This window comes from Cryobacterium zongtaii, from assembly GCF_002909375.1.
Classification (GTDB): Bacteria; Actinomycetota; Actinomycetes; order Actinomycetales; family Microbacteriaceae; genus Cryobacterium; species Cryobacterium zongtaii.
The window spans coordinates 1-56,015 of sequence record NZ_PPXD01000013.1 but is presented as its reverse complement, the minus strand read 5'-3'; the positions used below and the strand labels follow the sequence as shown (position 1 = coordinate 56,015).

Here is a 56,015-nt window from a genome sequence, read left to right as displayed (position 1 = left end):
GAGTAAACGACGATCGTGGCGATGCCGCTGCGTGACAACGGCAGGACCATCGTCAGGAAGGTTCTAACAGAACTGGCGCCGTCGAGTGCCATCGCTTCGTACAGCTCTCCCCCGATCTCGCGCATGCTGCCGGTGAGGATGAGGGTTGTCAGCGGGATCACGAATGCCGCGGTCGGGAGGATGACGCCGAGGAGGGTGTCGTAGAGCCCGAGGGAGTCGATCAGGTAATAGAGCGGAATGACGACTACCTGGGCGGGGATCGCAAGGCCGAAGAGCATGAGCCGGAAAACGCGTCGCACCCAGGAGCTTCCGCTTCGGACGATGGCGAACGCGAGCGGTGGGACAAGAACGACGACGAGGGCGACGACTCCGATGGTGATGATGGCGGCGTTAAACAGGAACCGTCCGAAGCCCATCTGGATAGCCAGCCCGAAGTTGCTGAAGGTGAATTCGGAGGGGGCGGCGAAGGGACCGCCGGCGGTGTAGGCACCCTGGCTCTCCAATGCTGCCCTGACCATGATGTAGACGGGCAGCAGGATGATCAGCAGCCAAAGGCCGGCGAGGATGCCGCCGGGCAGATTTGCTCGAGTGTGCATCAGAGACCTTCCTGGGTGCCGGCCATCTTGTCGTAGCCGGTGACTCGGACCATTACGGCGGACACGATCGTAGCGAGGACGACGAGGACGAGGGCGATGACGCTGCCGTAGCCGAGGTCGTAGGAGATGAAACCCTGCTCGTACATGAGGTAGGGCAGAATCGACGTTCCGCCGCTGGGCCCACCTCGGGTAAGGATCAGGATGATGTCGAACGCGGTGAAGGTGCCGACGACGATGAGGATCGTGCAGGTGATCATCGTGTTCCGCAGCTGCGGGACGGTGATCGAGAAGAACTGCCGGACGCGGCCGGCGCCGTCCATTTGTGCCGCTTGGTAGAGCACGGCAGGTACGGAGCGGGCGGCTCCTTGGAAGATCAGCGTGTAGAGCGGCGATGCGCCCCAGAGGTAAATGAAGGCAATCGCAACGAGTGCGCTGGTGCGGTTGCCGAGGATGTTGCCGTCTCCGAAGAGCCAGGGCAGGGCACTGGGCAGTCCGAAGTTCGGGTCGAGCAGTGCCCCCCACACCACGCTGACGGCAGCTGTCGACATGAGAAGGGGGATGAAGTAAAGGGCCACGACGACGGCGCGGCCGCGCCGCGGGCCTGCTGCCCAGACGCCGGTGAGGAGCCCGAGGGGGATCTGGGTGACGACGGCGAGGACGACGAGGGTGAGGGTGACAACAACGCTCTGGCCGACAGCGCTGTCGCTGATGAGGCGTTGCCAGTTCTCGAGCCCGATGAAGCGGGGAGGGCTGAGGCGAATGCCGTTGTAGGAGGTGAAGGAGAGGTAGACGGCGAATGCGAGGGGAAGCAGCGCGAACACACCGAAGAATAAGGTCGCGGGCAGAGCCCAGACGAGGCCGGGGCGGCCTGCGCGGAGCAGGCCGCCCTTCGTGGTGCTCGTCCGCCGCTGCGTCTTCTCTGCTTCCCTGGTGGGGCGCTCAAGGGTGGCCAGGCGGGTCATGGGAGTTTCTTTCTCGGGGGTGTTCAGCGGTCGGATGCGGCGGTCAGGGACTGCATGTCGCTGATCCACTGCTCGCTGTCGATGGAGCCGTTGGCGTAGTCGGCGATGGCGTCGGTCAGGCGCTCCTTGCTCTCGACGGGGACGGTCTGGTCCCACGAGAGCTGGAAGGTCGGAGCGTTCTCGACCAGGTCGAAGACAAAGCTGAGGTACTCCTTGTTCTTGTCGTCGATGGTCGTATCAGCCTGGACGAGGTCGTTAGCGCTGGTGGTGGGGGGCAGGTTGCCGAGGGCGATCTGGTCCTTCTGGAAATCGTCCGAGTACAGCTCCTTGAGGAAGTCGCGGACGGTGTCGGGGTAGCGGGTGTCGGCAGTGACGTTGTAGTAGTTGCTAAGGTTTCCGGCGATCTCGCCGTCTTCGCCTTCTCCTCCGCTGATGGACGGGAACGCCGTCCAGCCAAGATCGTTCTCGACAAAGTCGGGCGCTGCGGCCTTGAGGGTGGCGTAGTTCCAGGTGCCCATGAGCTCGTAGGCGGCCTTGCCCTGGCTGAGCAGGGCGGTGGTTCCGTTGTTGGAGTAGCCCACGGAGTCAAAGGCGGTGCCGAAGGCGTCGTTTCCGGCTAAGGTGCTGATGTCTTCGAGGGCTCGCTCGCTACCGTCGCTGGACCAGACGTCGCCGTCGCCGGCGAGGCCCTTTGCGACGTCGTCGTTACCAAGCTGGCGGGCGAAGGCGTACTGGTACCACATCTGGGTGGGCCACTTGTCGGCGCCGCCGAGGGCGACGGGAGTGACACCGTCTGCCTTGAGCTTGTCGACCTGGTCGAGCAGTTCGTCCCAGGACGTGGCCGGCTCGAGGCCGGCGTCAGCAAGCACCTTCTCGTTGGTGAACAGGAACGTCGGGGCGACACCGCGCATAGGGATGCCATAGGCCTCGTCGTCGATGACTTCTTCGTCGAACACGGTGGGGATGAACGAGTCGCGGAGTGCGGGATCGTCGTCGATGAAGTCGTTCAAGGAGAGCAGCGCACCGCCGTCGACGGCCTGCTGGATGTCGGCCGAACCCCAGCTCATAAAGATGTCGGGCGCATTGGCAGTCCCGAGGGAGGTACGGACCGCAGTGGTGTAGTCACTGCCAGCGGCTGGACCGTTGTCCACAACAATCTTGACGTCGCTGGTTGCGTTGAAGCGGTCCGCGGCGGCCTTCTCGGCCGAGGCTGCAGCGTCACCATAGACGAGGATGTGGACCTCGTTCTCGGGGCGGTCATCGCTCGGGCCCGAGGCGGACGTGCCGCTCGCGCAGCCCGCGGTGCCGAGAGCGAGTGCAGCGGCCGTAGCCACAGCTCCGATTCGCGAGAAGGTCTTGTTCTTGTTCTTCATCGAACACTCCAGTCGTTGCCGCGTAGTCGTCGGCTCTGATTGCTTGATGCGGTCGGAACGCCGCGCAAGGCAAACTTATGGCCACGATCGAGAGAACAAGGACGCCGAGCTGCGAAAAACTTTCGCGCACTCAGAGAGTGTCTTTTCACGGCCGATTGAAGACCAAAGAATTGTTTGAGCGCCGTCCGATAGCCGATCATCTAGCGGCCACTCCCCCCGTCTGGGTAACACTCCTGCCACCTCGGCGCTGAGTGGCGGCGTTTTGTGATCACTATTTGGCGCATCGACCTGATTAGTCGCGTTGCCTTATTCGGGTGCGATTAGCGACACAGATTTCCACACTCGTCTGCACAGATCGTTCGGATATGCACCCTTTAAGCCCGGTCAGGGCGTTAAGTTCCCCGCTGCGCGGCATTGGGGCCAAGCCGTGGTGCCGACCTAGGAGGCACACATATTGCGAGCTCGTAACTACTTGGCGAAATTGCACTGACCGCTTGCTTGACGAGTGGCGGAGCAGTTGCCGCCAACGCTTCGATTTTGTATGGAGATGGCGGCACCCTCGGCTTCGGCACGGACTACCCCTCGAGAGGAACATGGTCCGACTACCATCACCCCAGACGGGCGCATTGCTCTCATGTGCACAATGCCTCGTACTCTGTCCGCAGCTCGAATGCCGGCGCCGGGTTGTGGTCCAGGGCTAGCATCGGAACGACCATTTTCGGAGACCGCTCAACGTGCAACTTCGTGTGAATGAGTGGGTGTTCTCGATCCAATAAGGATGGTCGAGAACACCCCACTCCACGATGATGCGACAGCACCTGGCGTTCGGTAATTAGGAATCCGTATTGAGTTTGATTGCAAGGTTTGCTGTAGCGATCGCAGCCCAGCTGGGCATCATGCTGCGGATGAGCCCGCCGGCGTTGAGCGTGGCGGAGTTCACTGCCAGGTTCGCCGCGGATGAGCGTTTCGGTGCGGCGTATGCTCCTGCGGCGGTGGCCTCGTGACCGCGACCGTCGACCGGCCGGTGCCGCACGGCTCGGGTTCACGCCCGGGCAGGGAGCGCAAGGAGCGCGACACCCTCTCGGTGGAGAGGGCCAAGCTCGAGCTGCTGCGCACCGCCAATGCCACCGGGGGGGGGCTGATGATCATGGATCCGCGGGTGGTGGTGATCTGGCACCTGCTGACGGGCATCAGCCCCTGGTCCACCCACAACCTCACCGTGCTGGCGATTCTGTTCGTCGCGACGGCCGGAGCGACGGGAGAGTTCTAGAGACGATTTCCATGTCGCTGACCCAAACGGCGTGCCAGAACGGTCTCAACGATTACATATACGAGAATGGCCACGATGAGTCCGCTGACGGCATCGGAGAACTCGGGTGCAAGCCAATGCGCGGCTCCACCGGCTGCGGCGCCCGCTCCCCAGGCGACGAAGGCCGTGGGCCGAGTCTTGGCGACTGCTCGCACTGCGGAGCGGCGGCCGAGGATGACCTGGTCGGCGATCAGTACCCCACCGAGCGGCGGCACGAAGACACTGAGGATGATGAGCCAGTCTAGGAAGTGGTTCCAGACTCCGGCGAGTGCGGCGGCGACGCCGATCGTGCCGAGGATGAGCGTCATGACTCGCATCTTGGAGTGCGTCAAGTGTGACCAGCTCAGGGCGCCGTTATAGAGGCAGTGGGCGCAGACTGAACCCAGATTGACGAAGACGAAGATCGCCGCGAGGCCTCCGAGGAGTACATTCTGCCCGTCCGTGATGATCGGGAGAAAGTTTCCCCCTACTGTGTCGGCCGACACGATTGCACCGGCCGCGACGATGACCCCTCCAGTCACCTGAGCGATCACGCTCGCCACCGGGAAGGCAGTGGCGGTGGCGAGGACGGCTTCCTTACCGTTCCGGGACCAGCGGGTGAAGTCCGCTGTCATCGTCCCTGAGTCTGCGAATGTGGCAATAATGACGGAGACCGCGGCGCCGAACGTGAGGGCTCCGCCGCCGATGCCTTCGTAGGACCCGATGCTGCTGAGGTCGTGCGTCTGTGCGACGATTCCGATCGCGATGACTGCGACCACGATGAAGAGAGGTGCTGCGATAGCGCCGAGCCAGGACAGGGCTCGGATGCCGAGGTACGTGATGGCGATGAAGGCGGCGCCCGCGACGACAACAACGAGCTGTTCGTTCCAGCCGAACGCTTGGTTGAGGGTCGCACCGGTCGCACCGGTGTTGAATGCGAACCAGCCGACAACGATGCTGGCTAGGAACCCGGCGGCCAGGACGTAGCCGACGGTGCCGAAGGTCCGTGTGGCCTGCAGCGAGAAGCTCTCCCCGGTGCGGCCGGCGCGGTAGCTGAGCAGGCCAACGTAGACGAGCATGATGAGGTTCGCGACGAGGATTGCTCCCAGTCCCTGCCAGAAGCCGAGCATCGCCACGACCAGGCCGCCCGGAATGGCGTTGGTAAGGATCATCGGGAATCCGAACCATACGGCGGAGACCGTCAGTAGGGACTTTCGTCGGTTCTCGGGCACTGGTTCATGCTCGAACTCGGATGCCAGTGCGGTGCTGTCTTGAGGGTCGTTTGCGGTGGTGTGTGTAGTGGACATGTGTTTCTCCTAACGATGGCAGGTGTGTGCGGCGAACGTCGCGGCGAGGGCGATAATGGCCTTGTCGAAGGCCTCGATCGGCGGGTGGGTGACGCCGGCGCCGATCATTCCGATGCCGGCTTTCTTGTGCGCGATTGCGGTGTTGATGATCGGAAGGATGCCGGTGTCGAGAACCTTTCGGGAGTAGGTGAACGTCCGGTCTCTCGAGAAGCCAGCCGAAGCATCCAGTAGGTCTGTCACGTCCTGAGCGTCGACCTCGAAACTCGCGACCCCCTAGGATTCTTCAATGAGGTGCTCGCTTCAGAGCAAAACTCTCGGGTCCCCGCGCTGAATTCCGACAAAATCTGTAGCCGTGCGATCGAGATGGACACGACCCGCTACGACTATCGAACATCGACAGTACCTAGCGGATATGAAGTCGCTCAGGACTCTCTTGAGCCACGTCAACGAGTCAACTAAATCGCCAGCACACCCTCAATCATCAAATGTCGGTATTGTGCGCTCAAGGAAGTGCGACCCTCGGTGTGATCTCAATAACCACAACGTATGAGGCGTTGCACGGTCAGGCCTTCAGCGCCTGGTACTCCGTCCAGATCTCGGCGCAGTCCTCGCGGCCCTCCTCGATGTGCACGAGGTCGAATGTCGCCTTGTCGCTGCCGTCGAGGTAGTTGAGCAGGTGGTCGACGCTGAAGTCGTTGGCAGCGGCGTCTGCGTGCGTCGATGCGTGATAGCAGGTCTTGATGCCCGCGAGCATCATCACGCTGACGCACATCGGGCACGGTTCGCAGGTGGCGTACATGGTGTACGCCGACAAATCCAGCGTGTTCAGCATCCGGCACGCCTCGCGCACCGCGACCATCTCGGCGTGCCCAGAGGGGTCCGTTTCGCGCACGACGGTGTTGCCGACGGCGACGACGATCTTGCCGTCACTGTCGACGAGGGTTGAGCCGAACGGTCCGCCGTCGCCGGCACGCATTCCCGCGATAGTGGCGTCCACTGCTGGGGCGAAGTACGAGTTCAGGACCTCTGATGAGGGCATGTTGTGGCTCATGGTGTTCTCCATTTCACTGCGATTGTGGATGCCGTCAGACGCGACGGCGGTTGACGAAAATGGTGATCGTGTAGCCGACGAAACCGATGATCAGCCCCGAGAAGAAGGCCAGGTTGTTGACCTGTGCGAAGAATTCGATCGACGAGAGACCCGGGATTCGGCCGGCCATCGTGACCACGAAGCTCAGGATCAGCACAGTCATCGCCGGCCAGTTGTAGGCCGGAAGGGAGCCTTTCTCGCCACCGCGGTAGTCGGCATAGATGCCGTTCAGATCCTGTGTGCGACCGCGCTCCACAAAGTACGACGCGAGCATGATGCCCAGAATCGGACCGAACATCGAGCCGATGAACGAGTAGAACAGGAACAGCATGTCGGTGTTCTCGACGAACTGCCAGGGCAGAATGACCGTGCCGATAAGAGCCGCGAGGATCGCCCCGCTCTTGACCGTGAACAGCTTCGGCAGCTGGGCTGCCAGCTGCAGGCCCGCCGGCAGCATGTTACCGAACACCCCGAATACGACTGCGCCGATGTTCATAGCGATGATGAGCAGCACGATGACGAACGGATTACCGATCGAGTCGATCGCCTCGACGAAGACTCCCGGTCGGTTGATGTCGAAGTCCCCGCCGGTAGCCACCTGCAGCGAAGCCACGAACGAGACGGTGACCAGAGCGAACAGGATGTACGACCCGATCACACCGACCGGGAAGCCGATCGCCGGGTGCTTCATCGCCGTGGCATTGCGTGTGTAGTCGCCGGTGTTCACGATCGGCCCAGCCCAGTTCGACACCAGCATGGACACGCAGGTGATGAACACGAGCGGGGTCACCAGGCTGTCAACCGGGCGAATCGACATGACCTCGCCGAAGCCGCCCGCGTTGGACGCGGCAATGATGACGGCGATCACGATGAGGATGTATACACCGGGGTTCGCCCAGGTGCTGAACTTGCCGAGGAAGACCTGCCCGCCCAGGAATAGGCCGACGGTGAGTACCCAGGTGACCACGTACGAGATGGCGGTCGGGATCGGAAGGCCCAGAATGTCGGCGCCGTCTCCGATATTCATGAAGCCGGGGAAGATCGTCTCGAAGACGACATTGAAGGCTTGAGCCGAGGAAACGGTGGTGATGCCGAAGAAAACGAACCCGGCAATGATGCCGCGGATCCACGTCGGCACCAGAGCGCCCTTGTGTCCGAAGGCCTCACGCAGCTGCATAGCGAACGGCACGCCATACTTCGCGGCTGCCTGGCCGTTGAGCACATAGCCGATCGACACGATCACGGCGGCGGTCATGATCGCACCGACCACCTGCCAGGCGTTCAGACCCAGCGCGAAAAAGGTCATCACCGTGAAATACGACAGGATGTTGTGAATCGGACCCATCCACACAGTGATGAACTGTGGGGTCTTCCAGGAGCGATCCTTCGGTCGAATCGGGAGGACGTCCTCAACGTAGCCGCTGGCGCGGTAACGGTTGATCGCAGCTTCGCCGGGATCGATTAGATCTCGAACAATGGTCTCGGACATGGTGTGCGCTTTCTCTGAGCACCGACAGTGGGGTGGTGTTCGTCGCGCCCGGAAAGCGGTGCGTCTTCCCGGGCGCGACGGTAAATGATTCAGCTCGTGGCCGGCTCTGCCGGCGCCACGGTGGTTAGATTGCGATGCCGTCCGCGAGGGCGCGCAGCGCCTGCTGGAATGCCTCGACCGGCGGATGCGTGATGCCGGCACCAATCATCCCGATGCCAGGATCCTTGTGTGCGATCGCCGTGTTGATGATCGGCAGGATGCCTGTCTCCATCACCTTTCGCACATCGATGCCGCTGGGCACGCCCATGAAGTCGAGCGCGGGGATCGTGATATTCGGGTTGTTGCCCGTCGTGATCGCGTTCATGGTGCGCGAGTAGTTCATCGCGTCAGCCACGGTGCCGCCGACGAGGGCGACGATTGCGGGGGCCGCCGCCATCGCGAAGCCGCCGATGCCGAACGTCTCGGTGATGGCCGAGTCGCCCATGTCGAGGCCGGAGTCGGCCTCCGTGTAGCCGGCGAACATGGGCCCGACAACCTGCTGGGCTGGGCCGGTGAACCACTGGTTGCCGGTGCCGGACACGCGGATGCCGAAGTCGACACCGTTACGGGCCATTGTCGTGACCACGGTGGAGTTCTCGACCCCGTTCGCGGCATCCATCGAGGCCTTCGCCGCGACCATCCAGGTCGGGCCGGAGAAGTAGTCGGAGGAGGCGACGAAGTCGAACACTTCGCGCTTATCCTTGGTGGTGAAGTCCGACTCCAGGATGTAGGGCGCGAGCGCTTGGATGAGCAGGGTGGTCCCAGCGACGTTGCGGTTGTGCGCCTCATCACCCATGTGCAGCGCCTGTGAGAGCATGAGCCGCAGGTCGATGCCGTCCGTGTTCAGCGCCATGGCGCCAGCGAGCACCGGGCCGAGGACGTCGCGCATCCAGTTCAGGCGGTCGATGACCGACTGGTCGTTAGCCCCGAAGCGCAAAATCTTTGAGAGCTGCTCGGACAGGTTCGTGTACGCGGTGTTGCCGTGGGTACGGTTGGTGACCTGGTGTACCCACATGCTCGCGCTCGTGACACCGGCCATCGAACCGACGGACTGGTGTTCGTGGCAGGGCGAGAAGGTGATCTCACCGGATGCTGCGAGCTCGAACGCCTCGTCGACATTCTTTGCGAGACCCTCGAAGACGAGCGCACCGGTCACGGCGCCCTTCATCGGACCCGACATGCGGGGGAACTCGATGGGCGGGCCGGCGTGCAGGATCGTTTTCGCCGTCATCCCGGGCACGGTGTCAATCGCCTGACCGAAGCCCTCGAGGAACGGCTGGGCAGAGAGGATTCGATCGAGCGCGACCTGGTTGGCCGCATCGATCTTCGAGGCGTTGGCCGGGTCTTCGAGGCGACTGAGCGCCGCAATGACCTCGGGGTCTCCGCCACCCGGCGGGGTCCACTCCATCAGCACGGGGTCTACGCCCTGTGCTTTGAGGTCGTCGGCGAACATGTCGAGTCCGAGGTTCACCGGCTTCAGGCCGTTGTGGAACAGATCGTTGATGCTCATCAGTTGTCACCCTTCGCGACGAATTCACGGGCGAGGAGCCCGAGGTTGGTGGAGGAGGAGGAGATGGTCACACCGGCGGCTTCCAGCATCGCGATCTGGTCGGCGACGGCCGGGGTGTCCAGATCGGTGCCGAGGACGTAGCCGAGGATCTCCAGGTGCTGGCCGCGCGCGGCGGCCTTGGCCTTTGCTTCGGTGATGGCCGGGATGGTCACACCGACCGGGTCGTCATGCGAGCCGAAGCCCACGATGAAGTCCATGGCGATGACGCCGACCTCGGGGTCGTTCGCCTCCTGGGCGAGGCGCTGGAGACGCATCGTCGGGTCGATCATCGGGTGCGGACGACCGTTGGTGAAGTCGTCGTCACCCATATCGAGGAACGTGTGTTCGCGCGACGGATCGGTGGCACCGATTTTGTACTGCGGGTCCTTCTGGATGTTGGAGTAGACGTTGTCGTATTTGTCGAGCGCGGCGAACATCGACTCGTCGCAGAGCGTTCCACCGCAGAACAGGCCGCGGATGTACTTCTGCTCGGGCACGAGCTTGGCCCGCACCTCTTCGATCAGCGGGATGTTCAGGGCGTGCAGGTCGAGGGTCGACTTGTCGATGCCGGCAGCGAGTACCGCGGCGACGGCGGCCGGCTTGGTGCCAGAGGTCATCGTCACGTTGGCGTATCCGCTCTCAGTGCGCTGTGAGCCGAGGAAGTTCACGATGACCGGCTTCGAGGCGGCACCGGCGACGGCGAGCACCTTGTCGGCGACCTCCTCTGCGGGTGGCTTCGAGACGATGACGATGACCGCGGTCTCGGGGTCGGCGTCCAGGGCGCGGATGCTGTCAATCATCGAGATGCCACCGATTTCGGCGGACAGGTCGCGACCACCGGTGCCGAGCAACTGGGACACACCGCCACCGAAGTCGTGGATACGCACGGAGAGCTCCTGGCTACCGGTGCCCGAGGCGCCGACGATGCCGATGTTTCCGCGGCGCACGGCGTTAGCAAAGGCGAGGCCGACTCCGTTGATGATGGCCGTTCCGCAGTCCGGGCCCATCACGAGCAGACCTTTCTCGTGGGCGAGTGTCTTCAGTGCAAGCTCATCCTCGACCGACACGTTGTCGGAGAAGATCATGACGTGCTTGCCGGCGTTCAGCGCCTTGCGCGCTTCGCGTGCGGCGAAGGCACCGTTGACCGAGATGATCACGAGGTTCGTGTCGGCGACCTCGCTGAACGCGCCGTCGAGGGTGCGATAGCGCACCTCGGCCGCGTCGCCCGATCCCTTGTTCTTACGGGCGAGGATGTCGTTGACGGCCTCGATGGCCGCGCCGATCGTGTCATCCGTTGCGTCGATGACGACCATCAGATCACTGGGCTTCGCCGCGTCGACCGCGGGGTCGGAGACGCCGACGTTGAGGAGCACCTCCTTGTTCATCGGCGTCGCCATGCCCAGCAGAGCCAGGGTGACACCGTCGACGGCGTTCGCCTTCGTGCTCATTGACATGAGCGAGACGGAATCGAGGTAGGAGTTCTTTCTGATTTCGATGTGCCTGGTCATTGTTGTCCTTTCGGGGAGAGAATTTTTAGGCCTGGTGGCGTTCGAGGATGGCGACGATCTCGTCGAAGCCGCGCTTGCGCGCGAGCTCCACCGGGGAGACGCCCCACTCGTCGGTCATGCCGGGCTTCGCACCATGGGCGAGCAGAAGCTCGACGGTCTGCTGACGCACCGGGCCGCCGTCGCCGAGGATGATCGTCTCGACAAGCGCGGTCCAGCCGAGGTTGTTGGTGAGGTTGACGTTGATGCGCGTGTTCTCTAGCAGGTAGCGCACAATCTCGAGGTGGCCCTTTTCGGCCGCCGGGGTGAGGCCGTTTCCGCCCATGCGGGTGAGGCGTTTGAGGTCGGTGCCCGCCTCGACCATGATCTTCACGATCTCGAGATCGTTGAAAATGCATCCGTGCAGAAAGGCGTTGAAGCAGGTCTGGTCCTGGGCGTCGATGTCGAGACCCTCAGCGATCAGCCAGCGCACGACGTCGAGGTGCCGGCCGCGAGCCGCGCGAAGGATCGCGGTAGCCTCCTCGCGGTCGACGGCATTAATGTCGGCGCCGTCGGCCAGAGCGGCCTTGACACCTTCGAGGTCGCCGGATGCGGCGCTGTCGAGGTAGCGCTCGTCGGGGCTGGGAGCAGTGCTCATGAAAATTCTCCTTGGGGTGGTGCGATCTGGGGTGTCGCGGTGGGTATGGGTGCGCGGGTGCGCGCGGTCTCGGCGAGGTCGAGTGCCAGCCGGATGCCGGTGAGGATGTCGCACCCAGAGGTGTGACCGATCGCGGCAGTCTCAGTGGCCATCGTGACGATCCGCGGGTTGTCGCCGACGATGAGGGCGGTGACGAGATCGTGCAGGCGACGGCGTGCGCGCCCGGTAAGGGCGGCACGGAGGGTCACGAGGCTCAGCAGCGTTGTGCTGTCATCTCCGTCGTGCACGGCCGCGGTCACCGGTTCGAGAATCGCGGTGAGACCGAACCCGGGGTGTGCGGCGAGGAACGCGAGCCCGGTGAGGATGTCGTCTCCGGAGGGAGTGAGACCCTCGCCGAGGCCGAGCAAACGGCGGGCCGCCTCGGTGACGGGCTGTGCGATCGGTTCGGCGATCAACGCTGTGACCGACTCAGCTGTAGCCGCACCGTGCAGCAGCGCCATCGCGGCGGCGCGCAGCCGCTCGACTCCTGCGTCGAGAGCTTGTGCGCTGGCGGCACCGAACGGAGTGATCGCAGCGGGGGAGGTGAACGCATCCAGCGCGGTGCGTGCGGCGCGGAGTGCGGTGGTGGATGGCGTGCGCGCATCTACGACGGGAGTCCAGCGGTCCGCCGCGTTCAGCATGATGCGCACGGATCCGGCAACGGAGTGCACGACGAGCGCGTGGCCGTCGCCCGGCACGCCTTCGACCTCGACGCGGTCGCCGGCCTGCGCGCGCAAGGTCGGCCAGCCGGAGGCGGGGATGCGAATGGTCCAGGGGGCGTCATCCAGCCGGTCGTGGGCCAGGGCGATGAGCCCACCGAAACACTGGACGTTAACGACGTGGTCGTGCACGGAGTGCACGATGAGATCGCCACCGAACCCGTCATGGGTGGCGCTGGAGAGGGTCTCCTCAAGTGCGTCCTCCCAGGTGGCCGCGCGCAGCGTGGCGATGGGTGCGACAGGTGTCATCGTCGTCTCTCTGTTGCATCCGCGTGCCCAGGTGGTGCCCGTGCGGCAGATGCTGTGAATTGTCTTGTTCTTAGGTATACCATTTAGAGTAATGGAATACCATTTGTTGATCTGGCCTACCAGAAAACTTTTCACAAGGGAGAAAACATGCGCGTTGTAGTGGCACTGGGAGGCAACGCCCTCGCACGTCGTGGCGAACCGATGACCGCCGAGTTCCTGAGGGCGAACGTGCGCTCAGCCTGTATCGCGCTGGCTTCCCTCGCGCGTGAAAACGAGATGGTGATCACGCACGGGAACGGGCCGCAGGTCGGTCTGCTCGCGCTGCAGAACCTCGCGTACCAGGATGTCGCGGCCTATCCGCTCGATATCCTTGGCGCGGAGACGCAGGGCATGATCGGCTACGTCGTGCAGCAGGAGCTCTCGAACGCCCTCAACGGCGAGCGTGAGGTGGCCGCCATCATCACCACCACCACCGTCGATGAAGCCGACCCGGCCTTCGACCGTCCGACCAAGCTCATCGGACCTCAGTACTCCTCGCACGACGCCGCTGAGGCCGCTGCTGAGTACCGCTGGACCATCGCGAAGGACGGCAACGCGTACCGCCGCGTCGTGCCATCGCCCAACCCGGTCGCTATCGTGCAAGCACCGCTGATTCGCCGCCTGCTCGAGGCCGGCACTCTCGCGGTCTGCGTCGGCGGTGGCGGCGTGCCAGTGCGCACGGACTCAAAGGGCCGCCACGTCGGCGTCCAGGCAGTGGTCGACAAGGACCTCGCCAGCGCCGCCCTCGCTGCCGACATCGGCGCTGACACTCTGATCATGCTCACCGATGGCGACTACGTAAGCGAGAACTGGGGCACTCCCGAGCAGCGTGACATCCACACTGCCTCGGTGGATGCTATCGCCGCGATGACGTTCGCCGAGGGCTCCATGCAGCCCAAGATCGATGCCGCGATTCGCGTGGCTCGTGCTGGCGGCCGCACCCTGATCGGTCCGCTCGACCGCCTGGACGACTTGCTCGCCCGCAGGATCGGCACCGAGATCCTACCGACGTTCGATGAGGGCATCCGCTGGGTGGAGAAGCCGCAGAAGAAGAAGGCCTGACCGGTCGCTTGCGGCCATTATGCGAGGATGGCCTTGTGAGCCGAGTAGACGAACGCGAACTGGAATCCAGTCGAGTCGCGACCTGGTTGCGTGACGCTATCCTCGATGGCGTCCGCGACCCGGGCAGCAAGCTCATCGAGCGGGATCTTGCCGCTGAGTTCGGCGTCAGCCGAGTGCCGGTGCGCGACGCACTAAAGATGCTCGACGGCGAAGGCCTAGTCGAACTGCGTCCGCGTACCTGGGCCATCGTGCGCGAATTCACCGCCGCTGATCTCGCGGACCTCGACGAGGTCAGGCAAGTGCTCGACCCGATGGCGTTCCGCCTTGCCGCGGAACGCCACCGACGCGACGGGCTTGAACTATTGCGGGTTGCCCTGGAAAACGAACAGGAAAGCGCACGCGTAGACAACATTCTGGTATCGCGACGCGCGGCCGCCGACTTCCACGAGATCGCCGTGCAACTCGCTGACAACCAGTTGCTGAGTGACCTGATGGGCACCATCCGGAGCCGCCTTCGCTGGTCCCTCGTGCAGCATGATGACCTGAAGCACATCGCTGATGAGCACGTCGCACTCTACGAAGCCGTCCGCGATCGCGATGGCGACCGGGCGAGCGCGCTGGCATTCGACCACGTCGAGAGCAGCATCCGCGAACGCCTCGCGCATGCCGTGGCTGTGCGCGCCGAGGCCACGCGGACCGTCGCGAACTGAGCCGCCGCAAGCGACTGCTCCCTGAGAGGGAACCGTTCCCTAAGGAGAGCCGAAAGCCCGTCTCGACGGGGACCTGGCAAGACACTTCAGCACCCTTCGTGACGTCTGCTACGCCGATTCATCAGGGATCGCGATGCGCGGCAAATCTCGTGACTGCGGCGCATCACCTCCTAGTTGGTAATCCGCACTCGTTATTGGTCATGAGGCGCCGACGGCAAGGTGTGACTTTCGGCGCTGTGTGGCGGCGTTCTGTGATCGCTATTTGGCGCATCGACCTTGCTACCGGCGCTAGCTCAGAACGGGTAGTCAGCGTCTTTGACTCATGTATTGCGAAGCGTCTCGCCCACCCAGTCGAAGACTGATCAAATGATGGCTTCATGCGCGCGATGGTGATCTGTTGCGTCGCGTGATCGCCGAGTTGGCACCACGGTGCAGCGTGTTCGTCGACGGGATCTCGTTAATGTTGCCAGATGACCGAATATCGTGCCGTTTTCGACGCAGAGATCATCTTCTCGAACGAGGGCGGTCTTCAGGCCCAGGGGTTCCGTGTCGACGTGCCCGGCCCTGACGTGAGCCGAGAAGAAATCGCCCGCCTGTTCGTCACTTCGCTCAATCTGCTCATGACCGAAAGTGCCGTTGTGGATAACGTCCGGATTATCGAGGAGGCACACAAGGGCACGAGGGGTGGTCCCGGTGACCCGCGACGCCGCGTCTGATCCATTGAGGCTAGCCAGATTCACCGCAGTGATGCCGCGCGCTTCTGAGGTCGAGATGCCTCTACATCGCAGACCCCCTGGGTGAACGGTGATTACTCATTCTGGTTATGAGGCACCCAGGAACACCCAGACAAAGCAGCTCACCGACGCATTCGTATGCGGCCCCGGGCCAAGGAGCATCGCCATAGTTAGGCCACAGATACCCGCCGGCGAGCTGGGCACTAGGCGAGCACGTCCTGAATGGCGTACCGCACGTGCCGACCGAGCTTCAAGGTACGGCGGCCCGGCGTGAGTCAGGCGCCAGTCTTCCAGCGTTCGCTCAGGCAGTCGGAGTATCTCCGCAAGCTCCTGCGGGGTGAGAAACGTCGAAGTGATCTGAGTCATCGCGTTCATACCCAGAAGGTGCGCGCACGAAGCCGTGGGCAGCCCGACTGGTTCAGGAGAGGTCCGTATCAGCCCGTACCGTACGACACCACAGCATCCCTTGGAGGGGGTTATTGGGCCGTTTCTGGTCACAGAGGCTGAAATAGGCCTAGTTGGGAGGAGGGGCGATGGAATGTTTCGCCGCGAAATCCTACGCCTGTTATTGCTGGGGTACCTGGACTCGAACCAAGAACAAATGATAGCTATCTCGGTCGCGCCGCTCCCCCGCAACTGGGGCGGAATCCCGCGGATTTCCGCGGTTTTCATGGGTCTAGTGTACGCGCCGGCACGGACTGATACGGGCTCATTCTGGTCACGCGGGAAGGTATCTGGTCCGTTTCTGGTCACAGAAATTGAGAGGTGGGCCGCGCCGCGCGTTGAGCATGGTGACACCTTCTAGAGGCGGTTGACCCGGCTTCGGTAGAAGCCGGGTCAACCGCGCCTGATACATCGGGGTTAGTTGGTGGGCGCGCTGCCTGCGTCCGGAGGGGTACCGCCGCCCATTCCCCCGGTAGCGGCCTGCTGGGTGGCGCTGTTGGCGTAGTCGTTGGTCGGGTCGCGGTAGATGGTGTGCACGTGTCCCCAACCGGACGTGGTGACGCCGTCCACGTCGGCGCCGGCGGAGCCCTGCTGGGCCTGGAAGGAGACGTACACGTTCGCGCCGGAGATCGAGAACGAGATGCCGTCGCCGGTACTCATGTCGTACGTCGTCTCGCCCGACCAGGCGATGACGGTCTTGTCTAGGGTTGCTTCGATTTCGGCCAGTGCCGCGGCGGTGGTTTCCTCATCGGCCATGCCAGCCCAATTGGCGATCACGTCCAGGAGAAGCTGCTTCTGCTCGTCGGTGAGATCGGCACCGGTGAGCCCGGAGCCGGAGGAGAACTCGCAGGTGTCGCCCGGAGCGCACGTGCTCACCTCGCCCGAGGTCAAGGTCGCCTGCTGCTCGGCCGTGAGGCTGTCGAAGAACGCGAAGGCGTCGGTGTAGATCCCGACGAAGGGCTGGACCTCGGTGCCGTCGGCAGCCGTGTAGACGGCCGGCTGGATACCCAGGTGCGTCGGTGCGAAAGTGATGGCGTCGGTGGCGCCGTCGAGCGTGGCATTGATGCCGAGGTGGTGACCGCCGAACTGCACCTCGAAAGCGCTGGTGGCGGACGGGTCTCCGAAGAACGCGATGTAGTACTGGCCGAGCGAACTTTCGGTGCTCGAGCTGTTCTCGGCCAGGTACTCGTCGCCGCCCATGATGCCCGTGACCGTGGCGTAGGCTTCCTCGCTCAGCAGCGACTCGAGCACAGCCAGTGCGGCGGCCTGCTGCTCGGTGGTGAGGTCGGTGAGGTTCAGGCCGGCACGTTCGACGAAGGTGACGGGGAAGTTCGACCAGGATGTGGTCTTGGTTTCGTCGTCGTAGTCGTACACCACGGTCTCGCGCTGCTCATCCGTGAGAGTGGCCAGAAACGCCTCGGCCGCGGCTGCCGCGGCGGCAATCGTGTCCTTGGTAGTAGTCGCGTCGGTCGTCGACACCGTTGCGGCGTCCGTGAGCGCACTGGAGCTGGAGCTGCTGGACGAAGAGCTGGTGGTGGAATCGGTCGTGGTGGTTGCGCAGCCTGCCAGGGCGATGCCACTGGCCAACACCATGGCTATCATCCAGGTCGCTCTCTTCCGCAAGGGCTGCCCAACAGCAGTGGTTGTGGTCTCGTCGATCTTCCTCATGACAATCACGCTATGGACACTGGCTATGCGTCGGCTATGCCGTTCCTATGAAAAACCAAAGAGAGAATGCTGGCGTGAAAGTCCCCCCGCTGCCGGAGACCTCGCAGGCCCAGAAGAGGCCGATTGAACATTCCCTTGTTAGGGCCGACCACCGGAGGTTTGAAGCAAGACCAACGCGTAGATATTCATCCCTTCTTCACTACACGCGATGGTTTCTTGGTTGGGCGCAGCTTAAGCCAACCGCCGTGAACGCCGTCGCCCCGCAGTCGCCTCAGGCGGAATCGCGAACAATAAGTGTGAGGGCAGTGCTTCGACTTTCTTTCTTGCCAGCGGGTGCGCGGCCGAAGAGAATGATGTCGACAAGATCGATGGCGTGCTGAGCAAGTTCGGTTTTATCGATCGCGAGACTTGTGAGCTCAGGGGTGACGAGGGCGCCGACCGCCAACCCGTCAGTCCCGATCACGGCGATGTCGCCGGGTACGGAGATCCCGGATCGTGCGAACTCCTTCAGCGCTCCGATGGCCATCACGTCGTTGTAAACGAGCACGGCATCTGCGCCCGGATAGTTGTCCATGAGTTCACGAGCCGCACGGGCACCGCCTTCGTGGGTTTCGTCGTTTCGGAATTCGGAACTCTCAGTCCACGAGAGTCCGTGTTGGCTGAGGTATCTGCGGTACGAGTCTTTCCGGGCCGAGGCGATGTGGCTGGAATCGATCATGGCAATCTGCCGACGCCCGAGGGCTGTCAGGTGATCAAGAGCCGCGTCGACGCCGGCGGCGTAGTCGATCTCCACATACGCATCGACCCGATCGTCTGCGGATCCGTCGAGCATGACGAGCGGGACACCGTGAGCTTTTCCGCGGATCGCATCGTCGGGGAGCATGTCGACTGTATCCGTGCGGCAGCCGGTCAACACAAGCGCGTCTACGCGGTCCACCAAGGACTCGAGCCGCGATCGAGCTCTCTCCACGTCATCCCCGATGTCTGACAGGATGACGCTCCAGTCGCGCTCGGATGCGATGCGGCTAAGCGCCGACGCAAGCTCGGAATAGAACGGGTTGCGAAGGTCCTCCACGACCAACCCGATCGTCACCTCCCGTCCACGCACCAGGCTTTGGGCGGCGCGATTAGGGCGGTAGTTCAACTCGCGGGCGGCTGCGATGACTCGTTCGCGCGTGGTGGCGCTGATATCGGGAAGGCCGTTGAGGGCTCGGGTGACAGTCTGGCGAGAGACGCCGGCGACGCGAGCCACATCCAGGATGGTGACGGGTGAGCCCTTATTTGCCATGGACCAACCGTACTGCTAGCCTCGCCGTGAACGTTCCCGTGAACGTTCACGGCACTCAATTGAGGACGAGGTTTGTGAACATTTCGAATCCAGGCGGCCCAAGGCTCCGCCCGGCACGTGAGGCCAGGCGCGCGCGCACCGGTGTAGCAGTGCTGTTCGTCGTGAACGGTGCGTTGCTCTCCAATCTTCTTCCGCGCTATCCCGAGATCAAGAGTGACCTTGACCTGAGCAACGTGCTCATCGGGGCCGCCGTCGCCGCACACCCGCTGGGCGCTCTCATCGCAGGGCTCAGTGCCGGCATCCTGGTCCGCCGGTTCCGTTCGTCGAGAGTGGCCATCGGGTCTTCCCTTGTGGCCGCAGCAGCGCTCGTTCTGGCCGGCCTCGCCACCGAATGGGTGATGCTCGCACTAGCTTTCTTCATCGCAGGGGCGATGGACTCGCTCACCGACGTCGCGGCCAACTCGCACGGACTACGTGTCCAGCGATTCTACGGACGATCCATCATCAATTCGTTTCATGCCGTGTGGTCGATCGGTGCCGTCGCCGGGGGCCTTACCGGCGCCGCCGCCGCCAGCCTCGGCGTTCCGTTGGGATCGCACATCGTAATTGCAGCAATCGTTCTCGGGCTCGCGGCGTTAGCCTCTTCCCGCCTTCTCCTGCCGGGATCCGAGCCGGACCCGGTTGCCGTCGTCGAATGCTTGTCGGCTGCGGAGGTTGAGAAAAGTCTCTTCCCTGCAGCGCGACGGCGGGCCACTTTTTTCGCGCGGTACGGGGTTCTGCTCGCCTTTGTCATCATTGCCGCCGGCGGTGCGATCGTTGAAGAGGCGGGGTCTTCATGGTCGGCCATCTATCTCTCAGGCACCCTCGGCGCGACCGCGTTCGCAGCTGGTCTCGGCTTCATCACCCTCCAAAGCACGCAGGTCATCGGCCGCCTCCTCGGCGATCGCATGGTCGACCGATTCGGTCAGCGCGCAGTAGCCCGCGCGGGCGGGTTCATGGTGTTCGTCGGTATGGGCACCGCCCTGGCCTACCCCAGCGTGATCATCACAATCCTGGGGTTCGGGCTCGCAGGATTCGGCGTCGCCACATTGATTCCCGGCGCCATGCACGCCGCCGACGAATTGCCCGGACTGCGCCCCGGCACAGGCCTCACTCTCGTCAGTTGGCTACTACGCGTGGGCTTTCTCATATCCCCGCTCATAGTCGGAGCCGTTGCCGATGCTTCGTCTCTTCGATTCGGTCTCGTGCTCGTACCGATCGCGGGTGTCGTGGTAATCGTCTTCGCGGTCGCCTTCCCCGTACGAACGACTCAGTCACTCGACTCGACGGCCACACACACGTTTTCGGAATGCCTCGAATGCCAACACGACTCTGATCGCTTCCTTCTTTCGAATCCCGACGAGACAATCCCTGCCATATCAACCCACAAGAGAGAGACAAACAATGAGTGAAACCGCCCAGGTAACCGAGGACCAAACGATGGATGCCCGCGAACGCGACGTCCGCAACCGGATGGACCAGCACCAGCTCTACACCGACGCCGGCGCCGGCCTGGAAGCACTGACCGAAGAGCGACTTCGCGGCAAGGACCTTGCCGACGACTTCAACGCAACCCGGGCCCGAGACGAAAGCGGACGCCAACGCATCTTGCACGCACTGTTCGGCAGCATGGGCGAAAACGTGTGGGTCGAGCCACCTCTCCGTGTCGCCTACGGCAACCACGTGCACGTCGGCCACACGGTGTACGCCAACTTCAATCTCACACTCGTCGATGATGTCGACATCTATATCGGCGACCGCGTCATGTTCGCCCCCAACGTAACCATCACCACCACGGGACATCCGGTGCATCCCGAACTCCGCCGCGACGGATCCCAGTTCTCCGCCCCGGTGCACATCGAGGACGATGTCTGGATCGGCGCCGGCGCAATTATCCTTCCAGGCATCACTATCGGCGCCGGCGCAATCGTGGGCGCAGGAAGCATCGTCACGGCCAACGTCCCCGCCAACGTGGTCGTCGCGGGCTCTCCGGCCCGAATCATCCGATCGATCACCGACGGCGACCGGCAGTTCTCGTACCGCGCGCCGCGCGACCTCAAGTAGTCTCGATCCCAGCGCACGCGCTGCCCTCGGCAAAGCGCGCCCTGGGGTCAGAGTGAGGTGGTGTCCGTTGCCGGCGGGTTCTCGTTGGGAGTATCGCTGTCGGTGTACTCGCCCTCTGCCTGCGACTCGTCGGCGTCAATTTCCGGCGTGCCGGCCGCTGCCTCGGAATCGGTGTATTCGCCATCAGCGTCGTCGTTGATTTTCATGGTTCTCCCTCTCGAACGGAGAATCAGTCTATGTCGCTGGACTGGCCAGGGACAGGCGTACGTGATGTGCCGTGTCCCCTGTCCGCCTGCGGACGACCCTACGGGATCCGGGAACGCTGCCCTTCGACGCCCCGGCAACAGTCGAAAGTAGTCCCTTAGACGTAGGGCAGCTTCTACTTCAAAACGGCGCACTGTCTCTGGCGTTGGCTAGCTTCCCCCTGAATCAAGAACGGGCCTGGCTCAGGCTTGTCTCCGGCTGCAGCTACGCAGTTATCGCGATCGAACTCGTCGTTCCAGAGTCGACAATGCGCGGATTACTCGCCCGATCGCGTCACACCCTCGCCGACGATCTGGCCGCCTGGCGCTAGCCAATAGCCGACGCCCGACGCGCGCAGCGCCGCCCGCGACGCCCTCCGGCTGTGACTTTCGGCGCTCATTGGCGGCGTTCTGTGATCGCTATTTGGCGTCGACGGCTGTTCGGGAGTCGTCCACAGCGGATTGATTAGGCAGGAGCCCCAGGGCACGTGCACGGCGGTAGAACGTCGCTCTGGACATTCCAAGATCGCGCGCGACCTGGGCCGCTGTATCACCGCGTTCTATGAGATGGCGGGCGTTGCGGATCTGGTTGTCGGTGATAACCCGCGGGCGGCCGCCCAGATCCTTGCCGGCATCGCGGCGCTTGGCGATCGAGTCGACTACGCGCTCTCGTTTGATTTCGTGTTCCATCTGACCGAGCGCAGCCATGATCGTGAACAGCATGGAACCCATAGGCGTCGCTGTGTCGACATCGCCGCCGCCCAGGTTCAGCACGCGCAGGCCGGTGCCGCGGCCTCGGAGCTCTTCGGCGAAGGCGAGCATGTTCCGTGTCGATCGCCCAAGCCGGTCCAGGGTCGTGATGACGAGAGTGTCGCCCGCCTCGAGGGCGACGACCGCGCTGTCGAAGGCCGGCCGCGAGGCCAGAGCGCCGGAAACACCGTGGTCGACGTAGAGGTCATCACGTCGGACACCAGCGGCCAAAAGGTCCATCTCTTGCCGATCGGTGAATTGCTTGCGCGTCGATACGCGCGCGTAGCCGATCAACTTCGTCACGGTGCTCCTATGGTGTCTCACAACTAACGGCGAGTACCGCTATTCAAGCAGGAGGTTATGCGACGTAGTTACGAGACCCGCCGGTCCGCAAGATTGCGGCGATGGTGAGGAGGTGCAGATCACGGCCGTGAGACGTCTTATATCTCTAGGGATATGACGCGTCTCACGAGCTGATTTCGGTCGGCGTTAACAGCCACGAGCGATCCCCAGTCTCGTAACCAATGGGTTTGAGACAGAAGGGTTACGAGACAGCGGTCGACGGACGAGCGTTCTCGCAACGTGGGTCCAGAAATATGGACGACGCAGCAGCTCGAGAACACCTAATTCGAAGCCGAGGCAAAGGCGCCGTATGGCAGCTCCTCCGATGGAGCGGACCAGAGGAGCTGCCGTTCTAGCGAGTTAGCATGGGTTCATACGAGGGACTCCATATACTCCGCGGCCGACATTCTGCCAGCGAGGGGTGCGGCTTGTCCTGCCCACAGGTTGAGGTAGTCGCTCTCGCCGAGTTGTGCCGCGGCCTTGCGCAGCGGCTGCATGAGCGCGTTTTGTAGCGGGTACGGTGGAACGGCGCCTTCTTCGGCTGAAAGTTCTCTGATGAGGGAGTTCACGATGCCGCGAGCGTGGCGTCCGGAGAAGAGGCGAGTCAAGACGGTGGTTTCCGCATCTGAACTTGCGAGCATTTTGCGGTGTACGTCGCTCGCTCCTGACTCTGCCGTGGCGAGGAAGCCGGTGCCGATCTGCACCCCATCTGCTCCGAGAGCGTGTGCCGCGAGAATGCCGCGCCGATCGGCTACTCCTCCGGCAGCCACCACTGGGATGTCAACCGCGTCTGCGACCTGCGGGATGAGCGAAAAGGTGCCGACCAATGACTCTTCTACCGGGCTGAGGAACGCACCTCGATGGCCGCCCGCATCGCTGCCGGACGCAATGACGGCATCGAGCCCGGACGCTTCAATGACTCTGGCCTCTGCGACTGTGGTCGCCGTACCAATCAGCACGATTCCTTTGATTTTGGCTCGCTCGACGGCCCATACGGGCGGAAGCCCCATTACGAAACTGATGCTCGGTGGCGAGGAATCGAGAAGCGAATCAAGCTGCTCATCGAAGTTCGGTGCAGCCTCGACCGTCCCCGTCCATTCGACTCCCAAGCGCGCATAAAGTGGTGCAAGTCGCTTGATGTGTGGGGCTAGGTCGACAAGATCCTGCTCTCCCGGCTGCGGGACCCACAGATTGATCGAAAAGGGTGCGAGAGTCTGCGCGCGGATTCTTTCGACCACATCACGAATCTCGCCCGGAGAAAGGATGTGAGCACCGAACGAGCCCAGCCCACCAGAATTCGACACCGCGGAAACTAGGCTCACACGGGAAATCCCACCACCGAAGGGCCCCTGCACGATCGGATGCGCAATCTTCAACAGCGAGCTTAATCGGTTCATTCGCGCACCCCCGCGGCAGGCAGGCTACGCAGCCGAGTGGCAACCTCAGCTACTCGCCGCCCCAAATACTCAGCGGTTCGCAGATCGGCCTCGGGCGGAGCGATAGCCGACGACGCATCCGAGGGCGATTGCGCCATCGCTCCGAGGAAACCGCCGAGGCGGTTGAGATCGTCGATACTCCCATTCGAGGAGTACAACCATCCGGGAGGAAGACCCAGCGAAACCCAGTGCATGCCGTGTTGCGCCGCCAGCAGCGACAGAGACGTCAACGTGTTGAGCTTGTCGCCGTTGACTCCAGCCGAGTTGGTGAACCCAGCAGCTACCTTGTCCTTCCAACCCTGAACAACCCACACAGAAGCGCTCGCTTCAGCGAAAGCCTGAAATACAGCCGATTGGCTCCCCATGTAGGTAGGTGCTCCGAAGATGATCGCGTCTGCGGCCGACAGGCCGGCCCACAGTGCGTCATTGAGTTCGGCGACGTTGAACAACGAGGCCGAGCTTCCCGGGTTTTGTCGCGCACCCGCCACGATTGCTTGCGCGTGACGCTCGGTGTGCCCATAGCCGCTGTGATATGCCACGGCCACTTCGATGCTTGGTTGATCATTCATATTCATCCCCTCGATATGCCGAAACTAGACGACTGGTCAACTATACATATTTGACCGGTCGTATACTGCTCTTATGGGTCGAACAAGCGATGCGCCACAACAGCTGGTCGAAGCGGCGAGGAGTCTCCTGCACGACCGCGGATACTCAGCCATCGGCGTAGCGGAGATTTGCGAGCGCGCCAACGTGCGCAAGGGCAGTTTTTACTATTTCTTTCCCTCTAAGCAGGCACTCACGGTTGCGACGCTCCGCACTACTTGGGCGGCGGAGAGAGGTCGCTGGCTCGAACTCCTCGATGACGAGGATGGCTTGAGAGGGCTCGAGACGCTCTTCCGCGAACAAGCGGGCATTCAGCTCGAACATCACGTCTCGACAGGTTCAATAATCGGTTGCCTCTATGGCAACTTAGCGTTGGAGACTGGCGCCAGTGAAGCGGATCTTCGTAGTTGCCTCAGGGAAATATTCGACGATCAAAGTCAACTCGTATTCAGCGCGCTCTCTAAAGCGGCTTCCGTCGGCACATTGTCAATGAATAGAGTAACCATGGAGACCGGAAGAGGCCTCATTGCGCAATTAGAGGGCGCCGTGCTCTTGGCAAAACTCTATGATGACCCGTCGCGACTGGCGAACCTCTGGCAACAAATGGCCGGGTTGCTCGGCATTGCGCGGTCATAGGTCTTCATCCGTAGAGCCGCTCACCTGTCGGTGTTGGCGATTCATGTCGCGCCACGTCAGCTCGCGCCGCTCCGATCCGTTATCTCGCACGTGATGCTCGCCCAAGCTTTGACGAAGAACGGGCCGTTGCGCCGCCGATCAGCAACGGCACCGTCTTAGGGGCATAAGACGACTCACGGCCGTGATCTGCACTTTTTCAAAATCACAGGAATCTCGCTGAGCGACGAGTCTCGTTGCTACTTCGCATAACTATTTGCTTGAATTGCGGTACTCACCGCTAGTTATGAGACGCCCCAGGAGCAGGCCTCGAGGCCGGCGACACGCTCCTGATCACGACGCTGAACTGGCTGGTGGCGATTAACGCAGAACATGCCTTGGGCACCAACTATCCCGACCATCAGCACCAAGATTCAGCGGCGTCCCGCTCACAGATTCGGCCTGGCGCGTCCCACTCAGGAGGCGCTCGCCTCGACTGAGGGTCCGTCAGGCCTCGGCGCGGAGGTAGGCATAGACGGTCTCGCGGCTGATTCCGAAGTCGCGCGCGAGAGCAGCTTTCGGCACGCCGGCGACGGCCTTCTCGCGCAGTTCCGCAGCTCGAGCCTTATCGAGGGACGGAGTGCGGCCACGGTAGACGCCGCGCGCCTTTGCCGGTGCAATGTCCTCGCGTTGACGTTCGCGGATCAACGATCGCTCAAACTCCGCAAAGGCCCCCATGACGTTCAGCAGCAGGACCGCCACCGTCCGATAGGGGATCGACTAGCGAACTATCCCCCTCAGCCGGCATCCCGTATCGAACTTCCGCCATAACGGTCAAGGGGGGTGTCGGCGTGCAGCGGCGCTAGCGTGATCCTTATGCTCCGCAGCGACCTGATTGGCGCTCTGATCCAAGAGCGGATAAGTACCTGCGAAGAAGCATGCGACGAACTGGTCCGTGTGAGCGAGCTCTGCGCAGAGGAATGTCTAACGTTGCCCGGTGATGGAGAAATCACAACGTGTTTCCTAGCACACTTGTACTGCGTTGAGATTGGACTTGTGACGGCCAGGGTTCTTTCATGGACGACCAGCGCTAATCACGCAGGAGCGATTCTAATCCTGGATGCCTGCGTGGAAGCCTGCATAGAGTCCGTGATTGCATGTGAGCGAATGGCTCAGCTCCACCCCAACTGGGTAACCTGCACACAAGCGTGCCATCGTGTGAGTAACGCCTGCACCGACCTGCACCGACCTGCGAGTGGCCCTATCCGCCCGATAGACGATCGTCTTCCGACCGCTCTGGTGGCTGGCTCTGGTGGCTGGCTCTGCTGGACCTTGTGTGCGCTAAATAGGGCCAATGCTGCCCCGTCGTTGGCGGGTTAATTCCCGGACGAGCGGGCGCGGTTCTGGCATGACCGTCATGCCCTCAGGCGTGTTTGCAGACTTGACTAACGCTTCGACCCACTTCGAATCGAGGAGAGGCCCTCGGCCATCGGCGAACTTGAAGAAGAGTGGGGCGCCGGGGAATATCCAGATCGAACCCCACCCTCCGTCACCGTCCGTCTCATCCTTCCAGGAGAGATGAAAGCTCTCTCTTAGGTGGAGCTTGACCCCGATGGCGACCTGAAGATGAGCGAGTGTCCAGTCGTTGAAACAGATTGTGAGGCCCGAGTCGTACGTCAGGGTTCCCATGAGCTTTCCTTTCGTGCAGTGACTATGGCCGGACCATAACCCCACTACGTAGCCTCCGGGAGGGGGTTGCGCGCTCCCGCGCTACTGTGCGTTCCATACTGCTCGGCGACGTAACGAGCACCCTGATTCAGGAGCGGATAGCAGCAGAACCGACGACGGCAGCGCCGTTCGTGTCGCGGATGACCTTGTGGCCGTAGCCGTCCTTAGTCCCAAAGCGCACGTAACCGTCATCAGCAATTGCGCCAGCCCATATCCAGCAGTCATCGGCAGCAGGTCCATTGACGACGTGCGACCAGAAGCGTTTGGGCTCTGGGCTTTCAGTTCTCCCCGTCGAGGGCTGGGCCTAAGCCGTCTCTTTCACTTCATCGAACCAACACACGACGCCGTTCGCCGCTTGGGCCTTACCGACAAGGTCGGCTGTTTCTGCGGCGGAGGCCGCCGCAATTTTGAGAAGAAGCGTTACCTGCTCGCTCGCACCGGCGGCCGTAGCGGGAACACCGTAGAGACCATGTCCGTCTGTGCCGCTGCAATGGGTGCCCTCGACTGCATCCCTGTGCCAGGTCGCTAACTGTGTGCAAACCTGGGCGAGCGACTGCTGTGCGATTTGAAGGGCGCCCAGCAGCTCGTACGAATCAGAGGGGCGCGGCACCGTTCGCGTGGCATGCGCAAGCGACCGGGCGAGCCCGGCCAGCTCATCCGCAATCTTGATCTGTGAGCCGTCTTCGTTAGCTGACATTGAGTCTCCTGGTCGATAGTTCTACTGGGTGAGCTGGTACACACGCTGATAAGAGACGCCACGCACTACGTCGATATCGCGCATTGTGTAGCCGTGCGCCTCGAGGCGGCGCGCGACGGTGCGGCGGCGCCGCCCGCGGATGGGGATTTATCTGGACACAGTGGTCGCCGTTCCTCGGGCTAGGCGCTCCGTCTGAGCGTCATGCTTGGCGTGGCGCTCCGCTGTTCCAATGATGATTGACCAAGGCGAGCCGTCAAGCCCTGACAACATCGCCGCGTTTTGCCAGACGTATAGCCACAGGCCGCACATGGCCTCGTCCGCCGCGGCCGGGGACTTCAGATAGTGATTGCAGATCGCAAACGTCGGAACACTCAACTGATCGTAGATCAGACCGAACGCAGCCTGACTGCCCGAAGCCATGCTCAGCATCAGCTTCTGCTGATCGGATGCTTCGGACAATGGCGTCACCACACTATGCCGCTTCGAACGCCAGAATCGAATATCACCGCGCTACACAGAGGACCTCCGCTGCTGGCATGCACGGGCTCACGGCCGGCGAGGGGCCAAAGCTTGTGACCGGTCGATCTACACCCGATACCATTTGAGTCGCTACGCCCACAGCACTCGCCGCCGGCACAGTCCGGCCCCACTCCTGCCGCAGAACCCACACCCCTTAGAGGGATATAACCCGACTGCAACTGATTTACCGTCGACATGAACGGTGCAGTACTTCCTCCTGCTGGATACAAACCGAATTCCTCCAGTTTCCTCTGACGCTGCCGGCATTTACTGGCTGCGCCCCGATGCGTGCACTGCCCTGCACACAACTCACCGTACTCCTGGGCCCACTGCGACCCCTCGCGATCGCGACTGGCACCGCATCAACGGCGACCAGGCCGTTGATGTCGACCAGGGCAATAAATGACATCTCGACCCACGTATCCCGGCCGACAAACAGCCTGAAGAGGCCGCCTATGGGCGGCGCGCATCCGCTCGGTTGGGGTCCGGCTTACGGGCACTCGTGAGGGAAGTACTTCGGAAACGGATCAAGCCAAGGGCCGCTATACACAGTTGGTCATGCGGTGAATACATGCGACTATGACGCATGATCGACGAAGAATTCAGTGCAGCGTTGAGGGCCTACCACGAGGCTTGGCATCAGTACCGTTACGACCCAGCGCGCCAGCGCGGGGAGGCTGTGCTGAAGGAGCGATTCTTAGCGGCGGTCGGCTCCGAGCGAGGTCCGGAGTTGTGGGCCGCTATCCGCGCGTTGCAGGCTGAAGCGGACCGTGTGCCTGATCTGGGCGGACCGCTCACAAACTACATCGACGCGATCTACGCTTGGGCAGCCACCCATCCCGAGGTCGACCCCAGCGGAATGCGCGCAATCATCGACCCACTGATCTTTGATCACCGGTAAATCGCTCGGGCTACTTCGACGATGTGGTGGTGAATAATCCGCTCGAAGACGAGTGTCCGCGAAGGACACCAGGGAAGAAACCGCTTGATGTCACCTCCCCTCCCCTCCACGAGACGAGTCGATCCCTCACTTGTCTACTAGACCGGTGAGGGATGGGATACGAGACGTAGGAAATCGCCTGTTGGCGCGACGCGCGGCAGGTGACTTGTCGCGCATCTGGACCTGTCTCGCATCCGTAGGGCGATTTCAAACGGTGGAAGCAACAGGGGCTATTTCCTTCCTCGAGACTAGCTCGCTGAGCAGGTCAGCCAGGGTGCTGCGTTTTGGTCGATGCGCCAACTGCGTACAGGAGCAAAGCGTCACGTTTCCCTTCTGTCCGCGAGAGCGTCAGTGCGACCATGGCGGTGCCTTCAGGGGGACTGGGCCGCTATCGAGGCATACCCGATGTGGCCCACGCCACGCCGCTGGATTGGCAACCCACGTTGATACCGACGGTCATCCGAAGTGCCATGGATACGGACCATGGGTGAACACCGCTATAAGCAGTCCCCAGAGCGCCCCCAGAAGAAGCGCGATTATGATCCGAAGACCGTGTGGTTTCATCCAGGGGACGGCAGCGAGAGCGACAGCCATGACAACGGCCGCCCAGATGCAAGCGCCAACTGCGATGCCCACAGAATCGAGGGATAGGCCCCAGCCGCCGCCACTGCAGCCGCTGATTCCGCACCAGTTGATTCCTGCTATCGCCGCTAGCGGGAGACAAAGTAGGACCGCGAGCGGGAGAACCCGAAGGAGATGAAGTGCTGGTTCCTTCTCATGCGGTCACTTCGCGGCTGTCAATTGGGTCTGGAGTGCGTGTTCGGTTCGCCAATCCGGTCGGAACTGATTCCCTCGCCGTGATGTCACCATGAAGAGATCGTATTGGTCCGGAGGCGGCATCGCGGCGCGGTGTTCGCAGACTTTGCCGTCTCGGCAGAAACGCCAGGAGGCCTCAAACGATCCTTCCGCCGGGTACAACCAAGACGCGATGAAGTGTCTCGTAACCTAAGTGCCTCACCTGCCATGGGATACGAGACCTGGAAATCCCCAGCTCGCGCGACGAGTGGCACGTCGCTTGTCTCGTATCTGGACCTGGCTCGCATCCGTAGGGTTTCGAGACAGCAGGATGGGGTACTCGTTCATATCCTCATGGTGTCCCGGCATCAGGCCTTATGCCGGGACAGCCAACCGCTCATTTGGAGCTGCCGGGCTCACGGGTGGAACCTCTGATCGCGGATACGACCCATCCCCGTTCCAATCGGATGGGGTCGCCCTACGACGAAGCTGACCTGCCGATTGCGGGGTACGAACGCAGCAGCCGTAAAAGCGGCTTTGGGTTCCTCTATCGGTCAATCGAGGTGGCCGCTTTAAGCGGCCCGAACACATTCTCCTCATCAATCTGGATGGAGAACGGCGACTCTGTGTCAGCCTCTTCGATCAAGCCGGTTGACTTTTGAATCGACCGGGCCGCGTCCAAGCTCTCACCGTTGGTGATGAGGTTAGCGCCAATTGCGCCGACTCCAAGGTCTGGACGCACGCCGATCATTGGAAATGGGACGTCCGCGGGCCAGGTCTCCTGCAAGTCAGCGATGACCTTGTCGGCTGCTGCACTGTATTCAGCTTGGGTGAAGCCGGTGTCCTCTACGACCTGCGCTTGCTGGCCTGTCATGGTGACAGCTTCCATGACCGCGGGTACCGCTTCACTGGTTAAACCGATAACGGGTTGCATGTCGCTGTCAAAGTAGAAGAATGCGTAGTCACTCGGAAACGACTCCAAGACCGGGCCCACGGCCGATGCGAATTCCGAGGAGGGGATAGCCGCGAGTTCCACGTCGGTAGGCGTGAGTGAGTCGTCAGCCGATGCCGCGGTCGGTTCAACGCCCGCAGCGGAAGCTGCCGCGTAACCGGACAATGCCAGCGCGGTCACGCCAGCGCCAACTACCCAGGAAGCCATTTTCTTCATTATTACCCCTCATCTGGTGTGGTCTACGACTGCCTAGACCGGTTCGCAGATAACACCACATTCCAGCGGTCGAAATCTAACCCGAGCGAATAGACGCGTTCATAGGTAAATGTCCGGCTCGGTCCCCCGAGTTTCGCTGCATCCCGAACTGGGGGTGGTCGCCAGTATCGCGAGGCCGCGGGAACGTCCCCCAGGTCATCCCCACGGACAGGCGTCAGGTCCACATTCGATGCGGAGAGAGCGACGCACATATGTTGATGTGTCTCGAATCCCATCCGGCTCATATCCCATGCGTTACGAGGCGCTCCGGTAACGCGACACTCCTTAAGTGCGGACAGCATATTCAGCGTGCGCAGCGTGTAATTCGCGAGAAACGGTCGCCGTAGGGGTTCGCTTTACTATGTTGAGGTCATGGACCACATAGACCGCGAACCGATCGACACTCCTCACCGCCGACCGCCCGCCCTCGCTGCCGCAGCCATAGCGCGTCGAGCTCCAATAGAGGGCTTCGAATATCTGGCAATTTCGCGGTTCGCGGCGGAGGGCCACAAATGAAGAAGGGCCCGCAACCAATGATCCAACCATCATCTTCACGCATATCGGTTGCGAGAGTCTGGTGGCTGTTCACCATTGGTGGTGTCATCGTCACTTTTCTTATTGCGCGGTTGGTTGCAATTTCCATCATGACCGCTTCCAACGCGGCAGCGTTCGAAGCCCGACCAGAATTCGAAAATTGGACTAACCCCAGCTGGGGCACCGAGGCACCTGCCACGGTTGTGGCAGTTCTGAGCGTCGGAATGCTGATGGCTCTGACGGGCATCATTTGGTGGAAGTTCTTCCCGCGGCAAGAGTAAGGATTTTCCATCGGGGCCAGAACGTGTCCCCTAACCGAAGCGTCTCATAAGCCATGAGCTACAAGACGCTGACTACCGTTCTGAGCCAGCGCCGGCAACCAGGTAGAAGCGCCAAATAGCGATCGCCGAACGTCCACTCCCCCGGCCCGGCAACACGCGCGGAATGACGCGCCCGCAGGGCGCCCGACAGACTCGCCCGAAATAGTGACCGGTGATCGGGGGTTATGTGAGACTGCCGGCATGACGGATATGCTCATCGGCTATGCCCGGTGTCATCTCTCGAGGTCGCCTGCACCGGCAACGGATACACGTGGTGGGCCGTGCAGGCGACCTCGAAAAACGACAACTGAGGTGACGTCAGTGAAACCGGTGACGGTGTTGCCGCCGGTCACCGGGCCATGTCATCGACGACCGTAAACGGAATCTCCTCCCCGTCGATCGTGGCCGACATTGCCCGGTGAACCCAGTACCGGTGATCACCACGATCGGCTTCCGGACCGTTGTCCGGTGTGAGGCCGCTTATCACGGCCGCCGGCAAGAATGTGAAACCGTCGGGAAGAGTGCCCAACCCGTAAGTTCCACCACCGACGACCGTGACATCGACCACCGTGAAGCCGGTGGCGGCAACTTTACCGGGAAGATCCAGACCAGTTCAAGAGACTAAGCGCAGAGGTTTCTAGCCCTGCTTCAGGGGTGACTTTTCGGAAAGTGTGGGCGGCCTGTGGTCGTTATAGTTCGGGTAGAGGTGGGTCGCATGCGGGCGCATTCGCACGCATTCTGATTTGAGTAACCCCACGAAGAGACACCCGTCCTCACGGACACGGCGGTCGCGACCGGGTGCGGAGTTCTCCTCACCCGGGAATCGTAGTCCGAGCAAACGTTCAATTCATGGTGGACAATATCCCGCCTGACTACTGGTGCCGATCGTTTCCGCCTGGTTGCGAATGCGCGAGGACGACCGGCTTCACCTCTCAGTTACGGCGGCTCCAAACATTGACATTGGCTGGTCCGGGGTGTCAGATGTGTGAAAGCGCAAGTTGAGCAGGGGGCCCACTCGCGTGTGGGGGTGCTCATGAATCTACGCAACCGCTTCAGCTCAAGCCGCGGTGCCCGATGAGCGCCACCGCTACGCCCCGTCAAATTTTCGACCTGGTCGACTCGTTACTCTCAGACACGTGGCCTGTCCTGGAACGCGACGCAGTAACTCTTCTCGAGAGGCATTCCTGCGACGTATTACTCGCCCACCGGAACATTGAACGTACGGTTCGGGTCGCGCGTTGGCATTGCCCCGAACTGGACATCTGGGGCGCCTGGACGGCCTGTCCCCCGCGCGGTATTGGGCTCAGTGTCTATCTGTCAGACACCACCGCCACCGGCCTCACCATCTCGCTCGGGTACGGCGCTCTGATCAGAGAATTCACCACTCATCTGGGGGCGCCAGAGATCATTAGCCGCAACCCCTACAGCCCCCGAACCTCGTGGACAAGCCACAACCTAGCCGTCAGCGTGGACTCTTACACTCGAGAACACGAGTGCCCCTTGATCAAACTGACCATCCAACCCCTGACCACAGTCATCCAACACCACGTCACCACAACAAACCCAACCGTCGAAATCTGAGGTACCAGCCGGCACCTCGGCACCTACCCTTTGACTGGATAACCGGAGCGTTGAAGGCGAGGGCACGCAAGCGGTTGTGTTAGTCGTTCCGCCTAAAGCGAGAGCCCGTGATGCACGACACCATCAGCGATGTCGTGCAGCTTTGAGCTGCTGGTGCGCGCGTAAGTGCGGAGCAAGGAGAAGGCCGCATCAATGGACACCCCGTGGCGCTGCGCCAAAACACCCTTAGCTTGCTCGATGAGTATCCTGCTCTTCAGCGCTTGCAGTAGTTGACCGTTCACCGTGCCTTGATTGCGGATGGTTTGTTGCTGAACAAGGCTGATCGTTGCCACTTGAGCCAAGGCCAGCGCCAGAGCTGCGTCCTGGTCGCTGAACGGTTCGCGGACGGAACAGAAAAGGTTCATACTCCCAAAAGTGTGACCACGCAGGCACAATGGAAAAGAATGCACGGCATCGAATCCCCGCGACAGGGCAATCGCAACGAACTGAGGCCACCGCCCGGCTTCTTCGGAGAGATCAGAAACCTCAACAGGTTCCCCGGAAACGAAGCAGTCCAGACACGGGCCCTGATCGTAACCAAGCTGGGCCTCTTCAACCTCGCTCGTACGCTCGTTCGAAGACGCCACAATGTGAAGAACACCACCGCTATCGGCCAGAAGAATTCCGGCGTCTGTCGCCGCTGTAAATTCGGTGCTGGCCTGGACGAGTGTGTCCATGGTGTCGACGACGTCGTGGCCCGCACTAAGTGAGTCGGCGAGGAGCACAAAAACGTCTGCAAGATCAACTTCACGTTGAGAGGACACCATGCACCCAGAGAATAGAGCGCGATCACACCGGCCGTAAAGGGGTTGCACACCGTCATGCGTGTCCGGTAAGGGAGCGCGTACCGGCCACTGACCGGGACGTGGCCACCACCCGGGGGGGGTGTGGAACTAACCGGCCGGTAGGACCGATATCGCTCCCTTTCAGTAACTGTTCTCGGACCACTACCAACGTGGGGACTCTTGAACATACCCAGGACGAAATGGGCGAGGGTCACCCTCACCCCTCGACCAAATCGCTAACCTGGTTAGCTATTACCTCAGGAGGTGCTCGCCTCGACGGCGGATCGTCAGGCCTCGGCGCGGAGGTAGGCGTAGACGGTCTCGCGGCTGATTCCGAAATCGCGCGCGAGCGCAGCCTTCGGCACGCCGGCGGCGGCCTTTTCGCGCAGCTCCGCAGCTCGAGCCTTGTCGAGGGACGGAGTGCGGCCACAGTAGACGCCACGCGTCTTTGCCAGCGCAATGCCCTCGCGTTGACGTTCGCGGATCAACGATCGCTCAAACTCCGCAAAGGCCCCCATAACGTTCAGCACCAACCTGGGTGAACTCTAGATCGCACTGCCCATGAGGTCATGGATGCTCGTGCTCGGGATAGGCGAGCGAGCGGTCAACGAATCGCCTTTGAGCAGCTCAAGGAGGTATCCCCAGTCTCATATGCCATGGGTTTCGACACACTGAGGTTACGAGAGACACCTCACCTATGAATCGATTGCCACGGGCAAGCTGCGCGGCATCTCGGTCTCAGGTTTGCCCGCGAGAGGAACGGTCAGGGCCACAGATCCGAGCCAATAGCCCAAGGCCGACCGTGCTGATGCTCTGTCATTTGGGAACCACTTCCGGAGCGACGTCGTTGGCTTCCCACAACACGAACGTCGCGCGGATTCTACCGTGACAGCTGCAAGTCGTGAGAATGCTTTTGAGTCTTGGGACGAACCGGCGTTGTCCGGTCATGTATTAGGTAACGGCAGTCAAAATGAGCCGAACCCGAAAGTGGTGCAAAGTGCGCGATATCGATCTAGACGATCTTCTAGCGAATAGCCGGCCGATTGTCGACCCCATTGCGACACAACAATCGATTGACTCGATGATCGAAACCACGAGCGCGCAGGCCAAGCGCATTCGCGCAGCCCGGCCATTGTGGAAGCGACCACTCGTCACATTTCCGATCCTCGGAGTTTGTGCTTTGGCAATCACCGCTGGAGCACTCGTCTACTCATTCGGAGGCAACCCCGACGTGGTCATCCCGATCAGTTATGTGACTGACAGCGGCCGGGCGGTGAGTTGCGGGTATGCGCTGCACGTCGGGACTGAAGCGTCTACCGACGCTGATCCGCTCCGGAAGTTTGTCGCCGAGCACGACTGGAGCGGAATTGGCCCGAGGGTTTACCTCGAGGCGATCGCTCATCCCTACGTGCCAACTCCCGCCGAAGCGGGCGAGCTCACCGCCGATAACATCGATCGCATCTCGTTCGATCTCGCGCTCAATACAGTGATTTCGGACGAATACCCACCTGGGTTGGAGCCCGCCGGGGTCAGCGCCGCAGAATCCAATTGCACAGGCGAACTCCAGTGAGCGCGGATCTGAGCGTCTCACAATCGGTCATAGGCCGAAGTAAGGGTGAATCTGCGAAAGATCGCGCGGCGATCCAGGACGAGCGGGCGGAGTCGCTCCTGCGCACTGACGCGGCCGCTGTTCTCCAGTATCTCGCCCGCCGTGTCGACCCAGGCGACGACGCCTCCGACCTGCTGAGCGACTCGATGCTCGTCGTGTGGCGTAAACGCGGCGCGATCCCAGCGAACCCAGTCGAGGCACGGATGTGGTTCTTCGGAATCGCTAGGAGAGTGCTCCTCACCTATCGACGGTCAGCAAGCAGGCAGAATTTCCTGGTCGCGCGTCTCAAGGCGAATTCAGCGACCGCGCCCGTTCATGCGAACAAGGCCGGCAACGTCGATGACGGTGGCGAAGATCTCCGAGCACATGTGCGAAGTCTGGTGGGCACCCTTTCAGACACCGACCGAGAGATAGTCACACTCGTTCACTGGGAAGGGTTCAGCCTGGAGCAAGCTGCAGTCATGCTTTCAATGCGAGGGTCGACGGTTAGGACTCGATACTCACGGGCGCGAGCCCACCTGAAAGCCCTACTTCTGGCCAGTGAAGATATCGCACCAACCGCACTCTGACTGCCCCCGAAGGCCAGCGAAGTCGCCCGCACGCCGGATCTTCAACCGTCACTCGCCCGGGAGCTGGCAGTACTGACACTGCCGGATTGCGACGCGACCCGTTTGGCTGTCCCGACACTGAGCCCGATCACGGGACGCCACACGTACGAGCTCGAGCACGTCAACCTGCGTCTCGGATCCCATGGGATACGAGGCAAATAGGTTTCGAGACATCCCAAGGACGGAGAGAAACAAAATCTCAGCTTTTGCTTTGGCCGATAGCTCTCACGGCGTTTGAAAGCGGAGGGTGCACCTCAACTCCCATTCCATCGACATCGGCTGCTAGTTTTCTCGCACGAGGCAACGGGTGGGAGAGTGCTGATGATGAGGCATCAAGGCAGAACTGGAAGAATTTGGACCTCAACAGGGCTGATTCTCTTATCCCTTTTGGCAATGTCGGGTTGCACGACAGATGATGCCACCTCTCAAGTCCGATCGTTTCTTGCTACAGACGCTGGTCCTGAGGACGCCCTGCCACCGGACGCAGTAGCGGACGGCCTAGATGCGGAATCAAGCCGGCAGGTTGGAACAAAAGGGGACGTGACGTATTACGTCGCCGATTTCAAGGACCCGCGAACCGGTGCCGCGGGCGTGTGCATAGTCCTCATTAGTGAGAGCGCTCAGTTTTCCAATTCCGCGTGTGGATCGGCCGTTGGCATGCGAACTACCGGCAGCGAAACCGGGGGTGCAGAGATCGTTCAGAAGGGTGATGAAGCACCGGACGGGTGGGTTCTTCTTAGTGATTTCCTCATTGTGAACCCTGACGCCAAGAACTAGCCTTCCCGGGCTTCCATTACCCCCTTCTCCAGCGCCACCGTTCTCGTTATAGGAACGGAGTAGCGGGGCAAGGTGACTCCCCACCAGGGCGATTTCCGTGCCTCATATCCCATGGGATACGAGACAGATGCGTTGCGAGACACGCGTTCGTAGCCACCTGGAGGATCTGGTGCACGCGTGGCTGCGCTTCGACGGTGGACTCCCTCGGAAACGAACTCAGAGCTATTACTAGAGTGACCGCATGGACATCCAATGGGACGAATCGTTCTTCCAGCGCACACAAGTCGAGCAGCCGATCTACTGGGTCTGCTTCTGGACTGAGATTTCTGATGCCACTGCGATGCACGACCCCATGAGAATCGTCAACGCTTCGAGCGTCGATGAAGTCCTCAACTGGATACACGAGACTCTCGGATCGCGAAGATACGAACTCTTCGTGGAAACGACCGACCACGCAGAGTCGGTCCAACATGGTTGGGTCGAACAGAAACAATTGGTGCGCCTTGCGGGCAATTACAGCCCATCCGGCACCGTCGCAACAGTATTTCTGACCCGGGCAGATGACTCTTGAGAATCCGACGTTCGCATCCCATCGGATAGGAGGCACGCAAGTTACGGGACACCCGAGCCATGGGCTGTGCACGCTTTCTTCTCGCGTGAATCTAGCTGGCCGTCCGGGGACTTCCGTCAACCATGATTACAACCACTTCAAGTCCTGAGGGAGATTTGTGACCGGCGAGGGATTGCACCGAACGTCCAAGCGTCGCATCGTCTCCTTTGGACAACATAACCTCCAGAACGCCCGTCTTCGGGATAGGTGCGACGCTGAAACCGAGTCTGTCGCCTGTGAGCTCCCTCACCTGCGTAGCCAAGGCAGCGGTTTCTGCTTTCGCCTCATTCAGCGGATGTCCCACGTGCTCGATGACCTCGAACGGGATGCCCGGTTCTTCCAAGGTGCTCAGCGCGGCAGCCGGTGCTTTCGCGGCAAACGCGACCAGAAACCCCGTCTCGGTGAACTCGGAGTAGGAAAAGTCGTCCGGGAAGGCAGCCATAACAGCAGCAATCGCGGCGGTGGCGGCCGGGCCGAACGTTACCCATGTCTCTGCGACACCGGCGCTCGGTGTTACGACCGGCAGGCGCTCAGCTCCTGCTTCGGGGGCATCGGGGTTCGACGCACCCGCAACCTTCAAACGCGCGGGCGCAGTGATTTTGCGAACGACCAGCGACGCGCATACAGCTAGCAAGCCCGTCCAGATCCAAGCTGCCCGACCGGAAAATAGTGCCTTCGCCACGCTGTCTCCTCGCTATGTAAGAGTTGCTGCACTGTAGCTCTTTTCGTTGAGCCTCGGCTGCGCAGGTGCGACTCACTATGTGCACCAGCGCTAAGACAAGAACGTCTACGCCGCGGAGCATGAAGCGGAATGCTCTGAGTCGAAGGTCGGGGCCCGAGGCTCAAGAAGGATCCGAAGTCTCGCAACTCATGCATTTTGAAACACTTGGGATTCGAGACACTTAGCGCTTCTGACCTTTTTGCGTTGGCGTCGGATTTGGTTGGAACCAAATCCGGTGGTGCCGGACACTTCTAAGTATGAGCACCAGTGATTCAGTTGAGTGGGACCTAGCTCTCGCCGGACGCGGCGAGGCGTTTGGCCGCGTGTATGACCGACATCACGATCGCGTACTACGTCACAGCCGGCGTCTGGTGATGAATTTTGTTGACGCAGAGGACGTTGTTTCTCTGGCGTTTCTGGAAGTCTGGCGGAAACGAGATTCTGTTCGTTTCGTTAACGGATCGCTCTTGCCCTGGCTGCTCGTCGTCGCAAACTATTCCGCGAAAAATCTGTCTCGTAGCGCCCGCCGCCATGAAGCACTCCTCCGCCGGCTACCACCCATCCAAGACGCCCCTGCTGCTGTGGACGAGCTCAGCGACATCGAACTGGCTCTGTCCCGGCTACCCGTTGCTGCACGTCAAGTCATCACTCTCTGTGTGCTCGAGGGATTCAAAGTAAGCGAAGCGGCGATCGTGCTCAACGTCCCGGACGGCACAGTCAAATCCCGGCTCTCCCGAGCAAAGAGAAGGTTGGCTCAAGAATTTCTAACCGGACCGGTCCCAGCAACCGCGGAAAGGACATCATGACCAACCACTCCTCGTCTCAAGCTCGACAAGAGGCATTTCGCACCCTGCTTGTCTCACAAGTTGAAACTGATGCGCTCACCGGCGCCCCCCAAAAGACCTCCTCCAAGTGGCTCCCCGCAACCCTGGTGACAGTTGGAATCGTGATCATCGGCAGCCTCGCACTCGGGAACCTCAACGGTCAAGAGAGCGACACGCCCCTGGCAACGGCCGGCCCTGTCGCAGTCAACCCGCCGGACGCTTCCGGCGACGAGACCGTCGCTAGCGACCCAGCAGAGCTTGCCGCCGGCGCACAGCTCGTGGTTGTGGGAACGGTCATTGGAGTAGAGGAGACGCAGGCTCCTGCCGAGGTGCCACAGCCCTATGGCGTGGTGAAGACGTTCACACTCGTCCTCTCCACAGACCAGACGATACAAGGCACTGCGGAGCCGGGACCGGACGGATTTTTGCGTATAGTCATCCCGTCTTTCGCCACCAGCACTGGCGGGCTATCGGTCGACGAATACCTCCAGCGCATCCCTCTAGGCAGCGAGGTAGCTGCCTACCTGGAACGGGGTTGGCCCGCCAGCGGGGGGATGGTTAATACAAACCCTGAGTACGCAGCAGCCGACCAGGTCCCGCTATACATTCCGACCACCAGCCAAAGCCTGGCGGTGCAGGTTCACGAAGACTCCACCGTGTTCTGGCCGCTCGCAGGAACATCGAAGGAGGGAACAATTCGTGACGCGTTGCCGGGAGGCACCCTCGTCCCTCTGGCTGGCGATTGAATCAATGGGCGCGACGCGCTCAGCTCTCCCTGGCACCGTTGACTCTCCCTGGCACCGTTGACGCGACGCGAGAGCGTCATAACGCATGGGATACAAAGCACTTAGGTTTCGAGACATTCGCGCCGCGGGTGAGCTGCCTACTCCCGGCGGTTCCTTTGCGGCTGTTACAACAGACTCATCGATGTGACGCGGTGGGTGACGGCTGACATTTGTTGGCTGGGTACCCGTCGCACAGTTGCACGCGGGATGAAGCGTTTCAGCAGACGTTGCAGCAACGCGACGAGGTTGAGGTCGAACCATCCCAGACATTGCCCCAGTGATGCCGACCGAGCCCACCAGAAGTAGGTGAGCCACGCAACAAACCCAATCGGAATGACCAGCCACAGAAGGAATCCGCGGATCGTGAGCAGGACTAGCGCCGCTTCCGGGGCGATGTTGTTCACGTAGTCACGTCGAAACTTCAAGACATCCTCCAGAGGAAGCAATCGTGCCGTCGAATTCGGGTACTGCGGCTCGATGATTTTGAGTCCTCAGTGAGCTTTGTCCATGATGGCATTCCATCCGAGCTTCTCCGCCCAGGACCCATGAGTGGAGAGGACTTCCGATCCTCGTGCTCTCCGGCCCCTATCTGTCTCGTATCCCTACGGATGGGAGACGTCTCACGCGCCAAGTCGGGGTGGCTCAAGGATCGATCCCCACCTTCGTAACCCATGTGTTCGACACATTGAGCCCAGAATCACGCGTGAGGGGCATCAAACTCCAGCCATCAAGCCGAGTGAACGAGCGCGGCGTGACCATGGTCACGTCTCGTATCCGTACGAGGCACTTAGGTTTCGAGACCTTCGAGCCCACGCGGTCGCCCACGCTTCCACAACCACTGGACGCTGGAAATTGTTGGCACCATCCCCTATGGTCGCGAGTGGGAGCCGGGTAGGTATCCACCTCCCGCTTCCCCGAGGAAGGACCTCCATGACTTCTCGAGCCCCCATGCTGACTCTGGCCGCACTCTCCGTGCTGGCGCTTAACGCCTGCTCCACTACTGCTGGCGCTGAGGAGGCACCGTCGGGCACCGGGGGGATGATCGAGATGGCAATTTCGGAACCCTGCATCGAGGGTTCGGATTCCCAGTGCGTATCTATCAACGGCACGAGCGTCGTGCTCCCAACTTCATTCGAAGAAGCCGGGATTAATGATTCCAGTGTCGCCGAAGATGGACAGAACATGGTTGACGTGACGTTCAACGACGAGGGGACGAAGGTCTTTCAAACACTCACGAAAGAGGCCGCCGACGCCGGAGTATCGGTCCGCCTGGTCATAAGGATCGGGGGCGAGCTGCAGACTGCGGTCTTGGTGATGAATGCTATGACGGGCGATCAGGCACAAATTGGGTTCTCATCAGAGGTCAATGCTCAGGAAATGCTCGAACAAATCCAAGCAGGCAGCTGATTAGCGCGGGCCCCTCCCGCCACCACGGGTGAGGAGCCAGAGGCTCGCTAAGGTCGCCACGCCCGTTCCGCGGTGTCTCAAAACCCTACGGATGCGAGACAGGTCCAGATGCGAGACAAGTCACCTGCCGCTCGTCGCGTGAACAGGCGCGCTGTCCTATGTCTCTTATCCCATGGGTTACGAGACGTCTCGTTCGAGCAATGTCATGGCGCCGTCGAGGCCTGCTGTCGTTGCAGCACTATTGTCAGCTGGGTCGATTGCCTGCCAGCGACGGACGCCTGGACCTTTCAGCGTCCTGCGGCACCTTCTTCGAGACGCCTCAGCGCGCTCGGCAGTGCGTAGACCGAGTTTAGGAATTCGAGATCAATGTCCAGGTCTGGGCGCACGTTGGACCGGTCCAGCCCCCACACGGCTGTGCCCCGGCGTCGTATCCAACTCATCACTCGATTGACCCACCGCTCGTAGTCAGCGGACACCGACCGCATTGAATCCGCCTGTGAACCGATCGAGCTGGTGCGCAGCTCTGTTGAGGTGCTTTGACCTGGATTCCATAGCAAGACGGGCGACAGGTTGGAATCGACCAGCCATCCATTCTCAGCGCTCGGGTTCAGACGCTCTCGATTGATCTGGTTGGACACTGCAGCGCGAGCAGGAGCGGTGAAGGCGGAATCGCCGTCACGAAGAATGACGGGTGCGCTGAACCGGTTCGATCGCACCATGACCGTCCCATCGTGTACCGCTTCCTCCGGTGTGTAGCTCAGTGCCGGCTCCCGTACCAGTGGCCAAGGATGCAACGACACCTCGTCACCGTAGCGAAAGAAGTCAAGCAATTCCGCGGTGTCGTGAGCATCGGCATAGAAGTAGACCGCAGTAACCATGGCCGAAAACTATCACTCCCTTGGTCCGGTGATCCCGTCTCAATACCCTACAAATGCGAGACAGGTCCACATTCGAGACAAGTCAACTGCCGCTCGTCGCATGAACAGGCCATCTCCTACGCCTCGTATCCCACCGGGCCGGCGCAGCCGTAGCCGGTATCCAAAGCCAGAATGAGACTAAGCCCGATTTATCGAGACATTGTCTCGAAACCCTACGGATGCGAGACAGGTCTGGATACGAGACGAGTCACCTTCTGCTCGTGGCGTGCACAGGAGCGATCTGGAGTGTCCCGAATCCCACAGGTTATGAGGCACCCTTGGTTGCGAGACCAACTACACCGATCAGACGTAGATGCCGCCCTTGCCTCCACGTTCCCTAATGCGACGATCTAGGACAAGGCTCGCCCAGACCAGACCTACGAGGACGACACAGTTGACAGCCATAGGAATCGGAAACGTCATCGTAAACAGGAGCACCATGGAGAGAGCGCCTGTTAACGATTGAACTATGCGTTGGGCCTTCTCCAAAGATGGAAGCTTGGCTGCGTCTTGGTCGTTTCCCGAGTGCTCGGGCATCTGCGCTCCTCTGGGCTAAACGCTTGCGGGATACCGACGAAAGATTCGTTGTGGCCTTGATCATATACACCGGGTGGCTCATGCAAGCGGGCGCCATTCACACCGTGCAGTGTCTCGTATCCCTACGGATGCGAGACAGGTCCAGATACGAGTCAGGCCACCTGGCCGCTCGGCGCGTGAACAGGTGATCGCCGGCGTCTCGTATCCCATGGCATATGAGACACCACGGTTACGAGGCTCTCTACGCAATAGAGCGGAATCCCCGAGGGCACCTCTGTGCAGGATCTTGCGTGTGAGAGTTTTTGCGGTCACTGCTGGCGTTCGATGGAATACCTGAAAACCTCATGCGCCACCCCGGCGGCCCGGAAAAGCGATCCTTATGTCTGGGTCAAGGTTGCAGATAGGGCGCATAGGTCCGATTTCGATGCCATCGCCATGGGAGCATCAGCGCATCGCCGCCGCCAAGCACGCCAATGCGCGAGTGAATCCTTATGCGCGAGCTTCCTGCTTCTTCTAAACTGCCCGCGACGACAGCATCGGTCATCTCGCGTACCCACTCGACGGGATCGTCCACCCCCCATACTTCTAGCCAAGTCTGTCCGACCGTGAGATTAAGTTCATTTTCTCCCTCTGCAATTACGTAGATGGATGCTGCACCAGGACGATGTGGTTCAACCGACGTCATCCATGCCGCAGCGTCTTCCTTATATTCGAAGGTGACGTCCGTCACATCATCGGCACCTGCGAGGGTAATAGCTTTGCCGATGGTGGCGAGAACAAGTTCGTCCCACTCTGTCGGCCGCTGTATTTCGCTCATGGGGAAAGAGTAGGTGTGCGGACACGACATCAGAATTGTGCCAGTCAGTCAGCGACCAGCAGCTTGTGGCGAGGACAACATCGATTTCTATCGTTCCACCAAGCAAAGCGACCCTGCGTCAACGAGGTGGCTCCTGTCAGGTCTCCCTATGGATACGAAACATCTCGCTCCCAGCAATTAGGGTCGCCGGTGCCCTCTCAAATGTCACGTAACCCATGGGATACGAGACACGCCGGTTACGAGACATCTCAGGCCTCTGCCACGTCCTGGCACACAGGAGATTACTGAGCATGCACCCAGCGCTCGTTCTCTCAGCGGTTTCTACTGCTCAGATCCCCGTCACGTCTGTTGCGTCTGTCGGCTCCGCAACTCAGCCACCAGTCGAACCAATTCCACGATCCGGTCGCGGCTCGAAAAGTTGAAGATCCCCCATCCTGATTGGTTTGGCACGATCGGAAGCTGGAGGTCGCCTTCTGGTGTGCTTACCTGTATATCGATTCTCGGAATCGACCGGACACCCAATGCGAACTCTCCTTTTTCTACTGACGTCACGTTTTGCCACGGAATTTGCACGAGCAGCTTCAATGGTCGATGTCCCGAATAGACTTCTAAGCCGCGATCGTTAGCGACAATCGCGAGAATAGATGCCTTTTCCGATCTAGGCGCACCGAGCTGCAGCAGCGCTTCCCAAAGGCCTGTTTCATGCCTCTTGTCGACGTTGAGCACGAGACTGTTGGGTTGCACTTCCGAGAGCTCGCGCAGTCTTCGATTAAGGCGCGTGCCGTAGAGGATCATCCCCAAAGAGATCAAGAGGGCGAGTCCCGCGATAATCGCAACGGAATAGACGAACGCAATCGCGTTCTGCGACTCATCTAGCTTGTCGGCGCGATCGACAATCGTAAAAATTCGGCCAGCTATGAAGATTGAAAACAGTACGACGAAGACGAAGAACGAGTTTCTTAGTCCTTTACCCGGGGACGATGGCTTACTGATTGTGGCTCCCCTTTCTTACTAGACCCTGAAGATGGAGGGCCAGTGCGGCTTAGCCCACGAAACTCGAACTTAGGGAGCCCGCCAGGAAACCATAGCGTTCGCACTGCTCGCCGCCCAAGCGGTCGCCCCAGACGCCCCTATCCATGCGCCCAGCGCTCCTTTCGCGCGACCTATCGACCAACCTCCGCTTCATTACAGCAGCGCGCTGCGAAGAAGGCTCGCATTCTTAAACGGTTTCGAGAGCGACGGCGCGCTACAGGGGTGTGGAAGCCTTCTACATTCACGGGTACAAGAATGCCTCCGCATTTGCGCTGCACTCATAGAGACCATTGAGGCCGCCACTCTCGAGCAAGGCCTCTGTAGGGATTTCCTCGGCTCCTGACCGCGGCGAGTTCGTGCACCGAGTGGTGGTCCGAGACGGCGATTCGACGGATGTGATGGTCCAATATGCGAATAAAGAAGATAGCAATCCCGGACGGCTCCAGCATCGTTTCTGAAGCCTCGTAGCCGCAGAGACACGGGACAACTCACGCGGATGCCGCATAGCCCAAGGGTGAATGCCAACGTCTCGGATCCCATTGGCTATGAGGCAGTTAGGTTACGAGACAGCCCTCGCCCCGACTACAAGCGATCGCTTGGATGATCGCGCCACGGCGGCTACGTGAAGCCTGAGCCTACGACTCTCGCGTGTTCTCACTGGCTCGGGGCTACCACCCAGAGCGGTCCGTCCATACAACGGTCCGGCACGTCAGCGGTCGAGACGTCACGACTCGTTTGGCCGCCACCAACATCGATTGTGTCGCCCATCTGGTACGCGACCCCGTTCAGGACTAAGACCTCTCCGTCCCACGAGGTTTCGTCTTCCTGGAAGAGAGGGATAGTACCGTTTTCGAACCGGACGCATCCATTCTCGAAGACCAGGACGCCCGATAGCGCAGCCGCGTTCCCCGCGCCCGAACTCGCATCGTAGGTCACGGCGCCCTCATCCAGGTTCGGGAGTTGCGTGCAGCCTGCCAGGGCCAAGACAAGCGGGTAGCTGTCGCTATTCGATTCACCGTGCGCATGCAGCTGAACCTGGCAGGCCGCCGAAGTCCGGCGACGGAAGCGTGATCTCCCTGTCTCGAATCTCATGGGTTCTGAGGCTTGTGGGTTAGGCAACAGTGGCTCTCTCGTGCCATGGGACGCGTTCTCTGGGCGCAAGTGCCGGCGTCGAATGAGAGATGAGTCAACGTCGGGCCAGGGCCCCAAGGCGGGGCATTCATGACACTCAAACAACCGGGCGGTCTTTGGCAGCAGTCGCCGTATCGACCGTCAGCGCCAGATCCGACAGCGACGCCATCAGAGTTGACCATAATCACGTCGGCAACGTCGGGCATACACATTTGCGGGAGGATGACCAAATGAAGAAAGTCAACTGGCCAGTAGTGGTACCGATCGTTTTGATTGGGGTGCTGCTTGGGTGGGTTGCTGTTTGGCGATTTTCCCGTGCATCAAACGCGCTCTTGCTCTGGATGAGTGGTGGAATGACCGTCTTGATAGCTTCGTTCACTTTCATGGCGGTACTCGCCTGGCTGCGTCGTAGGAAGTCGAGCCGGACGTGGGCCCTGATGACTCTGGACGATCCTGACGCTGCGCACTTCATAGCTTTCGTTTATCCGTCGGTCAGGAGCCAGCTGGGCAAGCTCGGCTGGCGACTACACGGGTCGGCATATCTATCAATACCCACTGTTGGTGTCCGCTTCGGGCCGGCCGACATCACCTTTTGGGAGTCCGGTGCAGAGGGACCGACTCTGACTTTGGCTTCCTCGGACATCAAATCCGCCGCTGTGGGACAGGTCAGTGACGGGTACAGGGGTCACCCGGCGCTCGATCTCGAACTCACAACAGCGCACCGGAACAACCGCCTCCAACTGAACCTTCGAAATGTCCGCCACCACAACCTCTCAACGGAAGAAATGAAAGAAGCGCTTTACAGGGTCCCAATTGGTCCTCGGCACGACGGGAAGTCCTGAATGTTCAAATCCGGGCGCCGGCATCTCCCGTCCTGCGGAAGTGCCAAGGGCCGGGCCTAGAAACACGATAGATGTCTCGAAACCCTACGGATGCGAGACAGGTCCAGATGCGAGACAAGTCACCTTCTGCTCGTAGCGTGCATGGGAGCGATCTGGTGTGTCTCGTATCGCATGGGATATGAGGCAGCTTGGTTGCGAGACACACATCAGGCAGCCACTCAGGGACGAAGCGAGCTCATCAACTCGTCCAAAGTGACCAGGGCATTGCTTTCGGGACGGAATGTTCGAGCGCAATCTGCCCCCTGACTAGGGCCAGATCTTCCATCGGAGCCTTTTTCGATTGGGTTCCCAAAGAGGACGCCACCCGAAAAACTGCCGCTCCAATGCCTCTTCGTCGGAACCGCGCGGTATCCACTCGAACTGCCAGTCACTCGCCCGCTCTTCGAGATAGCTTCCATCGTCGATATACAAATTGCCAGGGGATCCGGGAGTTGGTGTCGGGGCAATAACCATTCCCCACCAGTCGCCCACGTACTCGGGATAAATAGAGACGTACCGCCCCGCCCAGGGGCCAGCGTTGATCCGCGCCACACGCCCTTGGTGGCCCCAAAACTCTTCTCCCCCCTAGCCACACGCGAAGCACCACGTCCTCCCGTGAAACGACGTCATAGTCATGGTGCCCATTCAACCCGGTTGTTGAGAGAACCGGGTACCTACAGGCACGGCGTCCTGCAGCGAGACGTCACATATCCCTGCCGATACGAGACAGGTCCAGATGCGAGACAAGTCACCTGGCGCTCGTCGCCTGAACGGGTGATCTCCCACGTCTCGTTACCCATGGGTTTCGACACACGTAGGTTCTGAGACCCGCCGGACGGTCATGGCGGTTCGCTTGAGCATCGGTCTATCCCAGCTATATATGGCGGGTTGGCAACACCGCGAATGCCGTGAAGGGAACGCGGAGTGGGCACATTTAAGGAATCACGCGGGCTCTAGGAACTCCGCTTCAAGTGAGGCGACTAAGTGCCATCTTGTAGCCTCCGGGCATGAAGCCTCGCCTCGCCCTCGCCCTCGCTCTTGCCGGAGTCGCAGCTATGTGCGCAGTGGTCTTGAGCGGGTGCTCCGTAGACGCGCTAATTTGGGGGAACGACGGCGCTCAGGTTATCCAAACTACCGAGAACCTCACCAAAGACCTCGCTTCTGGCGAAACATCCGATCTCGTCTGCGAAGACGCCGAAGCCGACCTCGGCACGGCGAAAGATTGGGAAGGCCGCTCCGCAGGCGAGCCGGAACGGTTCTTTGCCGACTACTGGGATGAACAAGTACCACTCGATCCGCAGTGGAATATCAACCTGGAGGGTCTTCCCGAGGGGGCGACTCCGGGTGACAAGCATGCCGGCTACGTCTTTTACCGCGAAACCGACGATGGTCTCTGCGTGATCGATGTCGCATGGTCGACACTCATCGGCTGACGCAGCCCAATTTTCCCGCCCGGCGTCCTCACCCCTAGCGCTGTCTCGTATCCCTAGGGATTCGAGACGTCTCATTCGCCGCTCATCGCGTCTCGTATCTCATGCGATATGAGGCACGTAGGTAACGAGACACCTCACCGTCGTTTGCGTCCCTCAGGGCGAGCTCCCACTCGATTATTTCGCGATCAGGCTTCCTCCTGGAAGGGTGTCGGCAATGTTCCCGGGCGCAAGGGCACCGAGGAGGGGCCAGACGACGTCGTGGCCTTCGACTTGCATTACCAACCCTTGTGGCCCGTACGGGAGGAACAACGCTTGTCCATCGGGGCGACCGGCTTTCGGGTCGTCGACTACGGTATCAATCCCTTCTTCGGGCGCGCCGTCGGCGGCGGGAACCATGTACGCAACAACTTTGGCTCCAGAAGGTAAGGCTTTTGCGTAGTACGAGGGATCCGAACTGCCCGCCCAGTAAAGCTCGAGGTACACATTGCCGTCATTGCCAGCTGCGAGCTCTCCTTTGACAACGTCGTCGGGGAGCAGGACGAGGACCGTGGAGTCGACGCCCAAGATCGTTCGTCCCTCCCGCAACCCCACGACCGTCGCCTCCACAACCACTTGGCTGGCCGCGGCCAAATCCTGCGGGGAATCCAACGGGTCGTAATCGACGGTGCGACCGCCGAAAGCCTCAAGGGTGTCGACGACCTGGTAGGACGACTGTGCGAAGTCTTCGTAACTGGCTGGCTGGCTCCCGGGCAGGATGAGCAGGCCGCCCGCTGCTGCAGCCACGCCCCCGAGGAGGCCCGCGCCGACAACAACCGCGGCCGCCGACCACAGCAGTGTTTGCCTGCGTCGCTGGACAGGAGCGGTGGACTGGACTTGGTTCACAAATTTCGCCCTGAGGGCGTCGCTAAACGTGTTATCGACGTGAAGATGATTCATGACAAAGTTCCTTCCGCTATCGCGCCTGAGTTGGGATTGGCCCCTTCGGCGATTGCTGCTCTCATTCGCCGACGTGCGCGATGCATCCGAGTTTTCGCCGCACCGGGTGTGATGTGGAGGATGGCCGCAGCAGCGGCGAGAGAGTATTCCTCAAAGACGACCAAACTGACTAGGCGCATGTCCGTGGGGCTCAAGCTCCTGAGAGCAATCGCCGCACCCGTGTCAGCGGCGTCCTCCGCATACGAGGCGTCGTTCTTGTCCATATCGACGACTTCGCCCCTGGGGAGGGAAACGAGAAGCTTGGAGTAGCGAAACGCGCCCCGCCGGCGATTGCGGGCGACGTTAAAGGTCGTGACCAGTAGCCAAGGGAGAACATTGTCCTCTACCAATCTCACTTTGCTGCGGCGGCGCCACAACTCAAGAAAGGCCGCCGAAAGGATGTCCTCGGCGTCATGGCGGTTTCCCGACAATCGGTAGGCGTGCCGGAAGACCCGGTCGCGGTGACGATCGTAAAGCACACCGAAGGCCTCGCCCTCACCCGCGAGGCTGCGCGACCACAGCCCGTTATCATCGCGATCGTTGTTCCCCATACCCTGTATTGTCCGGCAGGATCAAAAAGGTTACAGGAGCCAAGAATTTAGAGGTGGACTCGCCTCTTGGGCAAAGCCGTTGTCTCGCAATCCATGGGGGCCATATCGCTGCCAGTAGCATTCTCCGCTCTTGCTTGGTAGGGGGAGTGGCGGGGACCGGACATATCGCAACGGGTCCTAAGCCAGGGGCTACGAAGGCGCTGCCCGGGGTTTTGGGCTGGCTGTTAGCCTCGAGCATGGTCTGGTGGTGGCGGCGCAAAGTAGTGGTTCCGAGTTATCCGATCGATGTGCGGGTTCCACCATTCGCTGAGTGGCCTCGGATTGGCATTGTCGGGCAGATCGGGCGAGGCCCGGACCAAGGAGAATGGGTCTTCGTCACTCCACTTCAGGACCCGACAAGTGGGGCTCTCACGGAGTATGTACTCGAACTACCCCGCGATCTTTATGACGCGAACAGTGATCTCATAATGGACGACCCATGCGTTGATGGGCCTCGTCCCGATGGCGAGGGTGGGCTGATCGACTACCTCACGACCGCGCTCGATGTTGAATGGTCAACTGATGCAATTGTGGTTGCGGAAACGTGGACACGGGAGCGTCCGGCTCAGTGATTTGCATTGAGTATGGCCTGCATCTGCTGACGTTCCAGAGATAGGTAGTTGGCATCGATCCCGGACTGAGGTGGTGGCCTGCGAGGGTTCCCGGGAACAGCCAGGCGGTCCCAATGTTCGTGGTCTGCTGGTTTGGGCGAGCCTGCCGTCAAACGGCAGTTGCTTGGCCGCAGGGGTGGGTCGCGGGCGCCGAAACGGATCGAAGCACGTTCCACTCCCTCGACACGAAGCCCGACGACGCAGTGTCTCGCGGGGAAGGTCAATCTCGTTGGCGTACCGTCTCGTATCCCTACGGATTCGAGACGGGTCCAGATACGCGACAAGTCACCTGATGCTCGTTGCTCGAACAGACGGTCTTCGGTGTCTCGTACCCCATGGGATATGAGGCAGGCAGGTTACGAAACAGTGAGATCAGCCGAGTTGCGGGGAGGGGCGCACGGACATCACCTGTGAAGGTGCTTCTGCATCTGCTGTGTTGATACGACATACCCCGCCGAGTCATAGAGCGTCACTGCTCGGAGATTGCGCCCGAATACGTTCAGCTCCAATGCGGATACGCCGGCATCCATCACAGCGTCCTCGACGGCTGAGAGCAAAGCGCGCCCAAGGCCACAGCCACGGCGCTGCTCCAGAACCTCGATGTCGTACAAGAACGCCATGCCCGGGGCGCCACGAGGGTGATCCAGGCCGACCCACGCCCGACCAAATGCCTCACCGTCGGAGTCGATTCCGGAGAATAACAGCATTCTCGGCGTGCTAAGTCCTCGCGGAAGAAGTTCGGAGTTGGACTCCAACGCACGACGAATTGACCCTTCCGCCGCCCAACGCCCGGCGGCGACCTGTTCGGCCGCGAATTCCTCGGCAATCGCCCTCTGCCACCTGTCGAACTCCAACTCCGTCATCGGACGGACACTCACCTCGCTCATGGGGCAATGATTGCAGCGGGAACGGGTGATGTCATCCACAAGCTCCGGATGGCAGACAGATCGGTCTCCAGTCTCGTAACCAATGGGTTATGAGCCAACTAGGTTGCGAGACACCTCACGTATTCGCAAGAAGTTCCTTAGCTAAGCAAATGGGTGACAATCTGGTCAATGATCGCGAGTTGAGATTCCGCTGAATCCCGCCACGGCTTCGACTTCAGTACGAGGCTGTGATTGGCCGCTTCGACCTCGACGAGGCGGGCAGATGTGGTGCCGATAAGGTCGGGGCGCCAAGAGGGGTCGGCCGTACCTCCGATAGCGAGGTGCCGTCCAGGATTGACCCGAGCCAATGCGTCGGCGACGACAGGATCGGTGAGGATCGGCGTAAGCCATACGGCGCGAACGTCCTGCTGCGCGAAATGGGGAAGGGCATAGGCTCCTAACGACTTTGCAACTACCAACTTGGGCGGTGCGGGCAACGCCCCTTCCGCCGTAGCCAGCGCTGACTCGACAAAGCCCTGCATGTTTTGGCGCGCCGCATCGTCAACATCCGCATGCCAGTCGACGCTCCACACATCCCAGCCGGCTTCAACGAGAGCCAGTATTGGCCAGTAGAGCAAGGGGGCCTGCGAAGTGTATCCGGCACCCGGAAGTATCAACGCGACGCGGGTGTCACTGTTGCTATTGCTGCTCTCACGCCGAGTGCTGACCATGCCCCGAGGCTAGTGGTCCCGACCAAGCCCTGGTGAGTCCACTTCAACTCGCCCAAGGCCGTTTCGCCCTCAGGCCCTGCCGGGGTCCCTTCATGTCTCGTATCTCTAGGGATACGAGGCGTCTCACGCGCGGCTCGTCCCGCCCAGAACGCATCCCTATGTCGCGTATCCCATGGGTTGTGAGGCACCCAAGTTGCGAGACACTTCACACAACTGGCATGTCACATCTCCAAGCGCGTCGCCTCGGTGCACCAGACGGCACGGACGATAGCGATGGTGTCTTCTAGGGTGACGAGCGCGCCTTCGCTTGCTTCGGCCAGAGCGCGGGCGTGCTCTATGACGGCCTGCGGCGCCGGTGATGCGCCGGGCGCTACCCGAGTGCCCGCAGCGGTACGGGCGACTATAAGTCCGTCGCGTTCCAGCGACTTGTAGGCCTTTGCTGCAGTGGCTTGCGCGACCCCGAAGTCTCGTGCGGTTTGTCGCACAGTCGGTAGACGTTCGCCGTCTCCGAGTTGTCCAGAGCGGATGGCGCCGCGGAAGAGCGCGTCGATTTCGTCCGCCGAACTCGGCGTTGTCCCGGTCATCGGCGTGGTCCAGTGGCCACTACCTCGTGTGCGGTCTCTGCGCGGCGGGCGCGACGTGTCTCAACTACAGCGCGGACACTGTCGACGGAAAGTCGGAGTAAGAATGCGACCCCGCCAGCCTGGAGCGCGTACCCCAGCAGGTTCATCGGCCGGGCGAATGCGTCGTAGCCGCCTGCGATAAGGATGCTTGGACTGGACTGAGTGCCCGAAACCCGCTGATCGTCTAAGCCAACCAAAGCCTGCCCGGCGGAACCGGTGTGCATCCACACGGCGCCGAGGGTGGTGATGAGGCCACCGATCAGGATTAAGGTGAACAGCTGAGCGGTCAGCTCTCGTTCCGAGCGCACGCTCGCCGCGGTTGCTCGGGCAAACACGGGCCGGTTGGCATCAGCGCGCAGCGCGGCGAAAAACACTGCGGCGGCCAGCGCAAGCGCCAGCAGCGTGGCGAGGTGATTTGGCCACCCAGCACCGGACAAATATCCGTACCCGCTGTTGAAGCTCATATAGATCGGAAGTTTGGTGTAGTCGGGAACGTGTCCGAAGAATGGTCCGTCCACGGGCGCGGTCGTCGCGATGGCAATCTGCCAGCCTGCGGTCAGCGCGAGCACTGCGGCCGTGATTCCGGAGATCCAGAGCAAGGTTCGAGACGCAAATGCGTGCCACGGGCGGCGTGGGACAATCGTCCGCTCACCAGGCGCAGGAAGTGGCACACGTCTCAGCGCTACTGCTGCAGCGGCTACCACCAGCGTCGCGGCGAATAGTGGTGCTGGACGACGCCACCATCCATCGAACCCCGAAGCGTCCTGCGCAGATACGGCGATGGCGCTGACCGTCGTCGCGACAACGACTACCAGCAAGGAGCCGGCCACTCCCGCCCCCGCAAGAGTTGACGCGCGTTGCCCTGTGTGCGGGAGCGACACGATCCGCCGCGGACGAACCCAGGACAACGCGAACAAGACCAGGCCGAAAGTGATGGCCACTTCAAGAGGCAGAACATCTTGAATGGCGTTCACGAAGAGAAAGAGAAAGTTCATCTAGACCCCCAGAAAATTGAATCGCTCGCGATAGGCGTGAGATTGTGCTGCAAATGTAGCACAAACTTGTGCTGTCGAAACAGTGCAATCGTAACGTTGGGCGGAAGGGCTTGTCCCTACGGGGCCAAGCGACCTGTGGGCAGAGCTGAGTGTCTCGAAACCCTAGGGATACGAGGCGTCTCACCCGCCATCAGCGCTCAGGCCCCGGAGCGATTGGGAAGCGGAACCGGTGGCGCTGGTGACAGGTCAGCGAGGATATTCTGGTCGGACCTCGGCGATCATGCTCGCTCCCACGAAGTATTTGGTCTCGAAACCGGCGACAACGTGTCCAGCAGTCTTGGCCGAAGACACTCGGGTAGCGAGGGATGCAATGCAGCGAATTCTTGATATCCGGATCACCAAATGGTACTTCAAGCTCCTCTACGTCATCGGAGCAGGGCTAGTCGGAATCCCAGCCCAAGGCCTCCCCGTCGCATTGAACGCACCCGCGCTGGTCAGCAGCCTGCTAAGTACGGCGATCACGCTCGCAAGCGTCATCGTTGGCGCGAGATTGTTCCGCGGCCGAGGCGAACCGGTCGCGCCCCGTCGGCCTTGGTGGAAAATGACCGCCCGACCGCTGCTCAGTCGGGTGCTCGGCATCATCTCTACGCTGTTTCTGGCCTCAATATTGTTCCTCGCCATAACTGCGACTCTCGGGGTTGACGAGTCAGTGCAGTCACTGGGAAGCACGCCAATCCGCGACACGACCATTAACGTCGTCCTCACGGCAGTGCTGGCGTTTCTGTATCTAAATTCCGCTATTCGCTTGGCGAAGATGCCTGCCCCGTCCGAGAACCTAAGTTCAAACCAAAGCTCAAACTCAAATAGGTACGGTCGCATCACAGAATTGTCCATAACGATTGGCGGACGTAGCCCAGTACTAGTCCGCCGCAACTCGGCCGCTTAGTCGGGAGAGCCCGATGAATCCCGCCCGCTACGGAATCGCGTTGGGTGCGCCATAGCTGAATCCACCCAAGTGTCGGGTGTCTCGTAACCCTAGAGATATAGGAGGTCTCAAAGCCGTGATGTGGGCTTGTTCTGAAATCGCCTGGATCTAGCGACGGGCCGAGTCTTATAACTAGGTCGCACAACCTCCAGAGTGGTTTTCGGCATTCATCGTTAGTTATGCGACACCTTGTCGTCGCTCACATGTCGATTGCGGCTGCTTATCTGTGGGCATGGACGCTGCGATATTCTCTCCTACTGGGTACGACGACAATTTCCTCGACTTGCCGCTGCAGCTTCCCGCACCGTTCGCGGGAACCATCACTCGCGAACTGCCCTGCACACACTTCACCGTCCTTCTGGATCCCGTCCGGCGCCTTGCTATCGCCACCGGTGTCAGCATCAACGGCGGCCAACTCATCGACGTCGACCGCGGTGATGACTGGCACCTCGACCCCCGCATCCCCAACAATGAACAGACTGGGGAGGCCGTCTACGCGAAGAACGACCTGGACCGCGGGCACATGGTGCGGCGTCGAGACCCGGTCTGGGGCGACGCCGCAACCGCCCAGCAGGCCAACGCTGATACCTTCGCCTACACCAATGCCGCCCCGCAAGCCGGGGCGTTCAACCAATCGAAAGAGCTTTGGCTCGGCCTCGAAGATCACGTCCTCACCTACGCACACACCAACAAGAACCGCATCAGCGTCTTCACCGCACCCGTGCTCTTCGAAGAAGATCCGGTGTATCGCGGTGTCAGGATCCCTCAACTTTTCTGGAAGGTCGCGGCGTGGACGACAACGGTTGATGCTGCCACTGTTCTTCAAGCCGCTGGGTTCGTCTTGGATCAAAGGCCGCAGCTGGCCGATCTTGATCTCGACGCTCTTCGCTCACAAGCGCTCATCGCTGGCACTCCTCCCCCACTTGGCCCGTACCGCACATATCAAGTGCCCATTATGGATATCGCCGGCCTGACCGGCCTTGACCTGATGACCTTCGCCGACGCTGACGTTTTGGCGCCGGTCTTAGCCGTGCGGAATGACACTGGTGACCGTGGGCTCTGGGTCGAGCTCTCGGACGAGTCAGGAATCCACCTTTAGGGGACCTGGTGTGGCGGCGCATTACGCTCGCCCCTACCGACTCGAGCAGAGGGCAAAGAGGATCGGAAAGTTCCCGAACCGGAACTGGGCAGCTACTCTTTCGGAATGAGAGACACCTGGACACTCTTTACCCTCGTCTACGTCCAGAGCGGGTGGCAACGGTTTCTTCCGAGTTCCTCCATCGCGGTTCTGTCGTACCTTGCGACGGAGGGAGCCGCGTCGCCCACTGAATTAGACGAAGAACTAAGAGGCAACGTCGACACGGCTGAAGGTCTCACCTCGGATGTCTGGGAACCTCCGCTGGAATTCACGGACGAAGAACTTCGCCAGCTCGATGAAAACTCCGAGGGCATCCCCCTCGTCAGTGACGGACCCCGCCGTAGCGCTGAGGTCGTCAACGCCCAGGCCCAAGCGACTCGGATAGAAGA

56 protein-coding genes and 2 pseudogenes (1 of these 58 running past the window's edge) are annotated in these 56,015 nt (G+C 61.0%); 23 read left to right on the top strand and 35 right to left on the bottom strand.

Features of this window, described 5'->3' with window-relative positions:
- The 3 genes in view from C3B61_RS09995 to C3B61_RS09985 are tightly spaced (at most 23 nt apart) and all read right to left on the bottom strand, a layout consistent with a single transcriptional unit that may run on beyond the window.
- Window positions 1–596: the 5' portion of a carbohydrate ABC transporter permease gene (locus C3B61_RS09995; protein WP_103460480.1), read on the bottom strand. It extends 223 nt beyond the left edge of the window; the window shows 596 of its 819 coding nt (coding positions 1–596); it begins with the start codon at window positions 594–596; the stop codon falls past the left edge of the window.
- Window positions 596–1,558, bottom strand: coding sequence for a carbohydrate ABC transporter permease (locus C3B61_RS09990; protein WP_103460479.1), 963 nt, complete (start codon window positions 1,556–1,558; stop codon window positions 596–598). The genes C3B61_RS09995 and C3B61_RS09990 overlap by 1 nt, the downstream gene beginning before the upstream one ends.
- 23 nt (window positions 1,559–1,581) lie before the next feature.
- A complete protein-coding gene (locus C3B61_RS09985; protein ID WP_103460478.1) occupies window positions 1,582–2,931 on the bottom strand; it encodes an ABC transporter substrate-binding protein in 1,350 nt (449 codons plus the stop codon).
- A gap of 480 nt (window positions 2,932–3,411) precedes the next feature.
- On the opposite strand from C3B61_RS09985, the gene C3B61_RS20275 reads away from it, so the two are divergent.
- The 3 genes from C3B61_RS20275 to C3B61_RS09975 all read left to right on the top strand — a co-directional run bounded on the left by C3B61_RS20275 (window position 3,412) and on the right by C3B61_RS09975 (window position 4,201).
- Window positions 3,412–3,681, top strand: a complete 270-nt coding sequence (locus tag C3B61_RS20275) for a lactococcin 972 family bacteriocin (RefSeq protein WP_103460477.1) — start codon at window positions 3,412–3,414, stop codon at window positions 3,679–3,681.
- A gap of 95 nt (window positions 3,682–3,776) precedes the next feature.
- Window positions 3,777–3,935: a hypothetical protein gene (locus C3B61_RS19690; RefSeq protein WP_165791146.1), complete on the top strand. Its 159-nt coding sequence runs from the start codon at window positions 3,777–3,779 to the stop codon at window positions 3,933–3,935.
- Window positions 3,932–4,201, top strand: coding sequence for a hypothetical protein (locus C3B61_RS09975; protein WP_103460476.1), 270 nt, complete (start codon window positions 3,932–3,934; stop codon window positions 4,199–4,201). Before C3B61_RS19690 ends, C3B61_RS09975 begins: the two co-directional genes overlap by 4 nt.
- Here the strand turns inward: C3B61_RS09975 and C3B61_RS09970 are convergent.
- The 8 genes from C3B61_RS09970 to C3B61_RS09935 all read right to left on the bottom strand — a co-directional run bounded on the left by C3B61_RS09970 (window position 4,198) and on the right by C3B61_RS09935 (window position 12,842).
- Complete coding sequence (locus C3B61_RS09970; RefSeq protein ID WP_103460475.1) at window positions 4,198–5,526, bottom strand: purine-cytosine permease family protein; 1,329 nt, start codon at window positions 5,524–5,526, stop codon at window positions 4,198–4,200. The two genes, C3B61_RS09975 and C3B61_RS09970, sit on opposite strands and share 4 nt — an antisense overlap.
- 9 nt (window positions 5,527–5,535) lie before the next feature.
- Window positions 5,536–5,766: a hypothetical protein gene (locus tag C3B61_RS09965; RefSeq protein ID WP_103460474.1), complete on the bottom strand. Its 231-nt coding sequence runs from the start codon at window positions 5,764–5,766 to the stop codon at window positions 5,536–5,538.
- A gap of 322 nt (window positions 5,767–6,088) precedes the next feature.
- Entirely contained in the window at window positions 6,089–6,577 is a 489-nt protein-coding gene (locus C3B61_RS09960; protein WP_208858801.1) for a nucleoside deaminase, read from the bottom strand.
- A 34-nt stretch (window positions 6,578–6,611) separates the two neighbouring features.
- Complete coding sequence (locus tag C3B61_RS09955) at window positions 6,612–8,105, bottom strand: cytosine permease (protein ID WP_103460473.1); 1,494 nt, start codon at window positions 8,103–8,105, stop codon at window positions 6,612–6,614.
- Window positions 8,106–8,229: 124 nt separating this feature from the next.
- Window positions 8,230–9,654, bottom strand: a complete 1,425-nt coding sequence (locus C3B61_RS09950; protein ID WP_243399077.1) for a YlbE family protein — start codon at window positions 9,652–9,654, stop codon at window positions 8,230–8,232.
- Window positions 9,654–11,201 carry an acyl-CoA synthetase FdrA gene (fdrA, locus tag C3B61_RS09945; protein WP_103460472.1) on the bottom strand — a complete coding sequence of 516 codons (1,548 nt, stop codon included), beginning with the start codon at window positions 11,199–11,201 and terminating at the stop codon, window positions 9,654–9,656. Before fdrA ends, C3B61_RS09950 begins: the two co-directional genes overlap by 1 nt.
- Before the next feature lie 25 nt (window positions 11,202–11,226).
- A complete protein-coding gene (locus C3B61_RS09940) occupies window positions 11,227–11,835 on the bottom strand; it encodes an ankyrin repeat domain-containing protein (protein ID WP_103430509.1) in 609 nt (202 codons plus the stop codon).
- The gene (locus C3B61_RS09935) at window positions 11,832–12,842 is read right to left on the bottom strand and encodes an oxamate carbamoyltransferase subunit AllH family protein (RefSeq protein WP_103460471.1); all 1,011 of its coding nucleotides are present in this window, start codon (window positions 12,840–12,842) and stop codon (window positions 11,832–11,834) included. The genes C3B61_RS09940 and C3B61_RS09935 overlap by 4 nt, the downstream gene beginning before the upstream one ends.
- Before the next feature lie 147 nt (window positions 12,843–12,989).
- Here C3B61_RS09935 and C3B61_RS09930 point away from each other — a divergent pair, with 147 nt between their 5' ends.
- The 3 genes from C3B61_RS09930 (at window position 12,990) to C3B61_RS09920 (ending at window position 15,369) form a co-directional block, all read left to right on the top strand.
- The gene (locus C3B61_RS09930; protein ID WP_103430507.1) at window positions 12,990–13,943 is read left to right on the top strand and encodes a carbamate kinase; all 954 of its coding nucleotides are present in this window, start codon (window positions 12,990–12,992) and stop codon (window positions 13,941–13,943) included.
- A 35-nt stretch (window positions 13,944–13,978) separates the two neighbouring features.
- Window positions 13,979–14,653 (top strand): GntR family transcriptional regulator, encoded by a 675-nt coding sequence (locus C3B61_RS09925; protein ID WP_103460470.1) that lies wholly within the window; start codon window positions 13,979–13,981, stop codon window positions 14,651–14,653.
- A 470-nt stretch (window positions 14,654–15,123) separates the two neighbouring features.
- Entirely contained in the window at window positions 15,124–15,369 is a 246-nt protein-coding gene (locus C3B61_RS09920; protein WP_103460469.1) for a hypothetical protein, read from the top strand.
- An 879-nt stretch (window positions 15,370–16,248) separates the two neighbouring features.
- Here the strand turns inward: C3B61_RS09920 and C3B61_RS09905 are convergent.
- Window positions 16,249–17,310, bottom strand: coding sequence for a DUF3500 domain-containing protein (locus tag C3B61_RS09905; RefSeq protein ID WP_244285906.1), 1,062 nt, complete (start codon window positions 17,308–17,310; stop codon window positions 16,249–16,251).
- Between the two features lie 13 nt (window positions 17,311–17,323).
- Between C3B61_RS09905 and C3B61_RS20050 the strand changes: the two genes are divergently transcribed.
- Window positions 17,324–17,626: a hypothetical protein gene (locus tag C3B61_RS20050; protein WP_165791144.1), complete on the top strand. Its 303-nt coding sequence runs from the start codon at window positions 17,324–17,326 to the stop codon at window positions 17,624–17,626.
- Window positions 17,627–17,770: 144 nt separating this feature from the next.
- On the opposite strand, the gene C3B61_RS09900 is transcribed toward C3B61_RS20050, so the two are convergent.
- Window positions 17,771–18,787 (bottom strand): LacI family DNA-binding transcriptional regulator, encoded by a 1,017-nt coding sequence (locus tag C3B61_RS09900; protein WP_103460466.1) that lies wholly within the window; start codon window positions 18,785–18,787, stop codon window positions 17,771–17,773.
- 26 nt (window positions 18,788–18,813) lie between these two features.
- On the opposite strand from C3B61_RS09900, the gene C3B61_RS09895 reads away from it, so the two are divergent.
- Window positions 18,814–20,238, top strand: a complete 1,425-nt coding sequence (locus C3B61_RS09895) for an MFS transporter (protein ID WP_341866766.1) — start codon at window positions 18,814–18,816, stop codon at window positions 20,236–20,238.
- A complete protein-coding gene (locus C3B61_RS09890) occupies window positions 20,231–20,890 on the top strand; it encodes a sugar O-acetyltransferase (RefSeq protein ID WP_244285905.1) in 660 nt (219 codons plus the stop codon). The genes C3B61_RS09895 and C3B61_RS09890 overlap by 8 nt, the downstream gene beginning before the upstream one ends.
- 47 nt (window positions 20,891–20,937) lie before the next feature.
- Here C3B61_RS09890 and C3B61_RS19680 read toward each other — a convergent pair whose 3' ends face one another.
- The 4 genes from C3B61_RS19680 to C3B61_RS09875 all read right to left on the bottom strand — a co-directional run bounded on the left by C3B61_RS19680 (window position 20,938) and on the right by C3B61_RS09875 (window position 24,229).
- Complete coding sequence (locus C3B61_RS19680; RefSeq protein ID WP_165791145.1) at window positions 20,938–21,096, bottom strand: hypothetical protein; 159 nt, start codon at window positions 21,094–21,096, stop codon at window positions 20,938–20,940.
- Between the two features lie 456 nt (window positions 21,097–21,552).
- On the bottom strand, window positions 21,553–22,185 hold the full coding sequence (locus C3B61_RS09885) for a recombinase family protein (protein ID WP_103460464.1): 633 nt from the start codon (window positions 22,183–22,185) through the stop codon (window positions 21,553–21,555).
- Between the two features lie 410 nt (window positions 22,186–22,595).
- On the bottom strand, window positions 22,596–23,621 hold the full coding sequence (locus tag C3B61_RS09880; RefSeq protein ID WP_103460463.1) for an NAD(P)H-dependent flavin oxidoreductase: 1,026 nt from the start codon (window positions 23,619–23,621) through the stop codon (window positions 22,596–22,598).
- On the bottom strand, window positions 23,618–24,229 hold the full coding sequence (locus C3B61_RS09875) for a flavodoxin family protein (protein WP_103460497.1): 612 nt from the start codon (window positions 24,227–24,229) through the stop codon (window positions 23,618–23,620). Before C3B61_RS09875 ends, C3B61_RS09880 begins: the two co-directional genes overlap by 4 nt.
- A 73-nt stretch (window positions 24,230–24,302) precedes the next feature.
- Between C3B61_RS09875 and C3B61_RS09870 the strand changes: the two genes are divergently transcribed.
- Window positions 24,303–24,902, top strand: coding sequence for a TetR/AcrR family transcriptional regulator (locus C3B61_RS09870; protein WP_103460462.1), 600 nt, complete (start codon window positions 24,303–24,305; stop codon window positions 24,900–24,902).
- A 483-nt stretch (window positions 24,903–25,385) separates the two neighbouring features.
- Here the strand turns inward: C3B61_RS09870 and C3B61_RS09865 are convergent.
- A pseudogene (locus C3B61_RS09865) lies at window positions 25,386–25,640 on the bottom strand (helix-turn-helix domain-containing protein); the annotation flags it as partial.
- 114 nt (window positions 25,641–25,754) lie between these two features.
- Between C3B61_RS09865 and C3B61_RS20370 the strand changes: the two are divergent.
- Window positions 25,755–26,258 (top strand): four-helix bundle copper-binding protein, encoded by a 504-nt coding sequence (locus C3B61_RS20370; protein WP_482764183.1) that lies wholly within the window; start codon window positions 25,755–25,757, stop codon window positions 26,256–26,258.
- Here the strand turns inward: C3B61_RS20370 and C3B61_RS09860 are convergent.
- From C3B61_RS09860 to C3B61_RS09850, 3 genes are all read right to left on the bottom strand, one after another.
- A complete protein-coding gene (locus tag C3B61_RS09860; RefSeq protein ID WP_103460461.1) occupies window positions 26,220–26,567 on the bottom strand; it encodes a DUF7882 family protein in 348 nt (115 codons plus the stop codon). The two genes, C3B61_RS20370 and C3B61_RS09860, sit on opposite strands and share 39 nt — an antisense overlap.
- A gap of 343 nt (window positions 26,568–26,910) precedes the next feature.
- Window positions 26,911–27,303, bottom strand: a complete 393-nt coding sequence (locus C3B61_RS09855; protein ID WP_103460460.1) for a hypothetical protein — start codon at window positions 27,301–27,303, stop codon at window positions 26,911–26,913.
- Between the two features lie 147 nt (window positions 27,304–27,450).
- On the bottom strand, window positions 27,451–27,774 hold the full coding sequence (locus tag C3B61_RS09850; protein WP_103460459.1) for a hypothetical protein: 324 nt from the start codon (window positions 27,772–27,774) through the stop codon (window positions 27,451–27,453).
- A 634-nt stretch (window positions 27,775–28,408) separates the two neighbouring features.
- Here C3B61_RS09850 and C3B61_RS09845 point away from each other — a divergent pair.
- Complete coding sequence (locus C3B61_RS09845) at window positions 28,409–28,723, top strand: hypothetical protein (RefSeq protein WP_103460458.1); 315 nt, start codon at window positions 28,409–28,411, stop codon at window positions 28,721–28,723.
- A 1,381-nt stretch (window positions 28,724–30,104) separates the two neighbouring features.
- Here C3B61_RS09845 and C3B61_RS09840 read toward each other — a convergent pair.
- Window positions 30,105–30,725 (bottom strand): hypothetical protein, encoded by a 621-nt coding sequence (locus C3B61_RS09840; protein WP_133160272.1) that lies wholly within the window; start codon window positions 30,723–30,725, stop codon window positions 30,105–30,107.
- A gap of 551 nt (window positions 30,726–31,276) precedes the next feature.
- On the opposite strand from C3B61_RS09840, the gene C3B61_RS19470 reads away from it, so the two are divergent.
- The gene (locus C3B61_RS19470; RefSeq protein WP_133160271.1) at window positions 31,277–31,579 is read left to right on the top strand and encodes a hypothetical protein; all 303 of its coding nucleotides are present in this window, start codon (window positions 31,277–31,279) and stop codon (window positions 31,577–31,579) included.
- A gap of 1,712 nt (window positions 31,580–33,291) precedes the next feature.
- On the opposite strand, the gene C3B61_RS09825 is transcribed toward C3B61_RS19470, so the two are convergent.
- The gene (locus C3B61_RS09825; RefSeq protein ID WP_103460454.1) at window positions 33,292–34,005 is read right to left on the bottom strand and encodes a GAF and ANTAR domain-containing protein; all 714 of its coding nucleotides are present in this window, start codon (window positions 34,003–34,005) and stop codon (window positions 33,292–33,294) included.
- A gap of 305 nt (window positions 34,006–34,310) precedes the next feature.
- Window positions 34,311–34,556 (bottom strand): annotated as a pseudogene (locus tag C3B61_RS09820) (helix-turn-helix domain-containing protein); the annotation flags it as partial.
- A gap of 464 nt (window positions 34,557–35,020) precedes the next feature.
- Here C3B61_RS09820 and C3B61_RS19465 point away from each other — a divergent pair.
- The 3 genes from C3B61_RS19465 to C3B61_RS09805 all read left to right on the top strand — a co-directional run bounded on the left by C3B61_RS19465 (window position 35,021) and on the right by C3B61_RS09805 (window position 37,588).
- Window positions 35,021–35,593, top strand: a complete 573-nt coding sequence (locus tag C3B61_RS19465) for a hypothetical protein (RefSeq protein WP_133160270.1) — start codon at window positions 35,021–35,023, stop codon at window positions 35,591–35,593.
- Window positions 35,590–36,201, top strand: a complete 612-nt coding sequence (locus tag C3B61_RS09810) for an RNA polymerase sigma factor (protein ID WP_133160269.1) — start codon at window positions 35,590–35,592, stop codon at window positions 36,199–36,201. Before C3B61_RS19465 ends, C3B61_RS09810 begins: the two co-directional genes overlap by 4 nt.
- Window positions 36,202–37,258: 1,057 nt before the next feature.
- Complete coding sequence (locus C3B61_RS09805; protein WP_103460451.1) at window positions 37,259–37,588, top strand: hypothetical protein; 330 nt, start codon at window positions 37,259–37,261, stop codon at window positions 37,586–37,588.
- 91 nt (window positions 37,589–37,679) lie between these two features.
- On the opposite strand, the gene C3B61_RS19460 is transcribed toward C3B61_RS09805, so the two are convergent.
- A complete protein-coding gene (locus C3B61_RS19460; protein ID WP_133160268.1) occupies window positions 37,680–38,309 on the bottom strand; it encodes a hypothetical protein in 630 nt (209 codons plus the stop codon).
- Window positions 38,310–38,605: 296 nt separating this feature from the next.
- Here C3B61_RS19460 and C3B61_RS09795 point away from each other — a divergent pair, with 296 nt between their 5' ends.
- Window positions 38,606–39,154 (top strand): RNA polymerase sigma factor, encoded by a 549-nt coding sequence (locus tag C3B61_RS09795; protein WP_103460449.1) that lies wholly within the window; start codon window positions 38,606–38,608, stop codon window positions 39,152–39,154.
- 140 nt (window positions 39,155–39,294) lie between these two features.
- Entirely contained in the window at window positions 39,295–39,918 is a 624-nt protein-coding gene (locus C3B61_RS09790; protein WP_103460448.1) for a hypothetical protein, read from the top strand.
- Between the two features lie 164 nt (window positions 39,919–40,082).
- On the opposite strand, the gene C3B61_RS09785 is transcribed toward C3B61_RS09790, so the two are convergent.
- Window positions 40,083–40,361 carry a hypothetical protein gene (locus C3B61_RS09785; RefSeq protein ID WP_133160267.1) on the bottom strand — a complete coding sequence of 93 codons (279 nt, stop codon included), beginning with the start codon at window positions 40,359–40,361 and terminating at the stop codon, window positions 40,083–40,085.
- Between the two features lie 526 nt (window positions 40,362–40,887).
- Between C3B61_RS09785 and C3B61_RS09780 the strand changes: the two genes are divergently transcribed.
- Entirely contained in the window at window positions 40,888–41,364 is a 477-nt protein-coding gene (locus C3B61_RS09780) for a SecDF P1 head subdomain-containing protein (RefSeq protein ID WP_133160266.1), read from the top strand.
- Window positions 41,365–41,651: 287 nt separating this feature from the next.
- Here C3B61_RS09780 and C3B61_RS19455 read toward each other — a convergent pair whose 3' ends face one another.
- The 3 genes from C3B61_RS19455 to C3B61_RS19445 all read right to left on the bottom strand — a co-directional run bounded on the left by C3B61_RS19455 (window position 41,652) and on the right by C3B61_RS19445 (window position 44,430).
- Window positions 41,652–42,242 carry a hypothetical protein gene (locus C3B61_RS19455; RefSeq protein ID WP_133160265.1) on the bottom strand — a complete coding sequence of 197 codons (591 nt, stop codon included), beginning with the start codon at window positions 42,240–42,242 and terminating at the stop codon, window positions 41,652–41,654.
- A 964-nt stretch (window positions 42,243–43,206) separates the two neighbouring features.
- On the bottom strand, window positions 43,207–43,635 hold the full coding sequence (locus C3B61_RS19450) for a hypothetical protein (protein ID WP_133160264.1): 429 nt from the start codon (window positions 43,633–43,635) through the stop codon (window positions 43,207–43,209).
- A 339-nt stretch (window positions 43,636–43,974) separates the two neighbouring features.
- Complete coding sequence (locus C3B61_RS19445) at window positions 43,975–44,430, bottom strand: hypothetical protein (protein WP_133160263.1); 456 nt, start codon at window positions 44,428–44,430, stop codon at window positions 43,975–43,977.
- A gap of 1,598 nt (window positions 44,431–46,028) precedes the next feature.
- On the opposite strand from C3B61_RS19445, the gene C3B61_RS09770 reads away from it, so the two are divergent.
- Both C3B61_RS09770 and C3B61_RS09765 read left to right on the top strand, forming a co-directional pair.
- A complete protein-coding gene (locus C3B61_RS09770) occupies window positions 46,029–46,640 on the top strand; it encodes a hypothetical protein (RefSeq protein ID WP_133160262.1) in 612 nt (203 codons plus the stop codon).
- A 1,046-nt stretch (window positions 46,641–47,686) separates the two neighbouring features.
- Window positions 47,687–48,112 carry a hypothetical protein gene (locus C3B61_RS09765; RefSeq protein WP_244285904.1) on the top strand — a complete coding sequence of 142 codons (426 nt, stop codon included), beginning with the start codon at window positions 47,687–47,689 and terminating at the stop codon, window positions 48,110–48,112.
- A gap of 174 nt (window positions 48,113–48,286) precedes the next feature.
- Here the strand turns inward: C3B61_RS09765 and C3B61_RS09760 are convergent, their stop codons facing one another.
- From C3B61_RS09760 to C3B61_RS19440, 6 genes are all read right to left on the bottom strand, one after another.
- The gene (locus C3B61_RS09760; protein WP_103460442.1) at window positions 48,287–49,048 is read right to left on the bottom strand and encodes a hypothetical protein; all 762 of its coding nucleotides are present in this window, start codon (window positions 49,046–49,048) and stop codon (window positions 48,287–48,289) included.
- Window positions 49,045–49,638, bottom strand: a complete 594-nt coding sequence (locus tag C3B61_RS09755; protein WP_103460441.1) for an RNA polymerase sigma factor — start codon at window positions 49,636–49,638, stop codon at window positions 49,045–49,047. The genes C3B61_RS09760 and C3B61_RS09755 overlap by 4 nt, the downstream gene beginning before the upstream one ends.
- A gap of 1,054 nt (window positions 49,639–50,692) precedes the next feature.
- Window positions 50,693–51,175, bottom strand: a complete 483-nt coding sequence (locus C3B61_RS09750) for a GNAT family N-acetyltransferase (RefSeq protein ID WP_103460440.1) — start codon at window positions 51,173–51,175, stop codon at window positions 50,693–50,695.
- Window positions 51,176–51,312: 137 nt separating this feature from the next.
- On the bottom strand, window positions 51,313–51,885 hold the full coding sequence (locus C3B61_RS09745; protein ID WP_133160261.1) for a hypothetical protein: 573 nt from the start codon (window positions 51,883–51,885) through the stop codon (window positions 51,313–51,315).
- A gap of 221 nt (window positions 51,886–52,106) precedes the next feature.
- Window positions 52,107–52,469, bottom strand: a complete 363-nt coding sequence (locus tag C3B61_RS09740) for a GntR family transcriptional regulator (RefSeq protein ID WP_103460438.1) — start codon at window positions 52,467–52,469, stop codon at window positions 52,107–52,109.
- On the bottom strand, window positions 52,466–53,503 hold the full coding sequence (locus C3B61_RS19440; RefSeq protein WP_133160260.1) for a hypothetical protein: 1,038 nt from the start codon (window positions 53,501–53,503) through the stop codon (window positions 52,466–52,468). The genes C3B61_RS09740 and C3B61_RS19440 overlap by 4 nt, the downstream gene beginning before the upstream one ends.
- Window positions 53,504–54,720: 1,217 nt before the next feature.
- Between C3B61_RS19440 and C3B61_RS09725 the strand changes: the two genes are divergently transcribed.
- Entirely contained in the window at window positions 54,721–55,587 is an 867-nt protein-coding gene (locus tag C3B61_RS09725; RefSeq protein WP_103460435.1) for a DNA/RNA non-specific endonuclease, read from the top strand.
- A gap of 105 nt (window positions 55,588–55,692) precedes the next feature.
- Window positions 55,693–56,015: hypothetical protein (locus C3B61_RS19880; protein ID WP_208858799.1), on the top strand; the 323-nt coding region annotated here is incomplete at its 3' end.

What these genes read in the sequence shown, in the direction of transcription:
- C3B61_RS09760 (WP_103460442.1), bottom strand. Translation starts at nt 49,048, where the DNA reads ATGAATCATCTTCACGTCGATAACACGTTTAGCGACGCCCTCAGGGCG.
- C3B61_RS09870 (WP_103460462.1), top strand. Translation starts at nt 24,303, where the DNA reads ATGGGTCGAACAAGCGATGCGCCACAACAGCTGGTCGAAGCGGCGAGG.
- C3B61_RS09990 (WP_103460479.1), bottom strand. Translation starts at nt 1,558, where the DNA reads ATGACCCGCCTGGCCACCCTTGAGCGCCCCACCAGGGAAGCAGAGAAG.
- C3B61_RS09765 (WP_244285904.1), top strand. Translation starts at nt 47,687, where the DNA reads ATGAAGCCTCGCCTCGCCCTCGCCCTCGCTCTTGCCGGAGTCGCAGCT.
- C3B61_RS09940 (WP_103430509.1), bottom strand. Translation starts at nt 11,835, where the DNA reads ATGAGCACTGCTCCCAGCCCCGACGAGCGCTACCTCGACAGCGCCGCA.
- C3B61_RS19470 (WP_133160271.1), top strand. Translation starts at nt 31,277, where the DNA reads ATGAAGAAGGGCCCGCAACCAATGATCCAACCATCATCTTCACGCATA.
- C3B61_RS09745 (WP_133160261.1), bottom strand. Translation starts at nt 51,885, where the DNA reads ATGGTCAGCACTCGGCGTGAGAGCAGCAATAGCAACAGTGACACCCGC.
- C3B61_RS09970 (WP_103460475.1), bottom strand. Translation starts at nt 5,526, where the DNA reads ATGTCCACTACACACACCACCGCAAACGACCCTCAAGACAGCACCGCA.
- C3B61_RS09860 (WP_103460461.1), bottom strand. Translation starts at nt 26,567, where the DNA reads ATGGGAACCCTGACGTACGACTCGGGCCTCACAATCTGTTTCAACGAC.
- C3B61_RS19455 (WP_133160265.1), bottom strand. Translation starts at nt 42,242, where the DNA reads ATGGTTACTGCGGTCTACTTCTATGCCGATGCTCACGACACCGCGGAA.
- C3B61_RS09845 (WP_103460458.1), top strand. Translation starts at nt 28,409, where the DNA reads ATGATCGACGAAGAATTCAGTGCAGCGTTGAGGGCCTACCACGAGGCT.
- C3B61_RS09795 (WP_103460449.1), top strand. Translation starts at nt 38,606, where the DNA reads ATGAGCACCAGTGATTCAGTTGAGTGGGACCTAGCTCTCGCCGGACGC.
- C3B61_RS09900 (WP_103460466.1), bottom strand. Translation starts at nt 18,787, where the DNA reads ATGGCAAATAAGGGCTCACCCGTCACCATCCTGGATGTGGCTCGCGTC.
- C3B61_RS09890 (WP_244285905.1), top strand. Translation starts at nt 20,231, where the DNA reads ATGAGTGAAACCGCCCAGGTAACCGAGGACCAAACGATGGATGCCCGC.
- C3B61_RS09855 (WP_103460460.1), bottom strand. Translation starts at nt 27,303, where the DNA reads ATGTCAGCTAACGAAGACGGCTCACAGATCAAGATTGCGGATGAGCTG.
- C3B61_RS09755 (WP_103460441.1), bottom strand. Translation starts at nt 49,638, where the DNA reads ATGGGGAACAACGATCGCGATGATAACGGGCTGTGGTCGCGCAGCCTC.
- fdrA (WP_103460472.1), bottom strand. Translation starts at nt 11,201, where the DNA reads ATGACCAGGCACATCGAAATCAGAAAGAACTCCTACCTCGATTCCGTC.
- C3B61_RS09740 (WP_103460438.1), bottom strand. Translation starts at nt 52,469, where the DNA reads ATGACCGGGACAACGCCGAGTTCGGCGGACGAAATCGACGCGCTCTTC.
- C3B61_RS09950 (WP_243399077.1), bottom strand. Translation starts at nt 9,654, where the DNA reads ATGAGCATCAACGATCTGTTCCACAACGGCCTGAAGCCGGTGAACCTC.
- C3B61_RS19440 (WP_133160260.1), bottom strand. Translation starts at nt 53,503, where the DNA reads ATGAACTTTCTCTTTCTCTTCGTGAACGCCATTCAAGATGTTCTGCCT.
- C3B61_RS09875 (WP_103460497.1), bottom strand. Translation starts at nt 24,229, where the DNA reads ATGAATGATCAACCAAGCATCGAAGTGGCCGTGGCATATCACAGCGGC.
- C3B61_RS09770 (WP_133160262.1), top strand. Translation starts at nt 46,029, where the DNA reads ATGAAGAAAGTCAACTGGCCAGTAGTGGTACCGATCGTTTTGATTGGG.
- C3B61_RS09805 (WP_103460451.1), top strand. Translation starts at nt 37,259, where the DNA reads ATGGACATCCAATGGGACGAATCGTTCTTCCAGCGCACACAAGTCGAG.
- C3B61_RS09750 (WP_103460440.1), bottom strand. Translation starts at nt 51,175, where the DNA reads ATGAGCGAGGTGAGTGTCCGTCCGATGACGGAGTTGGAGTTCGACAGG.
- C3B61_RS19680 (WP_165791145.1), bottom strand. Translation starts at nt 21,096, where the DNA reads ATGAAAATCAACGACGACGCTGATGGCGAATACACCGATTCCGAGGCA.
- C3B61_RS19445 (WP_133160263.1), bottom strand. Translation starts at nt 44,430, where the DNA reads ATGATCCTCTACGGCACGCGCCTTAATCGAAGACTGCGCGAGCTCTCG.
- C3B61_RS09930 (WP_103430507.1), top strand. Translation starts at nt 12,990, where the DNA reads ATGCGCGTTGTAGTGGCACTGGGAGGCAACGCCCTCGCACGTCGTGGC.
- C3B61_RS09935 (WP_103460471.1), bottom strand. Translation starts at nt 12,842, where the DNA reads ATGACACCTGTCGCACCCATCGCCACGCTGCGCGCGGCCACCTGGGAG.
- C3B61_RS09920 (WP_103460469.1), top strand. Translation starts at nt 15,124, where the DNA reads ATGACCGAATATCGTGCCGTTTTCGACGCAGAGATCATCTTCTCGAAC.
- C3B61_RS09985 (WP_103460478.1), bottom strand. Translation starts at nt 2,931, where the DNA reads ATGAAGAACAAGAACAAGACCTTCTCGCGAATCGGAGCTGTGGCTACG.
- C3B61_RS09725 (WP_103460435.1), top strand. Translation starts at nt 54,721, where the DNA reads ATGGACGCTGCGATATTCTCTCCTACTGGGTACGACGACAATTTCCTC.
- C3B61_RS09960 (WP_208858801.1), bottom strand. Translation starts at nt 6,577, where the DNA reads ATGAGCCACAACATGCCCTCATCAGAGGTCCTGAACTCGTACTTCGCC.
- C3B61_RS09840 (WP_133160272.1), bottom strand. Translation starts at nt 30,725, where the DNA reads ATGAAGAAAATGGCTTCCTGGGTAGTTGGCGCTGGCGTGACCGCGCTG.
- C3B61_RS19450 (WP_133160264.1), bottom strand. Translation starts at nt 43,635, where the DNA reads ATGAGCGAAATACAGCGGCCGACAGAGTGGGACGAACTTGTTCTCGCC.
- C3B61_RS20370 (WP_482764183.1), top strand. Translation starts at nt 25,755, where the DNA reads ATGCTCCGCAGCGACCTGATTGGCGCTCTGATCCAAGAGCGGATAAGT.
- C3B61_RS09880 (WP_103460463.1), bottom strand. Translation starts at nt 23,621, where the DNA reads ATGAACCGATTAAGCTCGCTGTTGAAGATTGCGCATCCGATCGTGCAG.
- C3B61_RS09780 (WP_133160266.1), top strand. Translation starts at nt 40,888, where the DNA reads ATGACTTCTCGAGCCCCCATGCTGACTCTGGCCGCACTCTCCGTGCTG.
- C3B61_RS09825 (WP_103460454.1), bottom strand. Translation starts at nt 34,005, where the DNA reads ATGGTGTCCTCTCAACGTGAAGTTGATCTTGCAGACGTTTTTGTGCTC.
- C3B61_RS09955 (WP_103460473.1), bottom strand. Translation starts at nt 8,105, where the DNA reads ATGTCCGAGACCATTGTTCGAGATCTAATCGATCCCGGCGAAGCTGCG.